Origin of the sequence: Pseudomonas uvaldensis, from assembly GCF_021271205.1 — a bacterium.
Lineage (GTDB): Bacteria > Pseudomonadota > Gammaproteobacteria > Pseudomonadales > Pseudomonadaceae > Aquipseudomonas > Aquipseudomonas uvaldensis.
The window spans coordinates 57,672-114,996 of sequence record NZ_JAIWKS010000011.1; the positions used below are offsets into that span (position 1 = coordinate 57,672).

Genomic DNA, 57,325 nt, shown 5'->3' on the forward strand with positions numbered 1-57,325 from the left:
GCGTTGAGCATCGCCACGTTGGTGCCTGGGCGAAGCTGCAGGTGCAACTCGGCGCGGGCGTGGGGCGAATCCACCAGGTCGATGCGCCGTGGGTCGATGACGATCAGCCGCGCGCCCTGGCGCAGACGACGCTTGAGCTGGGAACCGAACACCGGGTGGGCATCGGTAGGGTTGGCGCCCATCACCAGGATCACGTCGGCCAGCATCACCGAATCGAAGGTCTGGGTACCGGCGGACTCGCCCAGCGTCTGCTTGAGACCATAACCGGTCGGCGAATGGCAGACACGGGCGCAGGTGTCGACGTTGTTGTTGCCGAAGGCGGTGCGCACCAGTTTCTGCACCAGGTAGGTTTCTTCGTTGGTGCAACGGCTGGAGGTGATGCCGCCGATGGAATCGCGTCCATACTTCAATTGGATGCGCCGAAATTCACTGGCCGCGTAGTTGACGGCTTCATCCCAACTGACTTCCTGCCACGGATCGCTGATGTGCTTGCGGATCATCGGCTTGGTGATGCGATCCGGGTGGGTGGCGTAGCCCCAGGCGAAACGCCCCTTGACACAGGAGTGGCCGTGGTTGGCCTGGCCATTCTTGTCCGGGACCATGCGCACCAGTTGATCGCCTTTCATCTCGGCGCGGAAGGAGCATCCCACACCACAGTAGGCACAAGTAGTGACGACACTGCGTTCCGGCTGGCCGATCTCCACCACGCTTTTTTCCATCAGCGTGGCCGTCGGGCAAGCCTGCACACAGGCGCCGCAGGAGACGCATTCGGAGTCGAGGAAGTTGTCACCGCCGGCAGTCGCCACCCGTGAGTCGAAACCGCGCCCGGTGATGGTCAACGCGAAGGTGCCCTGGGTTTCCTCACAGGCCCGTACGCAACGGTTGCAGACGATGCATTTGCTCGGGTCGTAGTCGAAATAAGGGTTGGAAACGTCCTTGGCCTCGGCCAAATGGTTGTCGCCCTCGTAGCCGTAGCGCACTTCACGCAAGCCGACCTGCCCCGCCACCGTCTGCAATTCACAGTTGCCGTTGGCCGAGCAGGTCAGGCAATCCAACGGGTGGTCGGAAATGTACAGTTCCATCACGTTACGCCGCAGACCGGCGAGCCGGGAGGTCTGGGTGCGCACCACCATACCTTCAGTGACCGGCGTGGTGCAGGAAGCCGGGTAGCCGCGCATGCCCTCGATCTCGACGAGACACATACGGCAGGAACCGAACGGCTCCAGGCTGTCGGTGGCACAAAGTTTGGGGATGGTCGTACCGAGCAGCGCCGCCGCGCGCATCACCGAGGTGCCGGACGGGACGCTGATTTCGCGGCCGTCGATGGTCAGGCTGACCTGCACCTCGCTTTCACGGGCCGGGGTGCCCAGGTCGATATCGCTGGCAGGGTCGAAGATAGTAATCATTGGTCGGCCTCCATGGTCGCCAGACCGAAATCGGCGGGAAAGTGCTTAAGGGCGCTGGCGACGGGGTAGGAGGTCATCCCACCGAGGGCACAGAGCGAACCGTATTGCAGGGTGTCGCACAAGTCTTGCAGCAGCAGAGCCTGTTCCTGTCGAGCATTGGCGTCGGTGCTGGCGATCAGACGGTCCACCACTTCCACGCCACGGGTCGAACCGATCCGGCACGGCGTGCATTTACCACAGGATTCCTCGGCGCAGAATTGCAAGGCGAACCGGGCCATGTGGGCCATGTCCAGGCTGTCATCCGCCACGACCACACCGCCGTGACCGAGCATCGCGCCCATGGCGGCGAACGCTTCGTAGTCCAGGGGCGTATCGAACTGCGAGGGCGGCACCCAGGCACCCAGCGGCCCGCCCACCTGCGCGGCCTTCAACGGCCGACCGCTGGCAGTGCCGCCGCCGTAGCCTTCCACCAATTCGCGCAGGCTCAGGCCAAAAGCACGCTCTACGAGGCCGCCCTGGCGGACATTGCCGGCCAGTTGGAACGGCATCGTGCCCATGGAACGGCCCATGCCGAAGTCGCGGTAGAACTGCGCGCCTTTCTCCAGAATCACCGGGACCGAGGCCAGGGTCACCACGTTGTGCACCAGGGTCGGCAAACCGAACAGACCTTGCAGCGCCGGCAACGGCGGTTTGGCGCGAACCTCGCCGCGCTTGCCTTCGAGCGATTGCAGCAGCGACGTTTCCTCGCCGCAGATGTAGGCTCCCGCCCCTACCCGGACTTCCAGCTCGAAGCGACGACCGCTACCGCCCACGTCCTCGCCGAGGTAACCGGCGCCACGGGCAATGCGCAGGGCTTCGTTCAGGGTGCTGACGGCGGCCGGGTATTCCGAGCGCACGTAGATGTAGCCCATGGTCGCGCCAACGGCGATGCCGGCAATGATCATGCCTTCGATCAGCAGGAACGGATCGCCTTCCATCAACATCCGGTCGGCGAACGTGCCGGAGTCGCCTTCATCGGCGTTGCACACCACATACTTCTGCGCCCCCACCGCGTCGCGCACGGTGCGCCACTTGATGCCCGCCGGAAACGCCGCGCCACCCCGACCACGCAGGCCGGAATCGAGGACGCTGGTGACCACATCCAGGCCATCCATCTGGATCGCCCGGGCCAGCCCCAGGAAGCCACCCTTGGCCCGGTATTCTTCCAGGGACAGCGGCTGAGTGATACCGGCACGGGCAAACAACAGGCGCTGCTGGCTCTTGAGATACGGGATCTCTTCCACCGGACCCAAGGCCAGCGGATGGCTGCCTGGGTCGCCCGCCAGGGCATCGAGCAGACTCGGCACGTCTTGCGGCGTGAGGGGACCGAAACCCAGGCGCACACCGGCGCTTTCAAATTCCAGCAGCGGTTCCAGCCAATAGAGGCCACGGGAACTGGTGCGACGCAGCTCCAGTGGCAATTGTCGGCGTTCAGCTTCACTGACCAATGCCGCCGCCACTTTATCTGCGCCCACGGCACAGGCAACCGAATCACGGGGGATAAAGAGCGTCAGCATGAGCCCTCCTCCAGGCAACCATTGACCAATTGGCGCAGGCGCTCAGGGGTCAGCCGCGCATGCAGCTCACCGTCCAGCTCCAGGGCCGGCGAACACATGCAGGCCCCCAGGCAATAAACCGGACGCAGGCTGATGCTTCCGTCGGCGCTGGTGCCGTGATCGTCCATGGACAGGTGTTCGCGCAACTGCGCAGCCAACGTTTCGGCCCCCCTGCTCTGGCAGGACTCGGCCCGGCACAGACGCAAGGTATGCCGCGCTGGCGGTGTGGTGCGGAAGTCGTGGTAGAAGCTGATCACCCCTCGCACTTCAGCCTGGCTGAGATTAAGGGCATGGGCGATTTCAGGGACGGCGGTGTCGGGCACATACCCGCAACCTTCCTGGATGGCATGCAGGATCGGCAGCAAGGCACCCGGGGTGGCCTTTTCGCGTTCCAGCACGCTGTGAATCAGGGGCAGGTGAAGCGTCTCATCGAGCATAAGTTACCTCGGCATCTCGAACGCCACCGCCGCATAGCGGCAGCCGTCCGGAGTCTTGGCTGCGGCGCCCGGCCCACGTCACGGTAGCGTGGCTGATCCAGACGCCATTCCTGCTCTCCGGCCAGGCGTCTTGGCGCGCCTGGTCCGGGGCATCTTTACAGCTTGCCACTCCCCCAAGGTGGCGATTGCACGTGGACGACAGAACGTGTTCTGAAAGCGACTTGGGGTGCGAGTCGCTCATGTCCGCAAGGCAGGACTTACAGGATTGTAGGCGACCCATGAACTAATGGCAGGAGTGGGTGCTGTGGGATGGTTGACTGATCTGAATTGCCCATAGCGGACGGCTCACTAAGGGAGGCCATTTGTCGAAGCCGGGACAAACACCAGTTCACGCCCTTTGCGCCCATCGGTCACGATGCGGTTCACCAGCTCATCCTGGATCTGGGCATATTCGGACAATGAAAGCCGCGGGCGAGCCGCGTTGATGACCTGCGAGAAGATCCGGGTGCCGTTGAGCAGCACCTCCATGGTAATCAGGGTGCTGATCAATGTGCCGGAAAGGCAGTCTGCCTTGACGCTGTAGGTCAGGGGCCGTTTGCCATCGAATTGCTGGAGCACCATTTCAATGGCCGCCATTTCACTGTTGGCTCCGTGACTGCCGGCAACCAGATTACTGGGTTCTTCCCTGCCCCCGAGGCCATGGCCGCGCAAATGAAGCCATTCCTGGTCGTCACGGACGGCATATCGCGATGCCGACAGCGAGCCACCTTCGATCAATCCCACTGCTCTCCTCGCGTCCTCCACAGTGACATCGCTCAAGGGCGGTAGCAGTCCGGATGCCGTGCCGCTGGCGACAGCCGTAAAGAACTTCGCCATAACGCCGCCTTGGGATTTTCGCTTTGCAGCATTGCGGCCGGTACCCACCAGCGCTTGCTCCAGCGACATATTGCTGTATCCCGACTCATCGATCGACCATTGGCGATGGTTCCAGTCGGCAGCGATCTGGTGCATCGAAGGCTGTTCGCGCTCAAGGCGCATCGTCATGTGAAAGCCCCCGCCTTTCCTCTTGGCCCTGAAAATCTTGCGCCAATGGTAAAGGTTGGAATGAGGCCGATTTCTCATCAAATACCAGCCGCGTCCCCTCGAATCCACTAGCCGACCAAGTGCGCCAGTGCCGCCAGGTGACGGATCGAACCTGAACGGAGGGACTACGCCCTCCGGCGGGTCCATCTCGCCCACCCCTTCGATTCGGATCTTACCGATGGTGATTTTTGGCGTGGTACGTGCGACATGCTTGATCGTTGCGCTGCTGGGTGCAGAGGCGTCCGGCAGCGAGGCCGAGCCGTCGTCCAATAACGTATTGCAAAAAGGGCAGTACATGAAAAGATCACTGACCGAGTAACGGCACTTCTTGCAATTGGCCACGGCGCTCTCCTCCTTGGATACGTGGAAAAGGCTAGCATCTGAGTCGTCTTTAGGCAGATCAACCGGATGAACATGACATTCTTGATAGCAAACCGATGCAATCCACGGCGGTATTGGCTTTTGCTATGTCGCGCAGTCAACCTGGATAGGAAAGGAAAACTGAAAAAAGCTGCCCTGAGCAAACGCGGCTAGGCACGCCCATGCCGTTATAGGCGACTCTATTGCGACCGTACTTCCAAGAGCCCTTTCCTGATGCCCGACATACCGACCCACCGCGCCTATACCCGACGCTTCGACGCGGTGCTTGCCTACATCGAAGCCCATCTCGAAGAAGATCTGTCGGTGAGGAAGTTGAGTCAGGTGGCGAACTTTTCGGTGTACCACTTTCATCGCCAGTTCACCGCATTCGTTGGCGTGCCAGTCTCACGTTATGTGCAACTGATGCGGCTACGGCGCGCAGCCCATTGTCTGGCGTCTCGCACTGACCTCTCGATATTGGACGCCGCGCTCGGTGCCGGATTTGAAAGTCCCGAGTCATTCAGCCGGGCGTTCCGACGGGCATTGGGCATGACGCCGAGCGCGTTTCGCAAGGAGCCGAACTGGCAGGTCTGGAATGCGGCGTTCACCATCCCTCACTTTTCCAGGACTATTACCATGCAAGTACGAATTGTGGATTTCGCTGAAATCAGGTTGGCAGCGCTGGAGCATTGCGGCCCGTCCAGCCTTGTCAACGAAAGTGTGCGCAGATTTATCGCGTGGCGCATACAGAGCGGGCAATCACCAGTGGCGTCGAGTCGCAGTTTCGGTATTCCCTATGGCAACCCCGATACGACGCCGTCGGAGGCATTTCGCTTCGCCATCTGTGGCGAGATACAGGAGGCCGTGGCGTCCAATAAATTCGGTGTGCGGGAGCTCGTTATTCCTGGTGGTCGGTGTGCCGTGGTGAGGCACACGGGATCACCGGATCATATTGGTGAAACGATCTACCCGGTCTACCGCGATTGGCTGCCTGCCAGCGGAGAAGAACTGCGTGACCATCCACTGTTCTTTCATTACCTGAGCGTCTATCCCGAGACACCGCAAGAACAGTGGCAGACGGATGTGTATGTTCCGCTGCGATAGTGGATCCTGGGGATGCTGCCCAGGATCGCGGCGAGGCAGTTTCGGTCAGGTTGAATGCCGCCGCCATCGCGAGCAAGCTTGCTCCCACAACGACTCTGCAGTGGTCTTGATACCCACAACTCCGCCAATCTTCTGTGGGCTTACCCTGCCCCCGCCACATCAAACCCTTGCTCCAGATCCGCGATCAACGCACCGGCATCCTCCAGTCCGATATGCAAGCGCACCACCGGATTCAAGGCTCGATCATCAGCACTGTCGCGGTCCTTTGTATCAGCAATGGTCACCAGACTTTCGTACCCACCCCATGAAGCACCCAGCCCGAACAACTGCAACGCATCGATGAATCGCTCCAGATAAGCATCGTCGGCGCGTTGAAGTTCGAAGGACAACAAGCCGTTGCTGCCTTGGAAGTCGCGCTTCCATAGGGCATGGCCCGGGTGATCGGTCAGTGCGGGGTGGAAGACTCGTTTGACCTGCGGCAGTGTCTGTAACCAACGGGCAATTTCCAACCCCTGGCGCGCGTGCACATCCAGGCGAGATGCCAGGGTGCGGGCGCCGCGCAGGACCAGATAAGCGTCGTCGGGACTGACGGTGGTGCCGAAGGTGTCGCTCATGGCCGCCAGCGCCGGCCAGACCTCCTCCCGGGTGCAGACACTGCCCATCATCACGTCGCTGTGGCCGCTGAGGTATTTGGTCAAAGCCATGATCGAGATGTCGGCGCCCAGGGCCAGCGGTCGATACAAAAGGCCCGAACCCCAGGTGTTGTCCACCGCCAGCAGAATTCCCCGCGGCCTGCACAGGGCGGCAATGGCAGGCAGGTCGCAAAGTTCGTACAACAGCGAACCGGGCACTTCCGCATAGACCATCCTGGTGTTGGCTTGCAACCGTGCAGGCAGGTCGCTGCCATCGGGGGCGAAGTAGCTGACTTCGATACCGAAGGGCTGAAGAAAGTCTCGCGCCACGCGGCGTACCGGAGAATAGACCGCATCGGTGATCAATACATGATCGCCGGGACGCAGGTAAGCCAGGAAGGTTTGCGCCACCGCAGCCAGCCCGGTGCCAAACAACCGGGTGCGATAGCCGCCCTCCAGTTCAGTAACAAGGTCTTCCAGGGCGAAGGCCGTAGGGTTGCCCTTGGCGCCATAACTCAGAAGCCGCTCGCTGTCGCGGCGCGAGCGGACGTCACGCATCTGCGCCAGATTGTCGAACAGCACCGTACTCAGGCGGCTGATGGGGACGTTGACCGCCCTGGCACCGCTGCCCTTCTCGGTCCGCGCAGCATGGACCAGACGGGTACGGACTCGCTCAATGACCGGCTGTGAGCGCAGCGGTTTCAGACTGGCGATTTCGTCTGCGCTCATCTGCGCCAACAGGCCGATTTCCCAAGCCAGGTACTGACGCGCCGCATCCTTGTTGCCGGCATGACGGTCATGGGTGAAAAACAGGAAGTCGATGCACTGATCATCCGGTAGCGTCTCCACACCATGCTCCAGTGCCGGATCCGCCGAAGACCAGCCCTCGTCGAGCAAACGCACCTGCCCACGCTGCGCTTCAGGCAGTTCCAGCGCGGCCAGGGCAGCCAGCCGCGGATCATCGGCGACCAGCACCACCGGCCGCTTCTCACCGGCCACCGTGCCCGCCAACAACGGACGGATCGACCAGCGCGCCCCGGCGATATGACCTTTGCGGTAGGCCATGCTCGGGCGCAGATCGATCAACGCGACCGCATCATCCTTCAGCGCATCGACCAGGGCCTGCACGCTGATCGATGGCAGGGCTTCAGGCAGCACGACGTCCTGCGCCGGCAACGCCAAGCCACTGCTCAAGCCCTCGGCCAGCACGTAAGCCTCATGCCCCAACTGCCGCAGCCAAGCGGCGATGATCGGCGCGCGCACACCGTCGTTGTCGAACAGCAACACCCGCGCCCCTCGTACGCCCACATACAGGTCGGTGGATTGAATCAACTGCCCGCCCGGCGTGTGTTGCGCCCCCTTCAGCGTGCCGGCGACAAATTCCTCGGCGGTGCGCACGTCACACAAAAACAGACTGCGGCCGCCCTCCTTCGCCCATTGCTGAACCTGCGCCGCCTCGACGGTCACCGCGCCGGCCCGTTCGGCCAGTCGTGCCGCCGCCAGCCGCCGGGCCGGCAGGGTCTCTGTCGACACCTCATCGGTATAGCGCCGGTCACTGCTATGCTCCAGGGGCAGGTCTGCCAGATCCCAGCCTTGAGTGCCGTTTTCCAAGGCGTAGACCGGATTTCTGATACCCAGGTCGATCAGCGTCTGGGCACCGATGATGCTGCGCGTCCGACCCGCGCAATTGACCACGATCGGCGTCCGCTCGTCCGGCACCAGATCTTGCACGCGGTAGCCCAGTTCGCCGTTCGGGCAACAGATCGAACCAGGAATGGTCATCTTGCGGTATTCCTCGAACGGACGGCCGTCCAGCACCACCAACGGTTCACCACGGGCCTGCCATTCGGCCAGTTGCCGGGCGCTGACATGCGGCGTGTGACGGGCCTCTTCGACCTTTTCGCCAAAGGCCTTGGAAGGCACATGCACCCCGGCGAACAGTTGGAACCCGGCACGCTGCCAGCCATCGGCGCCGCCTTCCAGAATGTGCACATTGGCGTAGCCCAGCGCGTGCAGACGTTGCGCCGAGCGTGCCGCCAATGTCCCGCCATCCTGGTCATAGATCACCAGCCGGACCTGAGAATTTGGCGCCAGACGCCGGGCTTCCAGCTCCAGGCGACTGTAGGGCAGGTTAACCCCGAAAAACAGATGAGCTTCGCCATACTGGCCGTGCTCGCGCACATCAAACAGGGCGGTTTCCTGCCCGTCGAACAACCATTGCTGCAATTGTCCGGAAGTTATGGTCTGGCTCATGAAAGTCCCGCTGGAGAAATATAGATGTCTGACATGCACGGAGATCAGTGGGCGTAGGCCTTGATCGACGGCGCCATTTGCGAGGCGTTGTAATTGAGGATGCGTCCGTCGGCTTCAACGCCATAACGCCCGTTGAGGGATTCCAGCGGCAAGCCATAGAGATGGAAGTGCAAGGTCGGTTGCTCACCCGCGACTCGGATACCGTGCAGGTCCTCACCGAGGAAGGCGATGGACGTGCCGGGCTGCACGATGATTTCTTTCTCCAGGTGCAACGTGGTGTAGCCCGGCTCGCGCCCTTCGTCATCGCGGCGGTAGACGTAGTTGATCTCCTGGCCTTGCACCGCGCTGATGATGGCCCAGGTCTCGTGGTTATGCGGGACCGTGCTTTTGCCCGGCAACAGCGAATTGAGGTACAGCGTCGGTGTATCGCCGTCGTCATTGAGGCGGTAGCGAAACGCGGTGCTGCCCTGCCCCGGCACTGGCGCCGGGAAGGCGTCGAAGTTGAACAGGTCGCGGCGCTCGGCCAACCCTTCCAACAGGGCAACGATTTCCACCAGGGCGGCACGGTCGACGCCACGCTGATGGACCACCCGCACTTTCTGCAGGAAGTCTTCGATGACATCGGGACGGCTAAAGATACTCATGAGGCAGGCTCCATTTTTGATCGATAGAAAATCAGACGGACAGGCTGTAACGACTGAGGTTTGTCAACAGGTACGGGTCGTTGGCAATCGACTGGCGACGCCCCGGATCGCCGAGGGCGTGCCGCAGGAACTCGTGGGTGCGTTCGCTGGTTGGGGCCTGGAAAATCTGCGCCGCGCTGCCGTGCTCGACGATCACCCCGTTTTCGGTGAAATAAACGACATCGCTGATTTCTTCGGCGAAGCGCATTTCATGGGTGACCAGCACACAGGTCATGCCCTCCTCGGTCAGCTCACGGATCACCGTCAGCACCTCGCCGACGGTTTCCGGGTCCAGGGCCGAGGTCACTTCGTCGAACAGGATCAACTCCGGGCGCATCGCCAAGGCACGGGCAATCGCCACCCGTTGCTGCTGCCCACCGGACAGTTCGCCCGGATAGGCATCGGCCTTGTGCTCCATGCGCACCTTGGCCAGCAAGGCGCGGGCGTCCTTTTCAGCATCGACCCGGTTGCGCCCCAGCACCTTGCGCGGGGCGATCACCAGGTTTTCCAGCACCGACAGATGCGGGAACAGGTTGTACTGTTGGAACACGAACCCAACGCGTTTGCGCAACTCGATGCGCTGGGCTTCCCGGGCCAGGGCATGGACTTCGGTGGCACCGACGCGGATGCTGCCGCGTTGGGGCTGCAACAGGCCCGTAATGCAGCGCAGGATCGTCGACTTACCCGAGCCGGACGGGCCGATGATCGACACGGCCTGGCCTCGGAATACATCAAGATCAACGCCCTTGAGCACCGGGCTACTGCCAAACGACAGGTGCAGGTCACGCAGGCTGACCAGAGGCTCGGCGACGGTTTCAGTAAAAGGCATAGCGTCGCTCCAGGGATTGGGTCAGACGGGAAATCGGATAGCAGTAGGCAAAAAACAGCACCAGCAGGCTCAGGTAGATCACTACGGTGAAGCCGGTCAGGTTCACTGTGTTGCTGGCGATCTGCGCGGTGTCGATCACATCGTGCACACCCACCAGGGACGCCAGCGCCGTGCCCATGGTGATCACCGCATACAGGTTCATCCACGGCGGCAGCATGCGTTTGAAGCACTGCGGCAGGATGATCGAGCGAAAAATCTGCCCACGACTGAACGCCAGAGAGCGCGCGGCCTCCCACTGGGTGCTGGGGATGGAGGCGATGGCGCCACGGAAGATTTCCGCGACATTGGCGCTGGCCGGCAAGGCCAGGCCGAGGGTGACCTTGACCCAGTCGGGGAATGCGACGTAAGTGTTGCCAATCCGAATCTCGAACGGGAACACATAGGTGGTGAAATAGATCAGCACCAGCCAGGGCGCGTTACGGAACACCTGCACCCAGACCCGCGCCGGCCAGCGCAACAGGCGCAGCGGCGACACCACCATCGCACCGACCACCAGCCCCACCACAGAGCCCAGACCGATGGCCAGCAGACTGATGAGAATGTTCTGGCCGAAGCCTGCGATCAGCGCCGGCGACCACTGCAACAAGGCCTTGAACACTGGGCTATGAGGGGCGACATAGGCCAGCCAGACCAGCGCGATCGCCACCAGCAGCAATTTGCCGAGATGCCGACGCGGCCATGCCAGGGGCGCGCTTACCAACGAATCAATGGCCATAACCGGGCATCCTCAGGCGCGCTTCGAGGTAACGCCCCACACAATTGACGGTAAAACTCAGCAAGCCGAAGAACGACAGGATCAGGATCATCAGTTCCAGCACGTTATCGCTTTGGGTCCAGATCATGATCGCTGCGTAGGTGATATCCCCCACGGCGATGGCCGAGGCCACGGCGGTCATTTTCACCAGGTCGATCAGGTTGTTGATCAGCGACGGCAAGGCAAAACGCAGGGCCAGGGGCAGTTGCACGTTCCATAGCAACTGGCGATTGTTGAAGGCCAGGGAACTGGCAGCTTCCAGAGTCACCACCGGCACTGCTTCGATCCCGGCTCGCAGCGCTTCAGCGTGAAACGCGCCCTTGTGCAGCGAGATCACGATCACCACCCAGGCAAACGGCGTCAGCGGATTGGCCGTGCCGACCGCCTGGGTCAGCAACATGTTCAGCACCAGGAATGCACAATAGAGCTGCACAAGCGTCGGTGTATTGCGCGTGACCTCGACGAATAGCCGCGCCGGCCTGGCCAGCCAGGGCCGGCCAGAGATCAACAACGCCGCCAGACCAACACCCGCGAGCAGGCTGCCGACAATAGTCAGCAGGCACAGCAGCACCGTAGTCAGCGCCCCCTGCTCCAGGGTGCCGCGCTGATACGCGTCCAGCAAAAAATTGTAGTTGAGGCCCAGTCCGGCGCTCCAATGGACGAACACTTCCAGCCAGTGGCTCATGGCTCGGTCCTCAGTTGGGCGCAGGCGTGTGCGATACGTCGCCCCGCTTCGCTGACGGTTTCGGTCGCGGCGGCAATGGACAAGCGAAACCACGGTGACAAGCCATAGGCGCTGCCAGCGACACCGGCGACGCCCTCTTCCATCAGATAGGCAACGACATCGGCATCGCTGCCCAGGCGCTGTCCATCCGAACGATAACGTCCCAGCAATCCCGCGCAGCGCACGAACACGAAAAAACCGCCTTGCGGTTCAAGGACCTCAAGACCGTCAACATCGCGCAACGCACTCACCAACACATCGCGGCGCCGGCGATAGGCCGCGACCTGTTGCGGCAGGAAATCCAGGCCACCCTCGAATGCCGCCAATGCGGCCGCCTGTCCGACCGAAGAAGCGCCGGAGGTCGATTGCGATTGCACCACACTCATGGCTTCGGTCAGCACTCGCGGGCCCGCCCCGAAACCGACGCGCCAGCCAGTCATGGCGTAGGTTTTCGACACCCCGCCCACCAGCAGGCAACGCGCCTGCAAATCCGGCGCAACGTTGAGCAGACTCTGGGTCGGGAAACCGTCGAAGCGAATGTGCTCATAGAGTTCATCCAGCAGGATCAGCACTTGGGGATGACACCGCAGAACCTCGGCCAAGGCACGCAATTCGGCCTCGCTGTATACCGCGCCACTGGGGTTGCCCGGGCCGTTGAGAATCAGCCAGCGCGTGCGTTCGCCGATGTGTTGCGCCAGCTGCCCGGCAGTGAGTTTGCAACCCTGGGCCAATCCGCATTCGATGAACACCGGCTCGCCACCATTGAAGCGCACGCTGTCGGGAAAGGACGGCCAGTACGGTGTCGGTACCAGCACTTCATCGCCGTCATCCAGGGTCGCGGCGAAGGCGTTGAAGATGATCTGCTTGGCGCCGTTGGCGATCACGATGGATTCCAACGGATAGTTCAGGCGATTTTCGTTGTGCAGCTTGCGCTGGACGGCCACGCGCAGTGCCTTCACGCCGGGCGTCGGGGTGTACTTGGTGGCGCCGGCGGCAATGGCTGCATAAGCGGCCTGCTTGATGTGTTCAGGGGTGTCGAAATCCGGCTCGCCGGTGGTCAGGTCGAGAATATCCCGACCGCTATCGCGTAACGCAGTGACGCGGGATCTGGCGGCGGCGTTGGCAGACAGTGAGACACACTGCACGCGTTTGGAAAGGCGAAGACTCATGCTTGCCCTCCCGCCAGGACCTTGCCGGGATTGAGCAGATTGTGCGGATCCAGGGCTTGCTTGATGCGGCGCATCAGATCCAGTTCCACCGGGCTTTTGTAGCGAGCCAGCACGTCTACCTTGCGCTGGCCGATCCCGTGCTCGGCGCTGATCGAACCGCCATGGGCATGGGCACTGTCATGCACCAACTGACTGAGCTCAGCGTAATGGGCCATATGCGCCTCGACCGTGGAGCCCGGCGGATGGGCAACGTTGTAATGCAGGTTGCCGTCGCCCAAGTGACCGAAGGTATAGTGCCGCACGCCTGGGAAATGCTGCTGCAACAGCGCATCGGTATCAGCCACGAACGCCACCACCCGGGAAATCGGCACCGAGATATCGTGTTTCATATTGCGCCCGGCGCGTTTCTGCGCCTCGCTCATGTTCTCGCGCAATTGCCAGAAGGCCTCGCTCTGGGACAGGCTTTCGGCGATCAGCGCATCGGCCAACAGGTTTTGCTCGAAGGCCTCCCCCAGCACGTGCTCGAAGGTTTCCCGTGCATGGGTTTCGCTGTGGTTGTCCGACAGTTCCAGCAACGCGAACCAAGGCTGGCGGGCCCCGTTGAAGGGCCGCGGGCCATCAGGGAACTGCTCGTGCAACAACGCCAGGCACCCGGCGCTGAGCAACTCGAACGCCGTCAGCCCTGCGCCGAAACCGCTGCGGGCATGGGACAGCAACGCCACGGCTTGCGCCAGCGAGTCGAAAGCCAGCAGTGCAGTGACCTGCGCCCTGGGTCGAGGAAAGAGTTTCAGGGTCGCGGCGGTGATGATTCCCAGGGTGCCTTCGCTGCCAATGAACAGGTCTCGCAGGTCGTAGCCGGTGTTGTCCTTGCGCAAACCGCGCAGGCCGTCCCAGATTTCACCTTGGGCGGTGACGACTTCCAGGCCCAGGGTCAGTTCACGGGCATTGCCATAGCGCAGCACGGCGGTGCCGCCGGCGTTGGTCCCCAGGTTGCCGCCGAGGGTGCAACTGCCCTCGGCGCCGAGACTCAGGGGAAACAGCCGATCCGCCTCACGGGCAACCTGCTGAACGGTTTGCAGGATGCAACCCGCCTCGACGGTCAGGGTATCGTTATCGGTGTCCACTGCACGTATGCGGTTCATGCGGTCCAACAGCAACAATACGGCGCGGCCATCGGCGCTCGGGGTGGCACCGCCCATCAGTCCGGTGTTGCCGCCCTGCACGACCACTGGGGTTTGCGAGGCCACGCAGGCTCGGACCACCGCGGCGACTTCCTCGGTATTGGCTGGATGTACGGCGGCGATCACTTGTCCGACATAGCGGCCCTGCCGATCGGTCAGGTACGCCACAGCCTCTTCGCTGTTCTGCACATGTTTCGCGCCGACCAAGGCCTGCAAGGTCAACCACAGCGCCTGGCTCATGGGAGCGCCGCCAACGGTTCGGCGTTGCGATATTTTTCATGCAGGTCGCGCAAGGCTTGAGACGGTGCCATGCCGGTGCGCTCGCCCAACTGGATCAGCCAACCACTGCGGTGCCAATCGCGCACCACGGCATCGAGCCTGGCCTGAAGGTCGTGCTCGCCCTTGCGCAGCCAGATCACCGAATTCGATGGAATCAGATCCCCCGGCAGCGGGATTTCATAACCTTCCCACTCCGCGTCGCTGAGCAACGCATGCAGGGTCGGGCTCACATGCACCGCTGCGACACAACCGTTGCCGCGCAACGACAGTAACGATTCGGACTGGCTGCGAAAGGCCTTGATCTGCGCGCCGTAGTTCTCCTGCAAGGGCTTGATGAAGTTGCTGCCCTGGGACACGCACACCGGCTTGTCCTTGAGGTCGGTCCATTGGGTGAGGCCGGATGCCTTGCGAATCAAGGCAGCGCCGCCGACCTCTTCATAAGGCGTCGGCACATAGTCGAGGATCTCGGCGCGCTCCTCGGTGAACTGCATGTTGGCGATCAGAATGTCCACCTTGCCCTGTTGCAGGAACTGCACGCGGTTCGGCGCCAGGACAGAAACGGTCTGGGCTTCCACACCCAAGGCCTTGCCGATGCCCTTGGCCAATTCCACGTTGTAGCCCAGGTGCTCGCCGGTCTTGGGATCGATGGTGCCGAAAGGAGCACCACTTAACATCACTCCGACGCTGATGACATGGCGTTGCTGGATCTTGTCCAGTGTTGCATCAGCCTGGACCAGGCTGGCAGCGCTCGCGGCGGACCACGCCAGGCATAGCGTGGTCAGGGTTCTGACGGAGAAAAACGAAATCATGGGCGGCTACCTTGAGCGACGGTCGAAGAAGAGGATGGAAAGTCCGGCAGCCGTCAGGCACCGCTGCCCTGGAACTTTTTCTGCAACTCCACCAAAGCCGGTGACGCAGGCGTGATGCGGTTGCGGGTCTGGGCTTCGATCAGCCAGCCGCTGCGGTGCAGTTGTTGAATGATCGGGTCGAGCCTGGCCTGGGTGTCGTTTTCACCCTTGCGGGTCCAGATCACCGACGGCGCGGGGTTGAGCTCCGGGCTTATGGCGCGATAGCCCTGCCATTCGGCGTTGTCGGTCACCAGCGGATTGATCAGCGTGGCGTCGTGTACCGCCGCCACGCAGTTGTTGCCACGCAGCGCCAGCAAGGACTCCGAGGAACTTTTGAACGCCTTGATCTCGGCGCCTAGTTCGGTCAGCGGCTTGATGTAGCTGCTGCCCTGAGAGGTGCAGACCGGTTGATTCTTCAGGTCTTCCCAGCGGCCGATCTTGCTGTCCTTGAGCACTGCGGCAGTGCCGCCGACGCGGTAAAACGGTGTGGGCACGAAGCCGAGGAGTTCGCCACGCTCGGCGGTCCATTCCATGTTAGCGATCAGCAGATCCACCTTGCCCTGCTGTAGGAACTGCACGCGGTTGGCGGGCAACACCGGTACCAACTCCACCTTGGCGCCCAGTTGCCGGCCCAATTCTTCGGCCAGATCGACGTTCAAACCACGCGGTTTCTGCGTCGTAGGATCAATGCCGCCGAAAGGCCCGCCGGACAGCAGGACACCGACCACCAACTCATGGCGTTGCTCGATTTTGTCCAGGGTCGCATCGGCCTGGGCAACGGAGGCGCCCGCCAATGAGATCAAGGCGCCCAGCATCACAGGCAGTAATCGTTTTTTGGGTGAGCGCTTGAGCAACATGAATTTCCCCCTCATGAAATAGCCGGCGTCCCCCGGCCTGATGAGTGGGCATCCTAGGTATCGCGCGATGGCGAAGGAAATTCAAATATCGACTATCTTTATAACTCTTCAGGTTTGGTCGTCAGGCAAAAAATGAATAACCAAGTATTTACTGGTCTAAAACCCACGCCAACTTAAAATGCTCTACCAAATACATAAAAATACGTAATGTTTTGCATTGCACCCTTGATATGAGCACCGCCATGTCGACCCTCGATCTCGAATTGCTGCGCACCTTCATCGCCGTGGTCGACCACCACAGCTTTGCCGAGGCCGGCGCCCGGCTGGCCCGTACGCAATCGTCCGTCACCCAGCATATGCAGCGCCTGGAACAGCAGGTCGGCGTGAGCCTGTTTGAAAAGCGCGGCCGGCAAAAGCAACTCACCGAAGCCGGCCAACAGCTGCTGCGCCACGCACGGCAGATGCTCTCGCTCAACGATGACGTACTCAATTCCCTGCGCGAGAGCAGCCTGAGCGGTGTGTTGCGCATCGGTTCGCCCCATGACATCGCCGACACTATCCTGCCGCCGATCCTCAGCCACATCGCCCGCTCGGCGCCGCGCCTGCGTTTGGAAATCGACGTCGGTCGCAGCCCGTTCCTGATGGACGACCTGCACCGGGGCAAGGTCGACATGATCATCTCCACGCGCCAGGATCCGAACCTCGAAGGCTTCGCCCTGCGCACCTCGCCGGTGTGGTGGATCTGCTCGGCGCAATACCAGCACAACCCCGGCGAACCGTTACCGCTGATCCTGGTGGATGAGCCGAGTATCTATCGCCGCTACGCCTTGGAAGCCTTGGAACGCGCCAACATTCCCTGGCGCCAGGCCTACCTGGCATCGAACCTGATCGGTATCAAGGCCGCCACCCGCGCCGGCCTGGGGGTCACGGCGCGCAGCATGGAAATGCTCGGCCCGGACATGCGGGTGCTGGGGGAAAACGATGGTTTGCCACGAATGCCGGACGTGACTTATCACCTGTGGATTCGCGCCAATACGATCAATCCGCTGGTGCGTAGGACCTATGAATTGATCAGGACCAGCCAGGGCCATTAAGTATTTTTTTCCAGCCGCCAACAGGACGGACGTCAGCCATGCCCAGTATTCACTTCAGCCGGATCGTCGATCTCAGCCACCTGATCACCCCGGACATTCCTCTCTGGCCCAACGATCCACCCGTGGCGTTCAACACCGAGGCTTCGCTGGAAAAGGATGGCTACTACCTACGCAGCTTCAGCATGGGCGAGCACAGCGCTACCCACATGAATGCCCCGAATACTTTCGAGACTGGCGCCATGGGCATCGATGGTTACAGCCCCGACTCGTTGGTGCGCCCAGCGGTCGTCGTGGATCTGGCGAGCCGTGTTGGCGACAACGCTGACTACATCATCGACCTGCAAGACATCGAAAGTTGGGAGCAGGCGCACGGCCAGATTCCCGAAGGTTGCGTGGTGCTGTTCCACACGGGGTGGCAGTCGCGCTGGCCCGACCCGTGTCGATTCTTCAATCAGGATGAGAGAGGCCTGCGCTTCCCCGGTGTCGGTGCCGCCGCTACTCACTTCTTGCTGGAGCAGCGACATATCGCCGGGATCGGGATCGACACCCACGGCGTCGATCCGGGGCAGGAAACGTCCTTCGCGAGCAACCGACTGGTGCTGCAACGGCGCGGCATCATTCTCGAATGCTTGAATCAGCTCGATCAACTTCCCGCCACCGGCTGTACGCTGGTCATCGGCGTACTGCGCCTTCAGACCGGATCAGGTTCACCGGCCAGCGTGCTGGCCTTTATCCCTTGAGGCCCGCTCAGTAATTGAAATCGTGTCCCAGCTCCTTCGACATCCACTCCAGGAAACGTCGGACTCGGGGGAAGTTGGCGTGGGCCCGGGGAAACACCAGGTGGTGCGCGGTGATCGAGGCGCTCAAATCCGGTGCCACTTCAACCAGCGCCCCACGATCAAGGTAGTCCTGGGCCAACAACGTGCTTTCCAGGGCAAAGCCGAGGCCGTGGCTGGCAGCCTCCAGGGTCATGTAGGAACGGTCGAAGCTCAGGGTGTAAGGCTTCTCGGGCCGGGCCAGACCGTGCTGGGCGAACAACTGCGGCCATTTGATCAGGGTCGCCTCCGACAGAATCAGCTCGCGGTCGAGCAGATCCGCCACCGCTCGCACAGGCCGCTTCGCCAACAATTTCGGGGAGGCCATGACTGCAATCCGCTCGTTGCGCACGGTACGCACTTCGAAGCTGGGCCAATTGGGCATGCCGTGACGGATGTCGACGTCGATCTTGTCCCGACTGAAGTGCAACGATTCGTAGGAGCACGAGAGGTTGAGCTGGATATCCGGGTGACTCTCGCGAAACTGTTCCAGGCGCGGCATCAGCCACAACAGGCCGAAGCTGGGAGACGAGTGCAGGCGCAGGCAATCGAGGCTGACATCGCTGGTCGCACGTTCGGTGGCCACCGCCAGGCTGTGGAGGATGCCAGAGACTTCAGTCAGGTACTGCTCGCCCACCGGGGTGAGGGTCACGCCCCTGGCCGTGCGGAAAAACAGTTGGCGCCCGATCATCGCTTCGAGCTTGGCCAGTTGGTGACTCACCGCCGAGGGGGTCAGCTCCAGCAATTCGGCGGCGCGGGCGACATTGCCGAAACGCGCTGTCTGTTCAAAGGCCTGAATGGCTTTCAGGGGAGGCAGCACGGCAGGTGCATCGTCAGGTGAGCGCATGATTATTGTTATTCCGCTGCAAGTCATGTAATCCGGGCACCGGGCTATTCAACCACCCCGCTCACCGGCTGGCGAGTGCTGAATTTTTTTCAGCACCGAGTGACATTCGCGTTATTGCTCAGGTCATGGGCGCGGAACAAAGTGAGTCATCGGTTCATGGCCGAATGTCTCCCATAACAACAATCAGAGGTGCCCCATGCTTCTTCAAGGCAAAGTCGCGATTATCACCGGTGCTGCTTCGGCGCGCGGTATCGGTCGTGCCACTGCAACCACGTTTGCGCAGCACGGCGCACGGGTCGTGATACTCGACCTGGACGCATCCGCTGCCCGCGACGCCGCCGCCTCCCTGGGCGAAGGTCACCTGGGCCTGGCCGCGAACGTCGCGGATGAACGCCAGGTCCGCCAGGCCGTCGCCACCGTCCTCGAACAGTTCGGCCGCATCGATGTGCTGGTCAACAACGCCGGCATCACTCAACCGCTCAAGACCCTGGATATTCGCGGCTCGGACTATGACAAGGTGCTGGACGTCAGCCTGCGCGGCACCTTGCTCATGTCCCAGGCGGTGATTCCGGTAATGCGCGAGCAGCGCGCCGGAAGCATCGTCTGCATGTCGTCGGTTTCCGCCCAGCGCGGTGGCGGCATCTTCGGTGGCCCGCATTATAGCGCCGCCAAGGCGGGCGTGCTGGGCCTGGGCAAAGCCATGGCCCGGGAACTGGGGCCGGACAACGTGCGGGTCAACTCGATTGCTCCGGGGCTGATTCACACCGACATCACCGGCGGCCTGATGCAGGATGAACGCCGTCACGCGATCATCGATGGCATTCCACTGGGGCGCCTGGGTGAAGCCCAGGATGTCGCCAACGCAGCGCTGTTCCTGGCCAGTGACCTGTCTTCCTATCTGACCGGCATCACCTTGGACGTGAACGGCGGGATGCTGATTCACTGATAACACTGGCGGGCCGCGAGGCCCGTACGGTTCTGGATCGAGACGCAGCCGGGCCCATGGCCTGGCGGTCAATAACAACAAGAGATCAGACCCCATGACCACTCTGTCGCTCGAAGCGGTTTCGACCGTGCGCACCAACGCCTATCGCAAGACTGCCTGGCGTCTGATGCCATTCCTGATGCTGTGCTACCTGTGCGCCTACCTTGACCGCGTCAATGTCGGCTTCGCCAAGCTACAGATGATGAACGACCTGGCCCTTAGCGAAACCGTCTACGGCCTGGGTGCCGGCATGTTCTTCATCGGCTATTTCCTCTGCGAAGTGCCCAGCAACATCATCCTGCACAAGGTCGGGGCGCGCGTCTGGATCGCTCGGATCATGATCACCTGGGGCATTATTTCCGCGCTGTTCGCCTTCGTCGAAACCGCGTGGCAGTTCTATGTCCTGCGCTTTCTGCTCGGCGTCGCCGAAGCCGGTCTGGCACCGGGCTTGTTGCTGTACCTGACCTACTGGTTCCCGTCCTATCGGCGCGCCCGCATGACGGTGTTGTGGTTCATCGCCATCCCACTGTCAGGCATGGTCGGCGGCCCGCTCTCCGGCTGGATCATGAATCACTTCGCCGGTCTGCACGGCTGGGCGGGATGGCAATGGATGTTCGTACTGGAAGCCATCCCTACCGTCGTGGTGGGCCTGCTGGTGCTGAGCTATCTCAAGGATGGCGTGCATCAGGCCAGTTGGCTGGACGAGGACGAAAAAGCCCTGATCAGCCGCGAATTGGCCGAAGACGAACAGAAAAAAGTGACCCACACCTCGGTGCGCGAATTCATCCATGACCGTCGGTTGTGGCTGTTGGCGGGGATCTATTTCTGCGTGGTGATGGGCCAGTACGCAATCACCTTCTGGCTGCCCACCCTGGTGCGTAACGCCGGGGTGACCGATCCGCTGCACATTGGCTTCCTGACCAGCCTGCCCTACCTCTGCGCCATTGCCGCCATGTTGCTGGTGGGACGCAGCGGCGACAAACATCGTGAGCGTCGCTGGCACTTGATCGGGCCGATGATCGCTGGCGCTCTGGGCCTGACCCTCGCCGCGCTGCTGGGCGGCAACGTTCTGCTGTCGATCCTGAGCCTGTGCCTGGCCGCCTCGGGGATTCTGTCCGCTTCGTCGATGTTCTGGATGTTGCCCACCACCTTGTTGGGTGGTGTCTCTGCCGCAGCCGGCATCGCCGCCGTCAACAGTTTCGCCAACCTCGCGGGCTTCTGCTCGCCCTACCTGATTGGCTGGATCACTACGCAGACCGGCTCCAGCGCCATCGGCATGTACCTGATCACCGGCGTGCTGTTGGGCGGTGCCTTGCTGGTGCTGCGCATCCCTGCCGCCCTGGTCAATCGTTGAGTTACCGGAGTCTTACCATGACTAACCTTGCTGCCCACACCGCGTCCACGTCGCTGGCTGAACGCGCCCACAACATCCGTCATCATGCGTTGCGCATGGGACAAGTCCAGGGCCAGGGCTACGTTGGCCAGGCCCTCGGCGCCGCCGACCTGCTGGCGGTGTCGTACTTTCATGCCCTGAACTACCGACCCGACGAGCCTGAGTGGGAACAACGCGACCGCTTCTATCTGTCCATCGGTCACTACGCCATCGCACTGTACGCGGCGTTGATCGAAGCCCGTGTCATCCCCCTGGATGAGCTGGAAACCTACGGCGCCGATGACAGCCGCTTGCCCATGTCGGGCATGGCCACCTACACCCCAGGCATGGAAATCACAGGCGGCTCGCTGGGTCAGGGGCTGGGTATTGCCGTCGGCGCCTGCCTGGGATTGAAACGCAAAGACTCGTCTTCCTTCGTCTACAACCTACTGTCCGACGGTGAGTTGAATGAAGGGTCGACCTGGGAAGCGGTGATGTCAGCCTCCCACTGGAAGCTCGACAACCTGATCGCCATCGTCGACGTCAACAACCAGCAGGCCGATGGCTATTCGAACGAAATCCTTTGCTTCGAACCCATTGTCGACCGCTGGCAGGCCTTCGGCTGGTTCACCCAGCGGGTCGATGGCAATGACCTGGACGCGCTGGTCGCCGCCTTCGATGCCGCCCGCAACCACCCCGGCGCGCAACCCAGGGTGATCATCTGCGACACCCGGATGGGCAAGGGCGTGCCGTTCCTGGAAAACCGCGAAAAAACCCATTTCATCCGCGTCGAAGAACATGAGTGGGACCTGGCGCTGAGCAATCTCGAAGAAGGAAAACAGCCATGAGCAACACCGCCAACACCTCGATTTCGACGAGCGAGCCGGCCAAGAAACGCCTCACCACCTCAGCGATGATTGCGTCGATTGCCGCCGAAGGCCAGGCCACGAAACCGGCGCCTTTCGGCCATGCGCTGGCGACGCTGGCCGAGCGGCGCAAGGACATCGTCGGGCTGTCCGCCGACCTGTCCAAATACACTGACCTGCACGTTTTCGCCAAGGCCCATCCCGATCGCTTCTATCAAATGGGCATGGCCGAACAATTGTTGATGAGCGCAGCGGCCGGCATGGCCCGCGAGGGTTTCGTACCGTTCGCCACGACTTATGCCGTGTTCGCCTCCCGGCGCGCCTATGACTTCATCTGCATGGCCATTGCCGAAGAGGACCTCAACGTCAAGATCGTCTGCGGCTTGCCGGGCCTGACTACTGGCTACGGTCCCAGCCACCAGGCCACCGATGACCTGGCGATCTTTCGCGCCATGCCTAACCTGATGGTCATCGATCCATGCGACGCCCTGGAGATCGAACAGGCCGTGCCGGCCATCGCCGCACACCAGGGCCCGGTCTACATGCGCCTGCTTCGCGGCAACGTGCCGTTGGTGCTGGACGAATACGGCTACCAATTCGAGATCGGCAAGGCCAAGACGCTGCGCACAGGCAACGATGTCCTGATCGTTTCCACCGGTCTGATGACCATGCGTGCGCTGGAAGCGGCCAAAGCGTTGCAGGCTGACGGTGTCGACGTTGCGGTGCTGCATGTACCGACAATCAAGCCACTGGACGAGCAGACCATTCTCGCCGAAGCCCGCAAGCCAGGACGGCTGGTGGTAACGGCGGAAAACAGCTCGGTGATCGGTGGGCTGGGCGAAGCCGTGGCCACGGTGCTGCTGCGCAATGGCGTGACGCCGACGTTCCGGCAGATCGGCCTGCCGGATGTCTTCCTCGACGCGGGCGCCCTGCCCACGTTGCATGACCGCTACGGTATTTCATCCCAGGCGGTTTGTACGCAGATCAAAACCTGGCTGTAATGAAAAAGCGCGGGGTGCCCTTGCCGGTGCCCCGTTGCCCGACGCATAGGACACAGCACTTTGAAACCAGAAGAACTGCTCGATCCAGCGTTTCACAGCTTCATGAGCCCGAGCCCGGAACGCTGGTCACTGGATACCCTGCCCGCTATTCGCACCCGTGTGCACTCGGCATTCAAACCAGCGCACCGCGTCCGGTGCACAGAGTCCTGGATTCCGGGCACGGACGGCGAGCGTTTGCGGCTGTGTTTCTACCGCCCCACGAACTGTGTCAGTAGAGCGCCCCCTCCGACAATTCTGTATGTCCATGGTGGCGGCTTCGTGCTCGGCAGGCCGGAAATGGCCGACGATTATCTGGCCGACCTGGCCGATGAGCTGCAGGTGCCGATCGTCGCGGTGGATTATCGGCTGGCGCCCGAATATGCCTTTCCTGCCCCGTTGGAGGATTGTTATACGGCCCTTGGCTGGATGCACGTCAACGCCCTGAGCCTGAACCTCGACCCACAGCGCATTGTGGTCATGGGTCATAGCGCCGGTGGTGGGTTGGCCGCGGCGTTGGCGATCATGGCGCGCGACAGGCAGCAATATCCGGTTGCCGCTCAGGTGCTGATTTACCCGATGCTCGACCATCGAACGGGTTCGTCGGATTCGCTTTACCTGAATCCCAGCACCGGTACGTTCAATTGGCTGCCGGCGCAGAATCAGTTCTGCTGGGAGTGCCTGCGCGGCGGCTATCGCCTGGACGATGGACGGGTTGGGTGGTTTTCTCCGGCGTTGGAGCAGGCGCTCGGTGGACTGCCACCCTGCTTCCTGTCAGTTGGGGCGTTGGATTTGTTTGTCGATGAGGATGTGGCTTACGCGATGGGGTTGTCACAGGCGGGCGTGGGGGTGGAGTTGCATGTCTACCCAGGCGCGCCGCATATGTTCGACCAGGTGCCCGGGCGCATCACGACGCAGTTGGCGATTGATGTTGTTCGAGCGCTAAGGCAGTTCCTGGGCTAAAGGTGCCCTGTGTCTCACTCGGTTGTGCTCTGATCCCACGGGGGCAGGAATGTTCTCAGGATCCAAGTCCACTACACATCGTTGTGCTTCCCTTCAGCGCCAAGCCAATCTTGTGCTGCAACTCGCTTTCGGAAAACGGCTTGTGCAGGACCGGATAACCTGCGAACTCGGCCGGCACGCCGCTGGCGCCATAGCCGGTGCTGAACAGAAACGCGATGCCGCGATCGCGCAGGATCTGCGCCACCGGAAAAACCCGCTCGCCAGCCAGGTTGACATCGAGGATCGCCAAGTCGATGTGCGCCGTACTGGCCCGATCCTGGGCCGCCGTCAACCGGGCGACCGAGGCCACGACTTCGCAGCCAAGGTCTTCCAGTAACTCTTCGATCAACAGGGCGATTGCGCCTTCGTCCTCGACAACGAGCACCCTGACTCCGGCGAAGGGCGTCATGCCTAGGCTCCAATGAGGAACGAGAAGTGACAGGACACGCCCTGCGGGGCGAAGGTGAGGTCGAACGTGCCCCCCAGGTCACGCTCGATACAGCGCTTCATCAATCTCGACCCCAGCCCTTCCCGCTCCGGCCGGGACACCACCGGCCCTCCCGATTCGCGCCAGTCCAGGGTGAACAACGTTCCATGGGGTTGCGGCTGCAGTTCCCATTTGACCGACAGCGAGCCCGTTTCGACGGACATGGCGCCGTATTTAAGGGCGTTGATCGCCAATTCGTTGAGGGTCATCGTCAGGTTGAGCGCCACCCGAGTACCGACATCGATCGACGGTCCCTCGACGATCACGCGGTCAGGATCGCTGCCGAACACCGGCATCAATACTTCCTGGGCCAGGGAATCCAGCGGCGTATTGCCCCAGTGGCGCCGGGTCAGCAGATCATGCGCACGGGACAACGCCAAAAGCCTGGCTTCGAAGCGCTTGTAGCCGTCCTTCGCGTCCACCGCATCGCGCGCCGTCTGCACCGCCAGAGACTGCACGGTGGCCAGGGTATTCTTGACCCGATGATTGAGCTCGTCGATCAGCGTTTTCTGTCTGTTCTCGGCCTGTTTGCGCTCGGTGATGTCCACCAGCATGTTGATCGCTCCCACCAGGTTTCCCTCGGCATCATGTAGAGGCGTGGGGTACGGGGTGAACGGCACGCGGCTGCCATCGGGCCGTTGGGCGATGGCCTCTACGCCGCGTATCGGCCGGTTTTCCTTCAGGGCCACCGCCATCGGGCACTGATCGTGAGGCAGCGGTGTTTCATCGGTGTTGAACAGCTTCCACGTCACGCACCACAGGTCACCCAACTGCGGCGTACGGCCCGACAGTTCCACCGCCGCCCGATTGTAAAAGGTGATACGGCCCTGCGCATCGGTGGTGTAGACCGCCGCGGGCAGCGCCTCGAGGAGATTGCGCATGTGCCGTTCGCTTTCACGGATCTGCTGCTCCATCCGCTGCGTCGCGGTGACGTCCTGAAGCACCCGCACGCCATAGCGAAAGCCACCGGCGGCGTCCCTGACCGATGAACTGTGCACATCCAGGTAAAGAATTTCGCCATCGGGTTTCACGGCGCGCTTACGAACCACATAGCTGTCCAGCTCGCCGGCCACCTGACGCGCATAAAGCGCCGCGTCCTCCCCGGCGCAGTCGCGATGGGTATAGTCCAGGAATGTCATGTCCAGGAGTTCTTCGCGAGAGCGGTCCAGCATGCGGCAAAGGGCATCGTTGACACGCAGCAGGTGCCCGTCGACGTCGGCCTCGGCAATACCGATGGTGGCCGCCTCGTAGGTGGCCGCCAGCCTCTCATCGCTCTCCTGGCGCGCCGCCTCGGCGGCATGCATGCAGGTCACATCGATGGTGAAACAACGCGTGTTGAACAGCTTGCCTTCTTCGAACCGTCCGTTCGAGGTGATCGTCACATACTTGATCGAGCCATCCTTGGCCCGCAGGCGCGCCGGGTAGTCCTGCAGGCAATCACCACTGGCGAGTTTATGGAGGATTTCACCAATGACGGGGGCATCGACATGAAACTCGGTGATATGACGGCCGATGTATTCCTCTTCCGAATAGCCCAGGAGCGCCAGTTCTGCCTTGTTGGCGCGCAGGATGACCCCGTCGCCACTGACAATGTGCAGACCCACGGCGCTGTTTTCGAAGAAGTCTTCGAGGTCGGCACTTTTGCGCCGCAATTGCTCGGCCACGGCGTGGTGCACCGAGATGTCCTGGAAGCAGTTGATCGCCCCCTGGATAACGCCCCGCCGGTCCCTCAGGGCCCGGATATTCACCAGTGCCACGAATCGCGAGCCATCCGGTCGTTGAATGATGACTTCCTGGTTGCGGGTCACGCTGCCTTCGTTGAGGGCCACGGCCATCGGGCAATCCTCGGGCGCCAGGGGTGTTCCGTCAATCAGGAACAGCCGGTGGGAACCACAAAAGCGATCCCCGTTCTCCCCCAGCACGGGCGTACGTCCCCAGAGTTCGGCGGCCTCGCTGTTGTACCTGACGAGCCATCCGTGCCGGTCGCACAGGTACACGGCACCAGGAATGGCTTCGAGCGCGTTTGCGCCAATCGAAACCAGGCTTTCGTATTCACTTGACGCCAGTGCTTCCCTGGAAAGCTCTTCAACATTCGACATCGGTCATCCTCGATCTTTTCGCACTGCCGCAATGGACTCTCAGATTCCCATTGTTCTCACGAGTTCAGGAAAACCGGGATCTATCGTCCTGGTCTCTCAAAAACCGAACAATACCCGAGGCGCCTGCACCATTAACACATGCATCAGCGGCGCTGGACACGCCAATGCGTTCAACTGCTCCAGCAGGGCCAGCGCGGCCCGGGCGAAGGCGATATTCTGCGGGTCCGTCCCCCATTCGATAGATGCCGGGCACCAGCACGCCGTGGCTAAGCCAGGGACGTGCAATTGCGCCAGGTACTGTACCGGCGTGGCGTCGTAATCCGGTGTACCGCCGGCCAGGGACAAGCTGCAGTGAACGGCTGAACACATGGGCATGATGCTTGTCCTTATCCTTATAGGTGGAGCGAAAGGCAGCCGAGAGCGAACCGCGCCGCTGCGACTTGGGGGCCTCCTGTCAGCGTCGCCATCGAACATCCACACCCAAGGGGATGACGATATGACCACACCCTCGCAAGACGCACGGCAAGGCCCCCTCGGCTTCCCTTCTCCCGATGGGAAGACGATCATCGCTTCGGTCCTGCGGCGCTACGCCGAACCGCTGCCCGATCCGGACTCACCTGACTTCGCCCCGATGTTCGACCGTTACGCCGACGCACGGGTGGTTCTGATCGGCGAGGCCAGCCATGGCACCAGCGACTTCTATCGACTCAGAGCGGCCATCACCCGACGCCTGATCGAGCGGCACGGCTTCAGCATCGTTGCCGTCGAAGCGGACTGGCCGGACGCGGGCCATCTGGACCGATACGTCCGGGGACAGGCACCCTCGGCGTGGAAACGGCACATCTTCAGCCGATTCCCGACCTGGATGTGGCGCAACACCGATGTCAAGACGTTTGCCCACTGGCTGCATCGCTACAACCAGCGACTGGCCCCGGACAATCGCGTCGAATTCCGCGGGCTGGATATCTATAGTCTGCGCAACTCCATCCATGAAGTGTTGGCCTATCTGGAACGGGTCGATCCCCGACTGGCCCAGGAAGCCCGACGGCGATATGGCTGCCTGACGCCCTGGCAGGATGAGCCTGCGTTGTACGGCCACTTCGTCGAACGCGATGGCTTGATGCCCTGTGAAAATGCGGTGGTCGAGCAACTCAATACCCTGTTGGCCGAACGGCTGGCGGGGCTGGTCAAGGACGACGAGGCGTTTTTCAATGCCGCGCAGAATGCACGGGTCGTCCAAGCGGCCGAGCATTATTACCGGGCGATTTATCGCGGATCGACCACCTCCTGGAACCTGCGCGACCAACACATGTTCGACACCTTGCAGGCTCTGCTGGAACATCGCGGCCCCCAAGCGAAAGCGGTGGTATGGGCACATAACTCCCACATCGGCAACGCGGCCGCCACGCAGATGGGTTGGAAGGGCCAATTCAATATCGGCCAGCTCTGCCGCAACACCCATGGCCACGACGCGGTGCTGATCGGCATGGGCACCGACCGCGGCCAGGTGGCAGCGGCCGACGACTGGGACGGCGACATGCTCATCAAGGACGTCCGCCCGTCCCGCCCTGACAGTTGGGAATATCAGTTCCTCAAGGCAGGCATCGCGGCGTCCCTGACCGACTGGCGAGACCCACGACGCACGGAGCTGCGCCACGCCCTCTCCAAGCCCCTGCTGGAAAGGGCCATCGGCGTGATCTACCGCCCCGAAACCGAACGCCACAGTCACTACTTCGAGGCCGTGCTGGCCGAGCAATTCGACGCCATGATCTGGGTCGAACAGACGCAACCGGTAACCGCACTGGCATTGCCCGAGGGCCAGGCAATCGAATCGGAAGACGAAACCTTTCCGTTCGGCGTGTAGCCGGCCGGCACAAGCCTGACCCTACGGATGGACGTCGCCCGTCGACTCTCGTTGCCAGGCACGCTGCAACAGATCGATGACGACTTCATCCGGGGTCTGGGAAAAGTCCTCGTACCAATGACCGATCGAGATCATCCACTCAGGCACCAGCGGGCAAATCACCTCGTCCACCTCGCTGCGCAAGGCCTCCAGGGTTTCCAGGGGGGCAACCGGTACGGCGACGACGATGCGCGAAGGTGCCTGGGTCCGCACCGCGTGGATCGCCGCCATCATGGAAGCTCCCGTCGCCAGGCCATCGTCGATCAGAATCACCACCTGGTCCTTGAGCTGCAGCGGCGCGCGCGTCCCCCGGTACGCCTGTTCACGACGCATCAGCTCGCGTGACTCCTGCTCGACCACCGCGTCGAAGCGGTCCTGGTCGATCGGATGCGCACGCAGTACATCGTCATTGAGGATTCTGATCCCGCCACTGGCGATGGCGCCCATGGCGAACTCTGGATTCGACGCCATGCCCAGCTTGCGCACCAGCATCAGGTCCAGGCGCACTTGCAGGGCGGTGGCGACTTCATACGCCACCGGGACCCCGCCGCGAGGCAGGGCCAGCACGGCAACATCCGGTCGATGGGCGTACTTGAGCAAATGGTTCGCCAGCCCTTGTCCTGCGGCGCGCCGGTCCTTCAAGACGGTTTGCAGCGAGGGACTCTGACCCATTGGGAACCTCCCCAGGCGAAGACGCCTGCGTACGTGATGAATTTCAACGAAATCAACCCGCCGGGCGCGATCAATGCCCTGATAACGCCTCTACGGCATCATTAAGAATAGCCCGGTTCGACTGAGTGCCGGTTGGATCACGAAGCCAGTTCGAGGCGATCAGGCGCTGGCCGCCGGATCGGCATGCCGAGGCAACCCCACCGACACCACGGCCGCCACCACCACGAACAGGCTGGAGATCCACAGGCACGCCTCCAGGCCATGCACCTGGTACACCCAACCGGACAGCAGCGTGCCGATCAACCGCCCCATGGCGTTGGACATGTAGTAGAACCCCACGTCCAACGAAACGCCGTCCTCCTTGGCGTAGGAAACAATCAGGTAGCTGTGCAGGGACGAGTTCACGGCGAACAGCACACCGAACACCATGAGCCCGCCGAGCAGCACCCCCTGCGACGGCCCGCCGCCCAGCCCCAGCGCGATGGCTGCCGGCAGGCCCGCCAGGGCAAGGGCCCAGAGAAACGCCGTGCGGCCATCCGGCACATGGCCCCGTTTCTTGCCGGTGATGCGCGGAGCGAAGGATTGCACGATGCCGTAGCCGATCACCCAGGCGGAGAGAAACCCGCCCACCTTCCAGAAGTCCCAGCCCAGGACGCTGCTCAGGTAGACCGGCAAGGCCACCACGAACCAGACGTCGCGTGCGCCGAACAGGAACATCCGCGCCGCCGAGAGCAGATTGATCGCCCGGCTCTTGGACAGCAGGTCGCGAAACCTGGGCTTGGCCCTGGACTTGCCCAGGTCCTTTTTCAGCAGGATCAGGCTACCCAGCCAGATCAGCCCCAGTACGCCAGCCATCGCCAGCAGCGAGCCCTTGAAACCGATCCATGCCAGCAAGGCCCCGCCGAGGAAGAAACCCACGCCCTTGAGGGCGTTTTTCGAACCGGTGAGAATCGCCACCCAACTGTAGAGCCGGCCTTGCTGCCCATCCGGCACCAACAATTTGATGGCGCTTTTGGCACTCATCTTGTTCAGGTCCTTGGCGACGCCAGACAGCGCCTGCGCGCTCATCACCCAGGGCACCGTCAGCCATGCGGCTGGAACGGTCAGCATCAGCAATGCAACGACCTGCATGCCCAGCCCGATGTTCATGGTCCGGTTCAACCCCAGCCGGGCGCCGAGATAGCCGCCCACGAGGTTGGTGACGACGCCAAAGAGTTCATAGAACAGAAACAACGCCGCGATCTGCAACGGGCTATAACCCAGTGCATGGAAATGCAGCACCACCAACATGCGCAAGGCACCATCGGTGAGGGTGAAGGCCCAGTAATTGCCCGTCACGAGCAGATATTGCCGCACCGGGCCGGGCAAGGTTTTCATGGTTGCTCCTCAGACCGCCAGGCCCACCATCCGGGCCAATTCGACGGTGCGATTGGCGTAGCCCCATTCGTTGTCGTACCAGGCGTAGAGCTTGACCTGGGTGCCATTGATGACCATGGTCGACAGCGCATCGATGATTGATGAGCGCGGGTCGGTACGATAGTCGATGGACACCAGCGGACGCTCTTCGAAACCGAGGATGTCCTTCAATTCGTTCTCGGAAGCGTCCTTGAGCAACCGGTTCACTTCCTCGACCGTGGTGGCTCGCTCGACCTCGAAGACGCAGTCAGTCAGCGAAGCGTTGGCCAGGGGCACGCGTACGGCGTGACCGTTCAGGCGCCCGCGCAATTCTGGAAAGATCTCCGCGATGGCCGTGGCCGAGCCGGTACTGGTGGGAATCAGGCTCATGCCCGAAGCACGGGCGCGGCGCAAGTCCTTGTGAGGTTGGTCGAGAATGCTCTGGGTGTTGGTCAGGTCATGGATAGTGGTGATCGAACCATGGCGGATGCCCAGTTTCTCGTGGATCACCTTGACCACCGGCGCCAGGCAATTGGTGGTACAGGATGCCGCCGTGACGATGGGGTGTTCGGCGGGCTTGAACAGCTGATGATTGACGCCCATGACGATGTTCAGCGCGCCCTTCTCCTTCACCGGGGCGCTGACCACTACACGCTTCACGCCTTGATCGAGGTATGCCTGGAGCACGGCGACCGTCTTCATCTTGCCGCTGGCCTCGATCACCAGATCGCAGGCCGACCAGTCGGTGTCGGCAATTGCCTTGTTGGCTGTGACCCTGATCTGTTTGCCGTCAATGACGATGCTGTCGCCCTGGGAATCGGCCCGATGATTCCAGCGGCCATGCACTGAATCGAAGTTCAGCAGGTGCGCGTGGGTGGCCGCGTCGCCGGCCGGATCGTTGATTTGCACGAACTCGAATTCCGGCCATTGCCACGCCGCCCGCAAAGCAAGACGACCGATACGCCCGAAACCGTTGATGCCCACTTTGATCGTCATGCTTGCCATCACCCATATGCGAAAAACCGAATATATGTTTTTCCAAATATAAAGAAAAGCCTTGCTCCGCTTGTCCCTGGTGGGGCGCTTGCGAGTGCTGCATGCAACGAGAACTCCTGCGCAGGTCGTTCAAATTTTGGCCCGACCTTGATTTGAAGAAACCTCAGCCTGCTTTCCCGTAGTACAGTGCACGACATGAAAATCACCGGCCACTTCGAGGCATCTGAAATGGCCAGGATCCACCTACCGTCCCCAGCGATATCAGCATGATCGAAATCACCGAAGTTTCCATTGCCCAACTGCGCGCAGCGCTCGAATCCGGCCAGACGACGGCGGTTGAGCTTGTCCAGGCCTACCTCGCCAGGATCGATGCCTACGATGGCCCCGACACGCCCACCGCGCTCAACGCGGTCGTGGTTCGCAATCCCGAAGCGCTCGCCGAGGCGCAGGCATCGGATGCCCGTCGCGCCAGAGGCCAGACACTGGGGCCGCTCGACGGCATTCCCTACACGGCCAAGGACAGTTACCTGGTCAAGGGGCTCACCGCCGCTTCCGGCAGCCCGGCTTTCGCCAAGCTGATCGCCTATCGGGATGCGTTCACCATCGAACGGCTTCGTGCCGCCGGGGCGATCTGCCTGGGCAAGACCAACATGCCGCCCATGGCCAATGGCGGCATGCAGCGCGGGGTGTATGGCCGCGCGGAAAGCCCCTACAACCGCGACTATCTCACCGCCCCGTTCGCATCGGGCTCTTCCAATGGTGCGGGCACTGCAACGGCGGCCAGTTTCGCGGCGTTCGGCCTGGCTGAAGAAACCTGGTCGAGCGGGCGTGGCCCGGCATCGAACAATGGCTTGTGCGCCTATACCCCTTCCCGCGGGGTGATCTCGGTACGCGGCAACTGGCCACTGACGCCGACGATGGACGTGGTCGTGCCCTACGCCAGGACCATGGCCGATCTTCTGGAAGTGCTCGATGTCGTGGTGGCCAATGACCCGGACACCCGGGGAGACCTGTGGCGCCTGCAACCCTGGGTGCCGATCCCGAGTGTAGACGCCGTCCGGCCCGTTTCCTATCCGCAGCTGGCCGCCAACGCAAGCGCTCTGGCCGGCGTCCGCTTCGGCGTTCCCCGCATGTACATCAATGCCGATCCCGAAGCCGGTACGGCCGAAGCGCCGGGCATTGGCGGTCCGACAGGGCAACGCATCGTCACCCGTGCCTCGGTGATTGCCCTCTGGGAGCAGACTCGCCAGGCGCTCGAAGCCTGCGGCGCACAAGTGATCGAGGTTGACTTCCCGCTGGTGTCCAACTGCGAAGGCGACCGCCCGGGCGCGCCGACCGTGTTCACCCGCGGCCTGGTGTCCAAGGCGTTCCTGCACCATGAGCTATGGGATCTGTCGGCCTGGGCGTTCGATGATTTCCTGCGGGCCAACGACGATCCGGCACTCAACCGCCTGGCCGACGTCGACGGCCCGCTGATTTTCCCTCACGATCCGGGCACCCTGCCCAACCGTGAGGACGACCTTGCCGCCGGCATGGACGAATACGTGAATATGGCCAAGCGCGGTATCACACCCTGGGACCAGATCCCCACCCTGCCCGATGGCCTGCGTGGGCTTGAAGCGACACGCAAGATCGATCTGGAAGACTGGATGGACCACCTCGGCCTCGATGCGGTGATCTTCCCCACCGTGGCCGATGTCGGGCCAGCGGACGCCGACGTCAACCCGGTGTCCGCCGATATCGCCTGGAGCAACGGGGTCTGGGTCGCCAACGGCAACCTGGCCATCCGGCACCTGGGCGTTCCCACTGTCACGGTGCCGATGGGCATCATGGCAGACATCGGCATGCCCGTCGGGCTGACATTTGCCGGCCGTGCCTATGACGATTCGACGCTGTTGCGCCTGGCCTCGGCGTATGAGTCCCTGGGATCGAAACGTCAGGTTCCACCCCGGACGCCGCCGCTGTCGGCCAGGGGGCGCTGAAACCCTCCCCGCCTACAATCGGAAGTGTCTCTGAAGGGTCCGCAAAAGCAGGCTCACCGCCTCATCGGCGTGTGAGGCCTGCGACCGCATGAACACCACCTCATGCTCTGCTATGACGGGCAGATCGTCGAGAATCTGCATGCGCTCCGTTACACGCGCCCGATCTATCAGACTGATCGCCAGCCCGGCCTCCACGCAGGCCTTCACCGCCTGGTTGGAGGGGCTTTCCAATACGATGCGCAACCGGCGGCCGCTCTGCCTGAGCGATTCCATCATGGCCTGCCGATAAGGGCACTGCGAAGCATGCACGGCCAACGGAAGCGGCTCCAACGCCGTCACCGCCGTGTTCATCGACGCGACCCAGACGGGCGTGGTGGTTTCCAGCACCGGGTCCTGCCCAACACCCTGACCTTTTGGCTGGGTCACGATTGCCGCCTGGATTTTCCCACGCTGTACCTGATCCCGTAGCGCATAGCTGGGTGCCGTCTTGAGCTCCAGTACGACGTTTGGCCACGCCCCGGCAAAGGTCGGGAGGACGTCACGGATGACATGGTCGGCATACTCATCCGGCACACCAAAGGTCACGCGCCCTGCCAGGCGGGTGCCCTGCAGGTCGGCCAGCACTCGATCATGGGTACTCAACAGCTCGCCCGTCGACATGAGCAAACGTTTGCCCAGCCCGGTCAGGGAGACGGATTGGTTATCCCGGTTGAGCAACCGTCCTCCGGCGATCGCTTCCAGCCGCTGTATGTGGACGCTCACCGCCGCCGGGCTTTTGTGAAGCTGCTCGGCCGCGGCGCTGAATTTTTCCAGCCGTGCCACGGTGTGAAAGGTGCGGATCAATTCGATATCGAGAATGGAAGCCATGATTCAGTTTTCCTGAACGACTGCTACAGGACATTTTGATTTATTAGATTAGTCCGCTCTCGTAGCCTTTGGGCATGAACCGACCAAAAACACTGTCCCGCAGCCCCCTGACCAAGCCTGATTGGCGCTTGGCGATTCCATTGCCCATGCTCGAGGCTGCGCTGCTGCTGGCCTGGAGCTCGGGGTTTGTCGGTGCTCGGTTCTCGCTGGATTACGCACCCGTATGGCTGGTGGTGTTCTGGCGTTGCGTCCTGGTTTCGCTTGTCCTGTTTCCCTTCGTCATCAAAGCGTTGCTGCAGACCCCACGTACGGTGCTGCTGAAAAACGCAGGCATCGGGCTTCTGGCCATGGCGGGCTACCTGGCCGGTATTACTCAGGGAATCGCCCTCGGCGTACCCGCCGGCCTGGCTGCGCTGTTCGCCGACCTGCTGCCGATGGGCCTGGCATTGTTGAGCGCTGGCGTTCTCGGCCAGCGCCTGGCCTGGCCAGTCTGGGTCGGATTGGTGATCGGCCTGATCGGCGTTGCCCTGGTGACCCAGGGTGCACTGGCCTGGGGAAACGCCCCGATCTGGGCCTATGGCCTGCCGTTGTTGGGCATGTTTTCCCTCGCCGTCGCGACCCTCTGGCAAAAATCTCTGTGTCCTTCGCAGCGAATGGGCTTGCTGCCCAATCTCTGGTTGCAATGCGCGGTGTCGGGCCTTGCCTTCGCTATTGCCCAGGGCGCACAGGGTGGCCTTGCGCCGATACCCGGGACGGGATTCGCGCTCAGCGTGTTATGGACCGCGGGATTGTCGACGATAGGCGGCTATGGGCTCTATTGGATGTGCCTGCGTCGTGCGACCGCCACCCGCGTCACCAGCCTTTTGTACCTCAGCCCGCCCATTACGATGCTGTGGGCCTGGGCCATGTTCGACGAACCGCTGTCCTGGCAAATGGCAGTGGGCATGGCTGCATCCGGAATCGGCATCTGGATGGTGGTACGTACGGAAGCTCGGGACGCACTACCAGGCGGTAGCCCTGCTACTTCGCCGCCGGGTACGTCAGCTTGAGCCCATGCACCTGCGCGACGGGATTCAACAAGGCCTTGCTCGCCTTGCCTTTGTCCATGATGTGAATGACTTCAACTTCCCGGACCAAAAGATAATCCGCAATGATCCTGCGATGGCAGCGCCACCAGACCGCTTCGGCACACATGATGGCGCAGCGTCGGGTTTCGCTCAGTGACAGAAGGCGTTCGAGGCCGACCTCGAACGTCTCCGTGAGTGCATGATCCGCGTAGTTATGAAAGCTCCGGTTGTTCCAAAAGCCGTTGGTTTGCTCGGGGATGGTCGTGGACTTCTTGCGCAACCCGCCGAGCTCCAGGATCCGGTCATGATGGATCCCGAACCCGGCCAACGAGTCGGGCAACGTATCCAGGTTGTACTGAGGATTTGTCCGGGATCGCGGGACCGTTCTGACATCGACAATCGTATCCACGCCGAAGCCCTGAACGATTTCCACGAACTGCTCGAGGGTCCGGGTCGAATGGCCGATCGTATAGACGGTGCCATGACTCATGGATGACCCTCGAGCAATTCTGTCATTGATCAACGGCTCCAGGACTTTGACCATATTTCTCCAGCAGCTTGAGTGTGACCCCGTTCGTCCAGCCGAAACCGTCCTGCAGCTCGTATTCGCCCCCACCCCCGCCTTGCCCGGCGCCAGATACATCGTACTTCTCCACCAGTTTGTCCTCGTCTCGGTAGAGATTCTGTACCTGCTGCAAGAAGCGCGTACCGATCTGCTGCGCGAGCTCGGTCTGCTGGTACCGGCTCAGCCCTTCCACCGCAACCCACTGCAACGGCGCCCAGCCATTGGGCTCGTCCCATTGCTGACCATTGCTGACCTGGGTGGTGGCAATTCCCCCGGGACGTACCAGGCCATCGCGTACCGCGTCAGCCGTGCGACGAGCACGCTCGGTGGAGGCAAGGCCGGTGTAGAGCGGGAACAGCGTCGCGGCGGTCAGTGCCGGGCGTTGCTGCTTCAGTTGCCAGTCGTAGTCCACGTAGTAGCCGCCCTCGGCGTTCCATAGATGCTTCTCGATGGCGCGCTGGCGCTGGTCCGCGCGCTGGCTGTACGCCTGGGTGCACGGCATGTTCCGGGTGGTGTCGCACGCCTTGGCGATGGTGCGCTCCAGGTGATACAACAGACTGTTCAGGTCCACCGGCACGATCGCGGTGGTGCGTATGGTCGACAGGTTTTTCCCGTCACCCAGCCAGCGGGAGCTGAAGTCCCAGCCACTTTCGGCACCGGCCCGCAGGTCACGCCACACCTCCTGCCTGAGCCTGCCGGACGCCTGCTCAGCAGTCTTGACGTCCTGCAACCACGACTCCTGCCGAGGCGTCGGGCTGGCATCCCAATAACGATTGAGCACGCTGCCGTCGGCGAGCTTGACGACATGCTGGACGGCGGCTCCAGGCTCAAGCGTACGGGCACCTTCCATCCAATAGGCATATTCTCTTTGCAATTGTGGCAGGTACCGGCCGTAGGCCTGGTCCCCTTCAATGTGCGCCTGCAACTCCACCATATAGGCAAAGAACGGCGGCTGCGAGCGACTCAGGTAGTAAGTGCGGTTGCCATTGGGAATGTGGCCGTAGGTGTCGATCATGTAGGCAAAGTTATCGGTCATCTGGCGAACCTGGGCCCTGTCACCGCTTTGCTCCAGCCCCAGCATGGTGAAATAGGAATCCCAGTAATACATCTCGCGAAAGCGTCCGCCGGGCACTACATAGGGCTGCGGCAGTGGCAGCAGACTGCTGTACTGCGGCACTTCTCTGAATGTGCGGCTCAGTACGGGCCACAGATTGTCGATGTGTTCCTTGATCGGCGCGCCGGGTTTCGGCGCTGGGCTTTCGGCTTCGCCAGACTCGACGAAGTTGTCCTTGACGAACGCTTTCAGGTCGAAGCCGGTACTGCCACGACGGGCCAGATAATCGGCGCTGATCGTCGAGGGATCGCGGATGGGCAGCGCATCCACGAAGTGCTTCTGATCGGTGAACACCTGGTCGCGCTGCACCGCTTCGAACAGTTCGGGGTAGGCCTGGTCGGGCGGTAGCGGAGTGCGACCCTGGGCATCGCTGTAGCTCCAGGTTGCGGCGGGTTGGCTTGAACAGGCCGCGCACAGCACGGCGGCGAAGGACAGGCTGGTGAAATGCAATGGTCGCATCAGCGGCTCCGTGTATTGTCGTTCCTGACAAAACGAGTGACCTGACGCGATGGACCTCGGTTCATTTAAATGAACATCGGCCAAACCAGAGCGACCGAGCGCTTCGCCTCGACGAGTGACATTCAAGCCAGGATAGGCCCAGCCGATAACCATTGAGTAGATGGACTCCAAGGCCTCGTCGGGCCCTGCTGGTCATATAAGGTAAACAATCGATGGTCTTGCCGTTTAATCGCTTACTGGTGCTTGTCGTATTGATGTTTGTGACCGCAGGCGGGTTTTCGCCGAATGCTGCGGCAGAGTCTGCGTTGCGCATCGTCACGGAGGAGCTGCCTCCGTACAACATGACCCAGGATGGACGAGTGACCGGTATGAGCACCGAAGTGGTCGAGGCTGTCCTCAAGGAAGTCGGCGTGCACGCTTCGATCCAGCCCATGCCCTGGGCACGCGCCTACGAGCTGGCCCTCAATGAAAGCAACGTCCTGATCTATTCCATCGCCCGCACGCCTGCGCGTGAATCGCTGTTCCAGTGGGTAGGCGCCATCGCTCCGACCCGGTGGTACCTGTATTCGCTGGCTGAACGGCCGGTGAAGCTCAATTCGCTGGAGGATGCCAGAAGCTTCCAGATTGCCACCGTCAACCAGGACGTGGGCGAGCAATACCTGATCTCAAAGGGTTTCCGCATCGGCGAGCAATTGCAATCAAGCACCAAGTACGAACACAACTATCGCAAGCTCAAGGTCGACCATGTGGAGATGTGGATTTCCAACGAGCTCAACGCGCTGTACCTGACCCGTCAGAACGGCGAGGATCCGGAAAAGGTGTTGATTCGTTCGCTGCCGATTCCCGACCTGAGCAGCGATGAAGGCCTGAGCATGGCGTTCAGCCGCAATACGCCTGTCGAAACGGTGGAGAAATTCCGTGCGGGCCTGGCAACCATCCGTCGCAACGGCGTCTACGATGCCATACTGCGCAAATGGTTGTGATATGGCGCGTAATGGCGAGACGGCGTCCGCGCAACAGACAAAGATAAAGGTATTCAGGTCCCTTGGGCGACGCCTGGTACTGGCGACGCTGTTGTTCTGTTTGATCTTTACCCTGGCGATGGTCACCTTGCGGACCTGGCTCGCCTGGGAACACAACCTGGCGGAAATGAATTCGGAACTGGTCCTGATCGACCAGGTGTTCCAGAACACCCTGTCCCATGCCATCTGGGAAATGGACCGCGAATCATTGAACAAGCAGCTCGCCAGCGTCGCGAAGGCGGCACCGGTCGGTCGCCTGTTGCTCACGATCCCGCGTCCCGGCCAGTCGACCGAGGTCATCGAACTCAATCGATACAACACAGTGAACGCCGGCCCGGCGCCTGTGCTGCACCGCGAGCTGGTTGCCCAGCCCTATGCCGGCGCCCATGAAAAAGTCGGCGAACTGACGATCGAAGGCGATAACAATCTGCTCTGGGAACGCCTATGGGGCGAAGCTCGCAGCATCGTCATCACCCAGGTCATCCAGTCGCTGTTGCTGGCGGGCCTGGTCATGACCGTGTTCAACCGCCTGGTGACGGTGCACGTCGTCCACATTGCCCGGCACCTGGGGAACCTTACGCCGGGAACCCTCAAGCGACATTTCAAATTGCAGCGCAGGGTGCATGGCCAGGACGAACTGAGCCTGCTCGAATCCCAGGTCAACGAGCTTCAGGACAACCTCCAGGCCCACCTGGAACGCCAGCACCAGGACGAACTGGCGATGGCCGCCAGCCGCGATCAATTGGCCGATCTGGTCGAGGCCCGGACCGCAGAACTCAAGGCCGCCAACCAGGCCCTTGAAGCGCTGTCACGCCACGATGCATTGACGGGTCTGCCCAACCGTCGCTATTTCGATGAGCTCAAGGAAGTCGAATTCCGTCGGGCAATCCGCCACAAGACGCCGCTGACAATACTTATGTGCGATGTCGACTTCTTCAAGGCCTACAACGACACCTACGGTCATCTCAAAGGCGATCAGTGCCTGCAACAAATTGCTGAAACCCTGCGTAGCGTCTTCGAACGTTCGGGCGAATTGACTGCTCGCGTGGGCGGCGAGGAATTCGTCGTGGTGTTGCCCAACGTCGACGCCAAACAAGCTCAAGAGGCGGCCCAACAAGTCCGTGCACGCCTGGCCGAACGCGAACTGCCCCACAGCGGTTCGGCGGTATCGACCTTCGTCACCTTGAGCATCGGCGTGGCCGAGCTGGACCCAGTGACCATGAACCATTTCGATCAGTTGCTGCAACGCGCCGACCAGGCGCTTTACCGGGCCAAACACCAAGGGCGCAATCGCGTCGCCATCCAAGACCAGTGAGACCTGTATGCATTACTGCCTGACGTTCTGCCTGTATTGCATCCTCGTCTTGTTCCCCCAGGCGAGTCATGCCCTGGAGATCGAAGTGGTGACCGAGGACTCCCTGTATGCCTACCTCCGTGATGACAAACTCGTCGGACCAGGCACCCGCGTCGTCGAAGAAACCCTGAAAAAAGCAGGACTGACCGATCACCATATCCTGCTCTATCCCTGGGCCCGGGCTTATGAAAAGGCTCTGCACGAACCCAATGTACTGATCTATCCAATGGATCGCACCCCGCTGCGCGAGCCATTGTTCAAATGGGTGGGTGAACTGGAGCGGGTCACGATCAAGCTTTACAAGCTGCGCGAGCGCCACGACATCGTCCTGGCCAGCCTCGAAGACGCCAAGCGCTACAGCGTGGGGGTGGTGCGCAACGACTCCAAGCAGTTACTGCTGCAACAACAGGGATTCACCCGGCTGGTCGTCTCGGCCGATCGTCGCGACAACTTTCAAAAACTGCTCAACCACCAGGTACAGCTGTTGCCGATGCCCGAGAATGCGGCGCGGGTGATCAGCGAAGACGAGCACGTGCCGTTTGACGCGCTTGAAGAAGCCTATTCCATCGACGAGCGCCCGGCCAGGGTCTCCATGGCCTTCAGCCTGGACACCTCGGATGAAATCGTCACCCGGGCACGGACCGCTTTCGAGCAGTTGAAGGCTTCTGGCGAAGTGGATCGGATCATGCGGGAGGAACGTTAGGCTTTGTACGAAAAGTCATCGAACGGCAATCAGGCAAGGCGAAAACAGGCGAGCAGGCACTGTTCTACAAAACCCAGGCTGAAAATGAAATAAGCTGCCCACGCCACGTCGGTACATCTCTGCTACGCTGGCCGGCTCGCAGGTAGCGTCATCGCGAGCAACCATCAAGTAAGGGAGGCTTAACGGACATGATTGTCGGCATTGACCTGGGCACCACCCATAGCCTGATCGCGGCATGGCGCGATGGCGCCGCGCAACGGGTGCCCAATGCGCTCGGCGAGTGGCTGACGCCCAGCGTGGTGGGGCTGGATGACGAAGGTCGAATGATGGTCGGCCGGCCCGCGCTGGAGCGCCTGCAAACCCATCCCCAGGCAACCGCCGCACTCTTCAAGCGCTACATGGGCAGCGCCCGCCTGACCACGCTGGGCAATCGTCAGTTCCGCGCCGAAGAGCTTTCGGCCATGGTCCTGCGCAGCCTGCGCGAGGATGCCGAGCGGCATTTCGGCGAACCGGTCGAGGAAGCCATCATCAGCGTGCCGGCCTATTTCAACGATGCCCAGCGCAAAGCCACGCGCATCGCCGGCGAACTGGCCGGCCTCAAGGTCGAACGGCTCATCAACGAACCCACTGCCGCCGCCCTCGCCTACGGCCTGCACCAGCACGATAACGCCAGCACCTTCCTGGTATTCGACCTCGGCGGCGGGACCTTCGACGTGTCGATCCTGGAGTTGTTCGAAGGTGTGATGGAGGTCCGGGCCAGCGCCGGCGACAACTACCTGGGCGGGGAAGACTTCGACACATTGCTGCTCCAGTCTTTCGTCGCCACCCAGGCCAAGGCTGCCGCTGGTCCCGTCCCCCTTGGTGACGCGCACCTGTTCAGCCGCTTGCGCCGTGAAGCCGAACGCGTTCGCAAATCGCTCGGTCATGACCCCAGCGCCACGTTTTCGGTGCGCCACGGCGACCGGGAATGGCACCATGAATACACCCAGGCGCAAATGGCCGAGCTCTATGGCCCGCTGTTCGCTCGCTTGCGCGCGCCCATCGAGACCGCCCTGCGCGATGCCCGCATCCGCGCCAGTGAACTTGACGAAGTGCTGCTGGTCGGTGGCACCACCCGAATGCCACTGGTACGCAAATTGACCGCCAGCCTGTTCGGGCGCTTCCCGTCCATCCAGCTCAACCCTGACGAAGCCGTGGCACTGGGTGCTGCCGTGCAGGCGGGATTGAAAAGCCGCGATGCGGCGCTTGAAGAAGTGGTGCTCACCGATGTCTGCCCTTATTCCATGGGCATCGAGATTTCGGTCGAGTACGGTGGCAGGCTCGAATCCGGCCATTACCTGCCGATCATCGAACGCAACTGCGTGGTGCCCGTGAGCAGGGTCAAGCGCGTGGTGACCCTGCGCGACCAGCAGAAAGTCGTTGTGCTGAAGGTTTATCAGGGCGAGAGCCGCCAGGTCAGCGAGAATATTCTCCTTGGCGAGCTGGAAATTCCCGTGCCGCCCATGCCAGCGGGGGAAGTGAGTATCGACGTACGTTTCACCTATGACACCAACGGCCTGCTGGAGGCCGATGCGCAAACTGTCCAGACCGGAGAACGGCACAATCTGGTGATTGCCAATAACGCCGGCGTGCTGGACGACCAAGAGATCGCCCAGCGCCTCAAAGCGCTGGAGGCGCTGAAGATCCACCCGCGCGACGAACAGCCCAATACCGTGCTGGTCGCACGGCTTGAACGCCTTTACCAGGAAAGCCGCGGTGAACTGCGTCAGCGGGTCGACGACCTGGCCACTCGTTTCGCCCAGATGCTCGAAACCCAGGAGCTTCATGATATCCGGGCGATGCGGATACAGATCTCGGAGCAGCTCGATGCGTTGGAACGGGATGTCTGGCGATGAGTTGCTGGGAAGTATTGGGTCTGTCGGAAGACGCAGACAAACGCAGCATCAAGCGCCAGTACGCCAGCCTGCTCAAGCGCCATCGGCCGGATGATGATCCCGAGGGTTTCCAGAAGTTGCGCCAAGCCTATGAACAGGCTTTGGAATGGGCGCAATGGCAACCTGAAGCACCCACCCTCAGCCAACTGCCTGCGCCTCTCGACGATGTTCAGGCACCACCGCCCGTTCCACCTCACCCACTCGAAAGGCCGTCCCCGGCCCAGCGCCTGGCCGAGCAATGCCTGGAGGGGGTCGACGCTGCCAACCTCGCTGACCGCCTGGCCCAGGCGCGCCTCCAGGGTTGCGAGCGAGCGTTCGAGCACGGTCTGCTGCAACGCTGTCTGCCAGACGAGGACAACTACGCGCTGGCCGAAGCGGCTATCGAGCAGTTGCACTGGCTCACGCCTTGGCAGCGTGAAGACCTGCCCCATGCCGCCACCGAACACCTGCGCAGCAGGCTTATGGATCATGCCTGTTCCCGCTTGACCGAGGTCTTGCACGATACCCAGCGTTTCCTCGATCTGGCCCGACAGCTCGCAGCCAGTCCCTGGCTGCAAACACTGGATGCGCGCCAATGGCTGAACCAGAGCCTGGCGATGATCCTGTTGCAGGCACCGGGCTGGTCGGAACGACTCTTCGAAGGCGTGTGTGCCCAACAGGGGTGGAGGCTGAGCGGCCACCACAGCGCCTGTCCCGAACCCTGGTGGAGCCAGCTGCTGGCTCAAAGTCAGTGCGCCACGTTCGTGCAAAACCAGGTCCGGCTCACGCAGTTCTACGACAGCAGCGCCTCCCAGGCAGCACGCATGTTGTTCGGATCCCTGGACGAAGACGCTCGCGTGCGCCTGAGCATTACGTTCAGCGCGGCCGACTGGGACGCCTGTGAGGAGCTGTATCGCACTGTCCAGCTTCGCCATCCGCAACTGTTGTACCAAATGCCCCAGCTGGCCCCCGACAACTGGCGCCCGTTGCGCCGGCGGCCTCCTGCGGTGGCCGTGCCCGCGGCCATCGTTGGCGCCAGCGCCTGCATGAGTTGGTTGCTGGAATATCGCCTCGGTGGCAGCTTCTACATCAGCGTGATCGATCTGCTCCTGCGCGCCCTGTTTCTGGGTGCTGTCGCCTGGGCACTCAACGCGGGCTGCAAGATGTTGAGCCGCGCATGGCGTCTCGACCAATGGCTCCACGAGCGATACGGGCATTGGCTCAGCTTTCGGCGTCCTGCCCCGCTACCGATCCGCGAGAGCCTGTGGGTCGGGCTGCTGGGTGGTGTCATCTACATGGCTGGGGGGCTTGCAGGGTCGGCGACGTATTTCGGCATCCTCGCCACGTCGGCCATCATGAGCCGGGGCGCGACTTCCAAACGCATCGCTTCAATGTATTCGCGGCTTTATGAACGATTGCCGGACGATGTCCTGGTCGGCCTTTTCCTGGGCATCCTCATTCCTCTGGTCCTGTTGGGCAATACCTTTGCAGGGAACGCGCCACTCGCCGCCAACGAGGGTCTGCAGGCCTGGCCGCAGCGAACCTGTGTCGCCCGCCAGCTCACCACTACGCCCTGCCCAGTGCAATTGTCCGCCCGCCAGTGGCATGTGCCCAAGACGTCCCAGGCAGATCAACCATGATCAGTAACCGAGCCTTTGCCATCGCCGTTATCGCACTGCTGGGCCTGACCTGGCTGGTCCTGCAATTGGAGGGTCCGAGGCACATCGATCAGCAAACCCGTTCGCGTTGGCTGGAAGTCCAACAGATCAACACTTGCCTGTTGAACGGCGCGGATCTTCTGGAACGTCGCTTTGCCGACTACCGCGACTTGATTGCGCCTGCCACCAAGACCAGCCCTTACCGAAGGTTGTTTTCCGGCTTCGGTATGGGCTCCGGCAACGTCATTCCTTCCGAGGACACCCAACCATCGCCCTGCTACCGATGGTTCGATGGAGAACCCGGCAGCTTGCAGTACTTCGCCAAAAACTACGTCAGAGCCTATGACAGCCTGCGACCGCACGCCGAAGCGACCGAGCGCTGGCTGACTATCCGGCCCAGCGATCGGGATCAATCGCGACTCGAACCACTCGACCGCGCCCTGCGCTCGGGTCTGCAAGAGGCTCGTGCCCAATCGATTCCCTTGCGCCAGGCCTTGGAACGGCCGCAACTGTTGGTTCGTGAGCAGCAGTTGGCATCCATCGAACAGCGCCTGGGGCAGGACCAGCATTGGCATACGCTGCGCTTCATGATCCATGCACGCGAAACCATCAACGCTCTGGACGCCATGACCAACGGGGCGGATTTGACGCCGCAACAGTTGCTCGACTTCTATCGACCGCTCACAACCAGCTGGACGGCCGCCGAAGCCTTCGTACAGGCGCGCCCCCGCTTACGCTCGTCAGACGGGAAGCAGCCCGTGTGGAGCTTGATCAGCCTGGCGGCCAAGCAATGGCTTGGTGCCGTCGAGCGCCTGCAGCAACACTGGGCATCGGGTGTTGACGCCATGACGTTGAACCAGGATCTCGCCGCGGTCCGAGCCGGCTACGATGAGTTACAGACGCGCTACAACGCTGCGGTGGTGCTGCAGTACTGAGGCACGTACGAGATGAAGAGCAGCCCGTCCACGCGCTCTCGGCCAGTCAAGCAAATCCGGGAACAAAGGAAGATTAGCGGTAGCCCTTTGGCTGCGATGGCAAGCGCCTGGGGAAACCCTACTCCTTGGCCGCGTCCTTAGGGGGTTTCTCGCGCCGACTGGAAGCGCCCACCTTGTACTCTTCGGTAGTAGCCTCCGTCACTGCATGTGCGGCCAGAGGTTCACTGCGGGAATGATAATAAGCGGGGGCTTTCTTCACGGCGGGTCGAACCGTCTCAATGCCAGTCGCCTTGGCCGGCGCCGTAGGCACGAAAGCACTTGGGTCCATCGCGAACCGCTTTGCCAGTGCATAGGCCATCTTGTGACTGATAGGCCTGTCTCCACTGAGTACTTTCGACACCGCCGTCTTGTCACCGATCTCGGGAAGATCCGATCCGGTCAGCCCGAGGGTTTCCATCAGGTCCCTGATCAGTTGCACCGGGGTGCATGTCGCCTCGAAGGCGGCATTGGATTCGCGAAACTGGTCGGACTCGCGTTGGTAAGCGAGGATTTCATCCTCGAGCTCGATGAGAATCTTCTCCTCGACCTTGCTCAGTTCTCGTCCATCGGTGAGTTCATCGAGCAGGTCGGTCGCCCGTTCATAGTCGGCGGGCGTCTTGATTCCGTGCACGAACTCACCGCGCAGGCGCTCCAGTACTGCTTGCAGCTCACCGAGGGTTGCGATCACGGTCTGGAGGTGGTTTGGGGCTGCGCTCATCTCTTTGTCCCTTTGTTTCTTGCATACCAGACGTTCGCGACGTCGTAGTCGGCATGTGTGTAGATGTGTTTGACGTAAAACTTCTGCCGGATGTAGTTGATACCGCCTATCACCCTGAGGTTGTTGCCGCCTACGTCAATCACGACCCAGTTCACTGCGGCTCTCGGCTTGAACAGGTCGATACCGTGCGTACCGAAAAGTCTTTGCAGGTCCGCGAATGCTGTCGGACGGGCCATCTTCAAAAGGCGCAGGCAGCGATCGAGCCCGGCCGTGTCGTTCGGGTATAGAACTGCTGCGTCGTCAAAACGTGATGGCTTGAGTATATCCATGGGCTTCCCTGTCCTTGAGCCGGATGCTACTCCAGTTGTGTTTTTTCACAACCTGAATTTATCGGCATCGGTAAAATTCAAAGCGCGCGCATTGGGGAATGGTCGCGCTCCCCTTGCTGATACTGCCTCGGCGTGCACCCAAACTCCCGACGAAATACTGTGTGCAGATATTGCGCCGACTTGAAGCCGCAGTTCCGGGCCACGTCCGCAATCGCCAGATCCGTCTTCTGCAACCCGCTGGCAGCCGCCGCCAATTTGAATCGCAGGATCTCGTCATGCACGCTTCGTCCTCGCTCTCTACGAAAATGCGCCTCCAGCGATGACCGCGAAACCCCGACATATCCCGCCACCTGGGCGGTCTTGATGCCCTGGCAAGCGTACTGGCGGATAAAGAGCAATGCTTGCATGACGTAAGGGTTACCCAGCGGCTGATGCAGGCTCGACGCCTGGACGTTGATTGCGTCCGGAGGGATCAGCACCTGAGTGCCCGAAGACGGCATGCCATGCAACATCTGGTGGAGCAGGCGCGCGGCGGTCCGCCCCATGGTTTCGGTGCCCTGGATGACTGAGCTCAGCGGCACCCGGGTCAAGCTTCGGGTCAGAGGGTCGTTGTCGATACCGATCAGCGCCACTTGCTCCGGTACGGCGATACCAGCCGTCAGGCAGGCTTGCAGCAATTGCCGGGCTCGCGCATCGCTGACGGCGATGATACCGATGGGTTTGGGCAAGCTCTGCAGCCAGGCGATCTGCTGTTCGACGGCGCTGTCCCAGAGCGGTGCGCTGGTACCCATGCCGCGATAGATCTCGGCCGGCAGGCCATCGCGTTGCACCAGCGAGCGAAAGGCCTTTTCCCGCTCCTGAGCCCAGCGATTGGCTTGCGATTCAGGCAGGCTGAAGCAAGCGAAGCGCGTCAACCCGGCTTCGATCAAGTGCTCGTACGCCAGCTTGATCAAGGCGAAGTTGTCGGTGGCGACATAGGGAATGCCCTTGGGATAAGCGCCCTCCTCCTGGTAGGACCCACCCACGGCCACCACGGGCATGCGGATCCCGGCCAGCGCCTCGCCGATCTGCGGATCATCGAAGTCGGCGATGATCCCGTCGCCCTGCCAGCGCTCGATGCCTCTCAATCGGCAGAGGAAATCCTCTTCCAGGAACAGGTCCCAGGAGGCGCGAGTACTGCTCAGGTAATTGCCGATACCGCTGATGATGCCGCGGTCATAGATCTTGCTGCCATTGAACAACAGCGCAATGCGGTGGACGGGAGGCACGGTTTTCATTGTCTGGACCCTGGGCCGGTAAACACCGAGACGTTCAGCGCAGATTACTACTCAAAATCGCACCACGCTTTGGTGATTTTCATAATCGGCAACCTCGGGGCCGTTGCTAGTATCGAGACACCGCCAAGAACAACAAGGAAATTGCAATGTCCTACTTTCCCGTTGTCGACAAGATTCGCTACGAGGGGCCTGCCAGCGACTCGCCCCTTGCCTTTCGCCACTACGACGCCAACAAACTCATCCTTGGCAAACCCATGCGCGAGCACCTGCGCATGGCGGTCTGCTACTGGCACTCGTTCGTCTGGCCGGGGTCGGACGTGTTCGGCGCCGGCACCTTCAAGCGCCCCTGGCACCAGGCCGGGGATCCGATGGCCGTGGCCATCGGGAAGGCCGAGGCAGCCTTCGAGTTTTTCTCCAAGCTGGGCATCGACTACTACTGCTTCCATGACACCGATGTCGCTCCGGAAGGCCATTCGTTGAAGGACTACCGCAACCACTTTGCCCAGATGATCGACCATCTGGAGCGCCATCAAGAGCAGACCGGGATCAAGTTGCTGTGGGGCACCGCCAACTGCTTCAGCCATCCGCGCTTTGCCGCTGGCGCCGCCACCAACCCGGACCCGGAAGTGTTCGCCTGCGCTGCCGCCCAGGTGTCCAGCGCCCTGAACGCCACCCAACGCCTCAAGGGCGCCAACTACGTGCTGTGGGGCGGGCGCGAAGGCTACGAGACCCTGCTCAACACCGACCTGAAACGCGAGCGCGAGCAGTTGGGTCGCTTCATGGGCATGGTGGTCGAGCACAAGCACAAGATCGGCTTCAAGGGCGACCTGCTGATCGAACCCAAGCCCCAGGAACCGACCAAGCACCAATACGACTATGACAGCGCCACGGTCTTCGGCTTCCTGCAACAGTTCGGCCTGGAGAAAGAAATCAAGGTCAACATCGAGGCCAACCACGCGACCCTGGCCGGTCACAGTTTCCATCACGAGATCGCCACGGCCGTTTCGCTGGGGATCTTCGGCAGCATCGACGCCAACCGCGGCGATCCGCAGAACGGATGGGACACCGACCAGTTTCCCAACAGCGTCGAGGAAATGACCCTGGCCGTTTATGAAATCCTCAAGGCCGGCGGCTTCAGCAATGGCGGCTTTAACTTCGACGCTAAGGTCCGGCGCCAGAGCGTGGACGAGGTCGATCTGTTCTACGGCCACATCGCTGCCATGGACGTGCTTGCCCTATCCCTGGAACGCGCCGCCGCCATGGTGCGCAATGACCGGCTCCAGCAACTCAAGGATCAACGCTACGCCGGCTGGCAGCAGCCTTTCGGTCAGGCGGTACTGGCGGGCGAGTTCAGCCTTGCCTCGCTGGCCGAGCACGCCTTCGCCAACGAACTGAATCCCCAGGCCGTCAGCGGCCGGCAGGAGATGCTCGAAAACGTGGTCAACCGGTTCATCTACCCCTGACGACGAGAGGACCGGGGGCGCCGCGAGGCTGTTACATTCTCGCGACAATTCTCTGCTCGCGTCGCCCCGCGACTCTCTACAGTTCTACCGGCATCACGTTCATCGTCAGGCAGTGTCTTTCAAACAACAATAAAAGGACGCAACCCATGAAAACTTTCAAACGCACGTTGCTCGCCGGCGCCCTGGCCCTGCTGTCGCTTCCGGTCATGGCCGACGCCGCCCACCCGAAAATCGGCTTCTCCATCGATGACCTGCGACTGGAACGCTGGTCGCGAGACCGCGACTACTTCGTCGCGGCGGCGGAAAAACTCGACGCCAAGGTTTATGTGCAATCGGCCGATGCCAACGAGCAGAAGCAGATTTCGCAGATCGAAAACCTCATCTCCCGTGGCGTCGATGTGATCGTCATCGTGCCGTTCAACGCCACCGTACTGACCAACGCCGTCGCCGAAGCCAAGAAGGCCGGTATCAAGGTTGTGTCCTATGACCGATTGATCCTGAACGCCGATATCGACGCCTACATTTCCTTCGATAACGAAAAGGTCGGTGAAATGCAGGCCAGCGGCGTGTTGAAGGCGGCGCCCAAGGGCAACTATTTCCTGCTGGGTGGCGCGCCGACGGACAACAACGCCAAGGTCCTGCGCGAAGGCCAGATGAAGGTGCTGCAACCGGCCATCGACAAAGGCGACATCAAGATTGTCGGCCAGCAATGGGTAAAGGAATGGAACCCCACCGAGGCCTTGAGCATCGTTGAAAACGCCCTGACCCGGAACAACAATAAGATCGATGGCATCGTCGCCTCCAACGACGCCACCGCCGGCGGCGCCATCCAGGCCCTGGCCGCGCAGAAACTGGCCGGCAAGGTGCCGATCTCGGGCCAGGACGCCGACCTGGCGGCGGTCAAGCGGGTGATCGATGGCACCCAGACGATGACCGTCTACAAGCCACTGAAGCTGATCGCCTCGGAGGCCGCCAAACTCTCGGTGCAACTGGCGCGCAATGAGAAACCGGCCTTCAGCTCGCAGTACGACAATGGCAGCAAGAAAGTCGACACCATCCTGCTGACGCCTACACCGCTGACCAAGGACAACATCGACCTGCTGGAAAAGGATGGGTTCTATACCAAGGCGCAGCTCGCCGGGCAGTGACCGGGGCGCAATGCTATTGGACCTGTGGGAGCGGGCTTGCTCGCGAAGGCGCAGCAACATTCAGCCTTGATGTGCATGACACACCGCTTTCGCGAGCAAGCCCGCTCCCACAGGACTGTCATACTCCTTCGAGTTCTCCCCATGTCCGACTACCTTCTGCAAATGAACGGCATCGTCAAGACTTTCGACGGCGTCAAGGCCCTCAACGGCATCGAGATCAAGGTCAGACCCGGTGAATGCGTTGGCCTGTGCGGCGAGAACGGTGCCGGCAAATCCACGCTGATGAAAGTGCTGTCGGCGGTCTACCCCTACGGCACCTGGGACGGTGAGATCCTCTGGGACGGCCAGCCGCTCCGGGCACAATCGATCAGCGAAACCGAAGCCGCCGGGATCGTCATCATTCACCAGGAACTGACGCTGGTGCCCGACCTGTCGGTGGCCGAGAACATCTTCATGGGCCACGAGCTGACGCTGCCCGGCGGACGCATGAACTACCCGGCGATGATCCATCGCGCCGAAGCCCTGATGCGCGAACTCAAGGTACCGGACATGAATGTCTCGCTGCCGGTGTCCCAGTACGGCGGTGGCTACCAGCAACTGGTGGAGATCGCCAAGGCGTTGAACAAACAGGCGCGTCTGCTGATTCTCGATGAGCCGTCATCGGCCCTGACCCGCTCGGAAATCGAAGTGCTGCTGAACATCATCCGCGACCTCAAGGCCAAGGGCGTGGCGTGCGTGTACATCTCTCACAAGCTCGATGAAGTCGCTGCCGTATGCGACACCATTTCAGTGATCCGCGATGGCAAACACATAGCCACCACCGCCATGGCCGACATGGACATTCAGAAGATCATCACCCAGATGGTCGGGCGGGAAATGAGTAACCTCTACCCCACCGAACCCCATGACATCGGCGAGGTGATCTTCGAAGCGCGCCACATCACCTGTTACGACGTCGACAACCCCAGGCGAAAACGGGTTGACGACATTTCGTTCGTTCTCAAGCGCGGGGAAATCCTCGGTATCGCCGGGCTGGTGGGCGCCGGCCGCACCGAACTGGTATCGGCGCTGTTCGGCGCCTATCCCGGTCGCTACGAAGGCGAGGTCTGGCTCGACGGCCAACCGGTCGACACGGGCACGCCGCTCAAATCGATCCGCGCAGGCTTGTGCATGGTCCCCGAAGATCGCAAGCGCCAGGGCATCATTCCGGACCTGGGGGTGGGCCAGAACATCACTCTGGCCGTGCTGGAAAACTATTCGAAAATGACCCGCATCGACGCCGAAGCGGAGTTGGGCTGCGTCCACAGGGAAATCTCGCGCATGCACCTCAAGACGGCCAGTGCTTTCCTGCCGATCACCGGCCTTTCCGGCGGCAATCAACAGAAGGCCGTGCTGGCGAAGATGCTCCTGACCAAACCTCGCGTGCTGATTCTCGACGAGCCTACGCGAGGCGTCGACGTCGGGGCCAAGTACGAGATCTACAAACTGATGGGCGCGCTGGCGGCCGAAGGCGTGTCGATCATCATGGTGTCTTCGGAACTGGCCGAAGTGCTGGGCGTTTCCGATCGCGTGCTGGTGATTGGCGAAGGCCGGTTGCGTGGCGACTTCGTCAATCAGGGACTCACCCAGGAACAAGTGCTCGCCGCCGCGCTCAGCCATCCAGACAGTCGTGACAACAAAGATCGGAAGTCCGCGTAGATGAATCAGGTCAAACAACTTTTCAGCCGCTACAAAATGCTCGCGCTGGTGATTGCCGTGGCGGTCATCTGGTTGTTCTTCAGTTGGCAGACCGACGGCGGGTTCCTGACGCCCCGCAACCTGTCCAACCTGCTGCGGCAAATGTCCATCACCGGCATCCTCGCCTGCGGCATGGTGCTGGTGATCATCAGCGGTGAGATTGACCTGTCGGTGGGCTCGTTGCTCGGGCTGCTGGGAGGCCTGGCGGCAATCCTCGATGTGGTCTATCACATCCCACTGCTGGCGAACCTGAGCCTGGTAGCCTTGTGCGGACTGATGATCGGCCTGGGCAACGGCTACATGACCGCCTACCTGCGAATTCCGTCGTTCATTGTCGGTCTGGGCGGCATGCTGGCCTTTCGCGGAATCCTGTTGGGCGTGACCGGCGGGACCACCATCGCCCCGGTATCACCGGAGCTGGTCTATGTCGGCCAGGGTTATTTACCCCACACCGTGGGGACCGGGCTGGGCGTGCTGTTGTTCGCCCTGACCCTGTTCCTGACCTGGAAACAGCGCCGCAACCGCGCCCTCCATGGCCTGGCTGCCCATTCATGGGGGCGTGACGTGTTGCGCGTGGTGCTGATCGGCGTGGTACTGGCCGGGTTCGTCTATACCCTGAACAGCTACGATGGTATCCCGGTGCCGGTGCTGCTCCTGCTGATCCTGCTGGGGCTATTCAGCTATGTCACCAGCCAGACCGTGTTCGGCCGACGGGTCTATTCAGTGGGCAGCAATATGGAAGCCACGCGGCTGTCCGGCATTAACGTGCAGGCGGTAAAACTGTGGATCTTCGGCATCATGGGCGTGATGTGCGCCCTCGCCGGCATGGTCAACACCGCCCGCCTCGCCGCGGGCTCGCCTTCGGCAGGCAACATGGGTGAACTCGACGCCATCGCTGCCTGCTTCATCGGCGGCACCTCCATGCGCGGCGGTTCCGGCACCGTCTACGGCGCCCTCCTCGGTGCGCTGGTGATCACCAGCCTGGACAATGGCATGTCCATGCTCGATGTCGACAGTTACTGGCAGATGATCGTCAAGGGCAGCATTCTGGTGTTGGCGGTGTGGGTGGATGTGAGTACGCGCACTGGACGGCGGTGATATCGCGGGCAGGCTGTGGGAGCTGAGCTTGCTCTCGATGACGGATGCTCAGCCATCTTCGCCTCAACTGCTCTGGCGAATTGTGACCATTGACTTTATTAGTCACCTGACTAAAACTGATTCTCCGTCGAATTGACTGGCGTATGAGCCGGGGCGATCCGACGGGCGCCGAATCAGTAGTGACGAGGGTCAAATGATTAATTCCAAAGGTCGCAAGCGAATTGTAGTCACGGGGGCCGGCATCGTCGGTCCCCTGGGGTGTGGCGTCGAAGAAGTATGGCGTCGTTTGCTTGACGGACGCTCGGGCATCCGTCGGCTTCCCGAGGAAATGGTCGAGGGTACGGGGATCGCGGTAGGCGGCCAGGTGCCGACGTTGGAGGAGGACGCCGTGGCCGGTTACACACCGGACCGGTTCATCCCGGCGAAAGAACGCAAGAAGATGGATCGCTTCATTGAATTCGCACTGGTCGCCGCCCACGAAGCGCTGGAGCAGGCAGGCTGGCATCCGACACAAGCGTCCCGGCAAGAGCGGACGGCTACGATCATCGCGTCGGGTGTCGGAGGTTTTGCAGCGATTGCCGAGGCCATTCGTATCACCGATACCCGCGGCCCTCGCCGGTTATCGCCGTTCACGGCCCCTTCCTTCCTGGCGAACATGGCGGCAGGACACGTCTCTATCCAGAACGGTTTCAAAGGCCCCCTCGGTGCGCCGGTGACGGCTTGCGCCGCCGGTGTCCAGGCCATTGGCGATGCGGCCCGTCTCATCGCCAACGATGAAGCAGACATCGCCATCTGCGGTGGCACGGAAGCGGCAATGGATCGTGTGACCCTGGGTTGCTTCGCCGCCGCCCGGGCGCTGTCCACGCATTCGGCCGAGCAACCTGAAACCGCCTCGCGCCCGTTCGATCGCGACCGCGATGGTTTCGTCATGGCTGAAGGCGCCGGGCTGCTGGTCATCGAGTCACTGGAACATGCTCTTGCCCGAGGTGCCACGCCCCTGGCGGAACTGGTGGGTTATGGCACCAGCGCCGATGCCTACCACCTGACCGCCGGCCCCGAAGACGGCAACGGAGCACGACGCGCCATGGAACAGGCCCTGCGCCAGGCAGGCGTGGACGCCAGCGAGGTCCAGCACATCAATGCCCATGCCACGTCGACCCAGGTCGGCGACAAGGGCGAGCTGGCCGCGATCAGGTCGGTGTTCGGGCCCGGTTCAAACGTGGCGATCACCTCCACCAAGTCCGCCACTGGCCATTTACTCGGCGCCGCGGGAGGCATCGAGGCGATCTTTACGGTATTGGCGCTACGCGACCAGATCGTGCCTCCAACCCTGAACCTGTCCAGCCCCGATGAGGCTGCCGATGGATTGGACCTGGTTGGCCTCAGCGCCCGGAAAATGCCCATCACCTACGCCCTGTCCAATGGCTTTGGGTTTGGCGGGGTGAATGCCAGCGTATTGTTCCGTCGCTGGGAAGCTGCGTCGTGACGGCCGGACCGCAGGCACCTTCGCTGCAGCGAACCGAGGGCTTGAGCGCCGCTGCCCCCACTTCAGGGCAGTCGGCGCTGACCGGCAGGATCGTGGTGCTGTTGGCCGGCCTTGCCGCGATCAGCATTCTGTCCACCAACATCATCCTTCCGGCCTTTGCCGACATCGGGCGAGAGCTTGGCGTGCCGACGCGTGCGCTGGGCCTGACCCTTTCCAGTTTCTTTATCACGTTCGCCCTGGCCCAGCTTATCGTCGGCCCGCTGGCGGATCGGTATGGTCGCAAGAAACCGGTTCTCGGCGGCTTATCCATATTCGTGGTGGGCACGGCCGTCGCAGGCTTCGCCACCACCCTGGAAATGCTCCTGCTCGGACGGATTATCCAGGCATTGGGGGTCTGCGCGGCGGCGGTGCTTTCCCGCGCTATCGCTCGCGATCTATTCGAAGGCGAGAGTCTGGCCCGGGCCTTGTCGCTGACGATGATCGCCACGGCTGCCGCGCCGGGTTTTTCCCCGCTGATCGGTAGCCTGTTGACCTCGACGCTGGGTTGGCGGGCGATCTTCGGGCTGGTCGCCCTGGCGGCCTTCGCCATCGCGATCTTCTATGCCCGTGGGTTGGGGGAAACGCACCCGACCGAGCGCCGTGCCCCGCTTTCGCCACTGAGCGTTCTTTGGGCGTATGGCGGTTTGCTGCGCGACCGCCGCTTCGTGCTTCCAGCCGTGTCGGTGAGCCTGTTGATGAGCGGACTGTTCGCTTCTTTTGGCGCGGCTCCGGCCATCCTGATGAGCGGGATAGGCCTGACATCTCTGGAGGCCGGGTTGTATTTCGCCGCCACTGTCTTCGTCGTGTTCGCGGCGGGCATGGCGGCTCCACACCTGGCTCGACGCTATGGCAGTCGGCGGGTCGCCGCCTTGGGCTTCGCCACCGCACTGGCGGGCGGACTCGTGCTGATCGTCGGTCCCGCCGATCCGGGGCTGGCCTGGTATTCCCTGTCGATGGTCATTTTCCTGTGGGGCATGGGGCTTGCGAATCCGTTGGGAACGGCCATTACCCTGGGCCCCTTCGGTAAAGAAGCCGGTCTGGCGTCTGCGCTGCTTGGCTTTCTCACCATGGGCGCGGCAGCGATAACGACCTGGTTGGGCTCGGCATCGGACCTCGCACCGGCGACCACCCTGGGCGCCACACAGGCCAGCGTCTGCCTGGTGGCGATCATCCTGTTTCTGTTTACACGTCGTGCCTGAGCCACGGGAGGGCAATGTGGCGGCTCATTTATTCCAGTAGAGTCGAGCGCGACCCCGGCCTTTCCTCCTCCGGTTTTCGCCTTGCCTGACCTTCGTCTCAAGTCTTTTCAAACAGAGCCTAACGGCGCAGGGCCTGCTTGTGCGCATACATGGCCGCATCCGCGTCGGCCAACAGACTGTCGATCGACGCGTGGCGCTGCGGTTCATATTCGATCTGGCCCACGCTGAAGCGGATGTCATAGCCGCGCTGCAACGTTGCATTTCGTTCATCCAGGATTTCCTGGAGCCGTGCCATCACCGACGCTATCTCGACATGGGAAGCCCCCGTGAGCAACGCCACGAATTCATCCCCGCCCAAACGGCCAATCACGTCACTTTCGCGAAAGGCGATGCGCAGCACGTCGGCAAAGATTTTCAGCGCCTGGTCCCCCTCGGCGTGGCCAAAACGGTCGTTGACCGCCTTGAAACCGTTGAGGTCGAAGAACAGTAATGTCGCCGGGCGTCCCATGCGATCACAGACGCCCAGCGCATGCTGAGCCAGGATCTTGAACCCACGCCGGTTGGACAGCAGTGTCAGTTCGTCCATGCTCGCCATCTGCACGGCAATCAGTTCCTGCTCGGCCATGCGCGCCAGATCGCGCAACAACTCGCGCTCCTCGCTGTCCAGTGTGCGGGGACGGGTATCGATCAGACACAGCGTGCCCAATTTGGTGCCGTCGTCCAGCCCGAGCGGCTGCCCGGCATAGAAGCGAATGCCCGGCTCGCTCACCACCAACGGATTGTCGCAGAACCGCTCGTCTTGCTCCGCATCGCAGATTTCCAGGATGTGATCCTGCAGAATCGCGTGCCCACAGAAAGAGGTATCGCGTGAAGATTCACTGGCGTCCAGGCCGGCATTGGATTTGAACCACTGTCGATCGGCGTCCACCAGGGACACTAACGCAATGGGCACGTCAAACAGGCGTCGGGCCAGCCGGGTCAGCCGATCAAAACGTTCCTCCGGCGCGGTGTCGAGCAGCTTGAGCGCTTGCAGATTCTTGAGGCGGGCCGCTTCATTGTCAGGTTTACCTGGCGCGAGCATCGTGAACTCCATTGACGGGACTTCTTGCAATCGGATCAGCTGGAGTCTAGCCCAGTGCTGCGCGCCTTCAACGCAGCATGATCGTCGCGCAGATACTTTTCGTACAAAGCCTAATACACTGCGACACAGGTTCAACATGAGGAAGCCACCCGATGAAGCCCGTCCACCAAGACGACGCGCCGCGCTTCTGGCGTGACGCCGCCCTGCCCTTCATCGAAGCCCGGGCCATCGCCGACGGGCGCAAGGTC

51 protein-coding genes (2 of these 51 only partly in view) are annotated in these 57,325 nt (G+C 61.8%); 24 read left to right on the forward strand and 27 right to left on the reverse strand.

Translation table 11 applies throughout. The annotated features are described in order from the left end of the window. The 4 genes from fdhF to LCU97_RS22140 all read right to left on the reverse strand — a co-directional run. Positions 1–1,406: the 5' end (the start) of a formate dehydrogenase subunit alpha gene (gene fdhF / locus LCU97_RS22125; RefSeq protein ID WP_232777772.1), read on the reverse strand. It extends 1,471 nt beyond the left edge of the window; 1,406 of the gene's 2,877 nt are visible here — the first part of the coding sequence; the start codon lies at positions 1,404–1,406; the stop codon falls past the left edge of the window. Beyond that, a complete protein-coding gene (locus LCU97_RS22130; protein ID WP_232777773.1) occupies positions 1,403–2,962 on the reverse strand; it encodes a formate dehydrogenase beta subunit in 1,560 nt (519 codons plus the stop codon). The genes fdhF and LCU97_RS22130 overlap by 4 nt, the downstream gene beginning before the upstream one ends. Beyond that, entirely contained in the window at positions 2,956–3,438 is a 483-nt protein-coding gene (locus LCU97_RS22135; protein ID WP_232777774.1) for a formate dehydrogenase subunit gamma, read from the reverse strand. Before LCU97_RS22135 ends, LCU97_RS22130 begins: the two co-directional genes overlap by 7 nt. 348 nt (positions 3,439–3,786) lie before the next feature. Beyond that, positions 3,787–4,863 carry a zinc ribbon domain-containing protein gene (locus tag LCU97_RS22140; RefSeq protein WP_232777775.1) on the reverse strand — a complete coding sequence of 359 codons (1,077 nt, stop codon included), beginning with the start codon at positions 4,861–4,863 and terminating at the stop codon, positions 3,787–3,789. Positions 4,864–5,115: 252 nt separating this feature from the next. Here LCU97_RS22140 and LCU97_RS22145 point away from each other — a divergent pair, with 252 nt between their 5' ends. Further along, positions 5,116–5,985 carry an AraC family transcriptional regulator gene (locus LCU97_RS22145; protein ID WP_232777776.1) on the forward strand — a complete coding sequence of 290 codons (870 nt, stop codon included), beginning with the start codon at positions 5,116–5,118 and terminating at the stop codon, positions 5,983–5,985. Between the two features lie 140 nt (positions 5,986–6,125). Here the strand turns inward: LCU97_RS22145 and metC are convergent, their stop codons facing one another. From metC to LCU97_RS22190, 9 genes are read right to left on the reverse strand one after another with little or no spacing between them, the layout of a single operon-like run. Continuing rightward, positions 6,126–8,870, reverse strand: a complete 2,745-nt coding sequence (gene metC, locus LCU97_RS22150; protein WP_232777777.1) for a cystathionine beta-lyase — start codon at positions 8,868–8,870, stop codon at positions 6,126–6,128. 44 nt (positions 8,871–8,914) lie between these two features. Further along, positions 8,915–9,514: a cysteine dioxygenase family protein gene (locus LCU97_RS22155; RefSeq protein WP_053157020.1), complete on the reverse strand. Its 600-nt coding sequence runs from the start codon at positions 9,512–9,514 to the stop codon at positions 8,915–8,917. Positions 9,515–9,545: 31 nt separating this feature from the next. Next, a complete protein-coding gene (locus LCU97_RS22160; RefSeq protein WP_232777778.1) occupies positions 9,546–10,382 on the reverse strand; it encodes an amino acid ABC transporter ATP-binding protein in 837 nt (278 codons plus the stop codon). Continuing rightward, positions 10,369–11,157: an amino acid ABC transporter permease gene (locus LCU97_RS22165; RefSeq protein WP_053157026.1), complete on the reverse strand. Its 789-nt coding sequence runs from the start codon at positions 11,155–11,157 to the stop codon at positions 10,369–10,371. Before LCU97_RS22165 ends, LCU97_RS22160 begins: the two co-directional genes overlap by 14 nt. Beyond that, positions 11,147–11,881, reverse strand: a complete 735-nt coding sequence (locus LCU97_RS22170; protein WP_232777779.1) for an amino acid ABC transporter permease — start codon at positions 11,879–11,881, stop codon at positions 11,147–11,149. Before LCU97_RS22170 ends, LCU97_RS22165 begins: the two co-directional genes overlap by 11 nt. Then, on the reverse strand, positions 11,878–13,089 hold the full coding sequence (locus LCU97_RS22175) for an aminotransferase class I/II-fold pyridoxal phosphate-dependent enzyme (RefSeq protein WP_232777780.1): 1,212 nt from the start codon (positions 13,087–13,089) through the stop codon (positions 11,878–11,880). Before LCU97_RS22175 ends, LCU97_RS22170 begins: the two co-directional genes overlap by 4 nt. After that, positions 13,086–14,510 carry an FAD-binding oxidoreductase gene (locus LCU97_RS22180; RefSeq protein ID WP_232777781.1) on the reverse strand — a complete coding sequence of 475 codons (1,425 nt, stop codon included), beginning with the start codon at positions 14,508–14,510 and terminating at the stop codon, positions 13,086–13,088. The genes LCU97_RS22175 and LCU97_RS22180 overlap by 4 nt, the downstream gene beginning before the upstream one ends. Continuing rightward, positions 14,507–15,358, reverse strand: a complete 852-nt coding sequence (locus tag LCU97_RS22185; RefSeq protein ID WP_232777782.1) for a transporter substrate-binding domain-containing protein — start codon at positions 15,356–15,358, stop codon at positions 14,507–14,509. The genes LCU97_RS22180 and LCU97_RS22185 overlap by 4 nt, the downstream gene beginning before the upstream one ends. A gap of 53 nt (positions 15,359–15,411) precedes the next feature. Continuing rightward, entirely contained in the window at positions 15,412–16,254 is an 843-nt protein-coding gene (locus tag LCU97_RS22190; protein WP_232777783.1) for a transporter substrate-binding domain-containing protein, read from the reverse strand. A gap of 230 nt (positions 16,255–16,484) precedes the next feature. On the opposite strand from LCU97_RS22190, the gene LCU97_RS22195 reads away from it, so the two are divergent. Then, positions 16,485–17,348 (forward strand): LysR substrate-binding domain-containing protein, encoded by an 864-nt coding sequence (locus LCU97_RS22195; RefSeq protein ID WP_053157043.1) that lies wholly within the window; start codon positions 16,485–16,487, stop codon positions 17,346–17,348. A 38-nt stretch (positions 17,349–17,386) separates the two neighbouring features. Then, the gene (locus tag LCU97_RS22200; RefSeq protein ID WP_053157044.1) at positions 17,387–18,088 is read left to right on the forward strand and encodes a cyclase family protein; all 702 of its coding nucleotides are present in this window, start codon (positions 17,387–17,389) and stop codon (positions 18,086–18,088) included. A 7-nt stretch (positions 18,089–18,095) separates the two neighbouring features. Here the strand turns inward: LCU97_RS22200 and LCU97_RS22205 are convergent, their stop codons facing one another. Beyond that, a complete protein-coding gene (locus LCU97_RS22205) occupies positions 18,096–19,010 on the reverse strand; it encodes a LysR substrate-binding domain-containing protein (RefSeq protein WP_053157047.1) in 915 nt (304 codons plus the stop codon). Positions 19,011–19,206: 196 nt separating this feature from the next. Between LCU97_RS22205 and LCU97_RS22210 the strand changes: the two genes are divergently transcribed. The 5 genes from LCU97_RS22210 to LCU97_RS22230 all read left to right on the forward strand — a co-directional run bounded on the left by LCU97_RS22210 (position 19,207) and on the right by LCU97_RS22230 (position 24,233). Continuing rightward, entirely contained in the window at positions 19,207–19,956 is a 750-nt protein-coding gene (locus tag LCU97_RS22210; protein WP_232777784.1) for an SDR family NAD(P)-dependent oxidoreductase, read from the forward strand. A 94-nt stretch (positions 19,957–20,050) separates the two neighbouring features. After that, positions 20,051–21,349: an MFS transporter gene (locus LCU97_RS22215; protein WP_053157053.1), complete on the forward strand. Its 1,299-nt coding sequence runs from the start codon at positions 20,051–20,053 to the stop codon at positions 21,347–21,349. A gap of 17 nt (positions 21,350–21,366) precedes the next feature. After that, positions 21,367–22,215 (forward strand): transketolase, encoded by an 849-nt coding sequence (locus LCU97_RS22220; RefSeq protein ID WP_232777785.1) that lies wholly within the window; start codon positions 21,367–21,369, stop codon positions 22,213–22,215. Beyond that, entirely contained in the window at positions 22,212–23,234 is a 1,023-nt protein-coding gene (locus LCU97_RS22225) for a transketolase family protein (protein WP_053157059.1), read from the forward strand. Before LCU97_RS22220 ends, LCU97_RS22225 begins: the two co-directional genes overlap by 4 nt. A 60-nt stretch (positions 23,235–23,294) precedes the next feature. Beyond that, the gene (locus LCU97_RS22230; RefSeq protein ID WP_232777786.1) at positions 23,295–24,233 is read left to right on the forward strand and encodes an alpha/beta hydrolase; all 939 of its coding nucleotides are present in this window, start codon (positions 23,295–23,297) and stop codon (positions 24,231–24,233) included. Positions 24,234–24,288: 55 nt separating this feature from the next. Here LCU97_RS22230 and LCU97_RS22235 read toward each other — a convergent pair whose 3' ends face one another. The 3 genes from LCU97_RS22235 to LCU97_RS22245 all read right to left on the reverse strand — a co-directional run bounded on the left by LCU97_RS22235 (position 24,289) and on the right by LCU97_RS22245 (position 27,233). Continuing rightward, positions 24,289–24,681, reverse strand: coding sequence for a response regulator (locus LCU97_RS22235; RefSeq protein ID WP_053157062.1), 393 nt, complete (start codon positions 24,679–24,681; stop codon positions 24,289–24,291). 2 nt (positions 24,682–24,683) lie between these two features. Continuing rightward, positions 24,684–26,858, reverse strand: coding sequence for a PAS domain-containing sensor histidine kinase (locus LCU97_RS22240; RefSeq protein WP_232777787.1), 2,175 nt, complete (start codon positions 26,856–26,858; stop codon positions 24,684–24,686). A 96-nt stretch (positions 26,859–26,954) separates the two neighbouring features. Next, complete coding sequence (locus LCU97_RS22245) at positions 26,955–27,233, reverse strand: hypothetical protein (protein ID WP_232777788.1); 279 nt, start codon at positions 27,231–27,233, stop codon at positions 26,955–26,957. A 121-nt stretch (positions 27,234–27,354) separates the two neighbouring features. On the opposite strand from LCU97_RS22245, the gene LCU97_RS22250 reads away from it, so the two are divergent. Next, positions 27,355–28,722, forward strand: coding sequence for an erythromycin esterase family protein (locus tag LCU97_RS22250; protein ID WP_232777789.1), 1,368 nt, complete (start codon positions 27,355–27,357; stop codon positions 28,720–28,722). A 21-nt stretch (positions 28,723–28,743) separates the two neighbouring features. Here LCU97_RS22250 and LCU97_RS22255 read toward each other — a convergent pair whose 3' ends face one another. The 3 genes from LCU97_RS22255 to LCU97_RS22265 all read right to left on the reverse strand — a co-directional run bounded on the left by LCU97_RS22255 (position 28,744) and on the right by LCU97_RS22265 (position 31,824). Beyond that, entirely contained in the window at positions 28,744–29,433 is a 690-nt protein-coding gene (locus LCU97_RS22255) for a phosphoribosyltransferase (protein ID WP_232777790.1), read from the reverse strand. Between the two features lie 159 nt (positions 29,434–29,592). Further along, the gene (gene arsJ, locus LCU97_RS22260; RefSeq protein ID WP_053157083.1) at positions 29,593–30,810 is read right to left on the reverse strand and encodes an organoarsenical effux MFS transporter ArsJ; all 1,218 of its coding nucleotides are present in this window, start codon (positions 30,808–30,810) and stop codon (positions 29,593–29,595) included. A gap of 9 nt (positions 30,811–30,819) precedes the next feature. Continuing rightward, positions 30,820–31,824, reverse strand: coding sequence for an ArsJ-associated glyceraldehyde-3-phosphate dehydrogenase (locus LCU97_RS22265; protein WP_053158828.1), 1,005 nt, complete (start codon positions 31,822–31,824; stop codon positions 30,820–30,822). Positions 31,825–32,090: 266 nt separating this feature from the next. On the opposite strand from LCU97_RS22265, the gene LCU97_RS22270 reads away from it, so the two are divergent. Then, entirely contained in the window at positions 32,091–33,806 is a 1,716-nt protein-coding gene (locus tag LCU97_RS22270) for an amidase (protein WP_232777791.1), read from the forward strand. A 12-nt stretch (positions 33,807–33,818) separates the two neighbouring features. Here the strand turns inward: LCU97_RS22270 and LCU97_RS22275 are convergent, their stop codons facing one another. Next, complete coding sequence (locus tag LCU97_RS22275; RefSeq protein WP_053157089.1) at positions 33,819–34,673, reverse strand: LysR family transcriptional regulator; 855 nt, start codon at positions 34,671–34,673, stop codon at positions 33,819–33,821. 74 nt (positions 34,674–34,747) lie between these two features. On the opposite strand from LCU97_RS22275, the gene LCU97_RS22280 reads away from it, so the two are divergent. Further along, complete coding sequence (locus tag LCU97_RS22280; protein ID WP_053157092.1) at positions 34,748–35,722, forward strand: DMT family transporter; 975 nt, start codon at positions 34,748–34,750, stop codon at positions 35,720–35,722. On the opposite strand, the gene LCU97_RS22285 is transcribed toward LCU97_RS22280, so the two are convergent. Both LCU97_RS22285 and treA read right to left on the reverse strand, forming a co-directional pair. Beyond that, positions 35,694–36,230 (reverse strand): DUF488 domain-containing protein, encoded by a 537-nt coding sequence (locus tag LCU97_RS22285; protein WP_053157095.1) that lies wholly within the window; start codon positions 36,228–36,230, stop codon positions 35,694–35,696. The two genes, LCU97_RS22280 and LCU97_RS22285, sit on opposite strands and share 29 nt — an antisense overlap. Before the next feature lie 22 nt (positions 36,231–36,252). Beyond that, a complete protein-coding gene (gene treA, locus LCU97_RS22290; protein ID WP_232777792.1) occupies positions 36,253–37,878 on the reverse strand; it encodes an alpha,alpha-trehalase TreA in 1,626 nt (541 codons plus the stop codon). A 212-nt stretch (positions 37,879–38,090) separates the two neighbouring features. Here treA and LCU97_RS22295 point away from each other — a divergent pair, with 212 nt between their 5' ends. The 6 genes from LCU97_RS22295 (at position 38,091) to LCU97_RS22320 (ending at position 45,463) form a co-directional block, all read left to right on the forward strand. Continuing rightward, complete coding sequence (locus LCU97_RS22295) at positions 38,091–38,861, forward strand: substrate-binding periplasmic protein (protein WP_053157099.1); 771 nt, start codon at positions 38,091–38,093, stop codon at positions 38,859–38,861. A gap of 1 nt (position 38,862) precedes the next feature. Then, complete coding sequence (locus LCU97_RS22300) at positions 38,863–40,215, forward strand: GGDEF domain-containing protein (RefSeq protein ID WP_232777793.1); 1,353 nt, start codon at positions 38,863–38,865, stop codon at positions 40,213–40,215. Between the two features lie 7 nt (positions 40,216–40,222). After that, the gene (locus LCU97_RS22305) at positions 40,223–40,957 is read left to right on the forward strand and encodes a substrate-binding periplasmic protein (RefSeq protein WP_053157105.1); all 735 of its coding nucleotides are present in this window, start codon (positions 40,223–40,225) and stop codon (positions 40,955–40,957) included. A 188-nt stretch (positions 40,958–41,145) separates the two neighbouring features. Then, positions 41,146–42,852, forward strand: coding sequence for a molecular chaperone HscC (locus LCU97_RS22310; protein WP_232777794.1), 1,707 nt, complete (start codon positions 41,146–41,148; stop codon positions 42,850–42,852). Continuing rightward, complete coding sequence (locus tag LCU97_RS22315; RefSeq protein WP_232777795.1) at positions 42,849–44,510, forward strand: J domain-containing protein; 1,662 nt, start codon at positions 42,849–42,851, stop codon at positions 44,508–44,510. The genes LCU97_RS22310 and LCU97_RS22315 overlap by 4 nt, the downstream gene beginning before the upstream one ends. Next, positions 44,507–45,463: a DUF3829 domain-containing protein gene (locus tag LCU97_RS22320; RefSeq protein WP_232777796.1), complete on the forward strand. Its 957-nt coding sequence runs from the start codon at positions 44,507–44,509 to the stop codon at positions 45,461–45,463. Before LCU97_RS22315 ends, LCU97_RS22320 begins: the two co-directional genes overlap by 4 nt. A 118-nt stretch (positions 45,464–45,581) precedes the next feature. Here the strand turns inward: LCU97_RS22320 and LCU97_RS22325 are convergent, their stop codons facing one another. The 3 genes from LCU97_RS22325 to LCU97_RS22335 all read right to left on the reverse strand — a co-directional run bounded on the left by LCU97_RS22325 (position 45,582) and on the right by LCU97_RS22335 (position 47,826). Beyond that, a complete protein-coding gene (locus LCU97_RS22325) occupies positions 45,582–46,220 on the reverse strand; it encodes a helix-turn-helix domain-containing protein (RefSeq protein WP_232777797.1) in 639 nt (212 codons plus the stop codon). Beyond that, a complete protein-coding gene (locus LCU97_RS22330; RefSeq protein WP_232777798.1) occupies positions 46,217–46,549 on the reverse strand; it encodes a type II toxin-antitoxin system HigB family toxin in 333 nt (110 codons plus the stop codon). Before LCU97_RS22330 ends, LCU97_RS22325 begins: the two co-directional genes overlap by 4 nt. 77 nt (positions 46,550–46,626) lie before the next feature. Beyond that, entirely contained in the window at positions 46,627–47,826 is a 1,200-nt protein-coding gene (locus tag LCU97_RS22335) for a XylR family transcriptional regulator (RefSeq protein ID WP_232777799.1), read from the reverse strand. 146 nt (positions 47,827–47,972) lie between these two features. Here LCU97_RS22335 and xylA point away from each other — a divergent pair, with 146 nt between their 5' ends. From xylA to LCU97_RS22365, 6 genes are all read left to right on the forward strand, one after another. Beyond that, entirely contained in the window at positions 47,973–49,289 is a 1,317-nt protein-coding gene (gene xylA / locus LCU97_RS22340) for a xylose isomerase (RefSeq protein ID WP_232777800.1), read from the forward strand. Between the two features lie 146 nt (positions 49,290–49,435). Beyond that, entirely contained in the window at positions 49,436–50,437 is a 1,002-nt protein-coding gene (xylF, locus tag LCU97_RS22345) for a D-xylose ABC transporter substrate-binding protein (protein WP_053157138.1), read from the forward strand. A gap of 141 nt (positions 50,438–50,578) precedes the next feature. Further along, positions 50,579–52,135 (forward strand): D-xylose ABC transporter ATP-binding protein, encoded by a 1,557-nt coding sequence (xylG, locus tag LCU97_RS22350; RefSeq protein WP_232777801.1) that lies wholly within the window; start codon positions 50,579–50,581, stop codon positions 52,133–52,135. Further along, positions 52,136–53,272: a sugar ABC transporter permease gene (locus tag LCU97_RS22355; RefSeq protein ID WP_232777802.1), complete on the forward strand. Its 1,137-nt coding sequence runs from the start codon at positions 52,136–52,138 to the stop codon at positions 53,270–53,272. It begins immediately after the preceding gene. Positions 53,273–53,465: 193 nt separating this feature from the next. Then, positions 53,466–54,758, forward strand: a complete 1,293-nt coding sequence (gene fabF, locus LCU97_RS22360; RefSeq protein ID WP_232777803.1) for a beta-ketoacyl-ACP synthase II — start codon at positions 53,466–53,468, stop codon at positions 54,756–54,758. A 23-nt stretch (positions 54,759–54,781) separates the two neighbouring features. Next, positions 54,782–55,996, forward strand: coding sequence for a multidrug effflux MFS transporter (locus LCU97_RS22365; RefSeq protein WP_053158831.1), 1,215 nt, complete (start codon positions 54,782–54,784; stop codon positions 55,994–55,996). 118 nt (positions 55,997–56,114) lie between these two features. On the opposite strand, the gene LCU97_RS22370 is transcribed toward LCU97_RS22365, so the two are convergent. Further along, positions 56,115–57,077: a sensor domain-containing diguanylate cyclase gene (locus LCU97_RS22370; RefSeq protein WP_232777804.1), complete on the reverse strand. Its 963-nt coding sequence runs from the start codon at positions 57,075–57,077 to the stop codon at positions 56,115–56,117. A 152-nt stretch (positions 57,078–57,229) separates the two neighbouring features. Between LCU97_RS22370 and LCU97_RS22375 the strand changes: the two genes are divergently transcribed. After that, positions 57,230–57,325 carry the beginning of a helix-turn-helix transcriptional regulator gene (locus tag LCU97_RS22375; RefSeq protein ID WP_053157153.1) on the forward strand. Its footprint extends 729 nt past the window's final position, so only the first 96 of its 825 coding nucleotides appear in the window; it begins with the start codon at positions 57,230–57,232; its stop codon lies beyond the right edge, outside the window.

Coding starts and splice junctions, on each gene's coding strand:
- LCU97_RS22130 (WP_232777773.1), bottom strand. CDS start 2,962: ATGCTGACGCTCTTTATCCCCCGTGATTCGGTTGCCTGTGCCGTGGGC.
- LCU97_RS22135 (WP_232777774.1), bottom strand. CDS start 3,438: ATGCTCGATGAGACGCTTCACCTGCCCCTGATTCACAGCGTGCTGGAA.
- LCU97_RS22145 (WP_232777776.1), top strand. CDS start 5,116: ATGCCCGACATACCGACCCACCGCGCCTATACCCGACGCTTCGACGCG.
- metC (WP_232777777.1), bottom strand. CDS start 8,870: ATGAGCCAGACCATAACTTCCGGACAATTGCAGCAATGGTTGTTCGAC.
- LCU97_RS22155 (WP_053157020.1), bottom strand. CDS start 9,514: ATGAGTATCTTTAGCCGTCCCGATGTCATCGAAGACTTCCTGCAGAAA.
- LCU97_RS22160 (WP_232777778.1), bottom strand. CDS start 10,382: ATGCCTTTTACTGAAACCGTCGCCGAGCCTCTGGTCAGCCTGCGTGAC.
- LCU97_RS22165 (WP_053157026.1), bottom strand. CDS start 11,157: ATGGCCATTGATTCGTTGGTAAGCGCGCCCCTGGCATGGCCGCGTCGG.
- LCU97_RS22170 (WP_232777779.1), bottom strand. CDS start 11,881: ATGAGCCACTGGCTGGAAGTGTTCGTCCATTGGAGCGCCGGACTGGGC.
- LCU97_RS22175 (WP_232777780.1), bottom strand. CDS start 13,089: ATGAGTCTTCGCCTTTCCAAACGCGTGCAGTGTGTCTCACTGTCTGCC.
- LCU97_RS22180 (WP_232777781.1), bottom strand. CDS start 14,510: ATGAGCCAGGCGCTGTGGTTGACCTTGCAGGCCTTGGTCGGCGCGAAA.
- LCU97_RS22185 (WP_232777782.1), bottom strand. CDS start 15,358: ATGATTTCGTTTTTCTCCGTCAGAACCCTGACCACGCTATGCCTGGCG.
- LCU97_RS22190 (WP_232777783.1), bottom strand. CDS start 16,254: ATGTTGCTCAAGCGCTCACCCAAAAAACGATTACTGCCTGTGATGCTG.
- LCU97_RS22195 (WP_053157043.1), top strand. CDS start 16,485: ATGAGCACCGCCATGTCGACCCTCGATCTCGAATTGCTGCGCACCTTC.
- LCU97_RS22200 (WP_053157044.1), top strand. CDS start 17,387: ATGCCCAGTATTCACTTCAGCCGGATCGTCGATCTCAGCCACCTGATC.
- LCU97_RS22205 (WP_053157047.1), bottom strand. CDS start 19,010: ATGCGCTCACCTGACGATGCACCTGCCGTGCTGCCTCCCCTGAAAGCC.
- LCU97_RS22210 (WP_232777784.1), top strand. CDS start 19,207: ATGCTTCTTCAAGGCAAAGTCGCGATTATCACCGGTGCTGCTTCGGCG.
- LCU97_RS22215 (WP_053157053.1), top strand. CDS start 20,051: ATGACCACTCTGTCGCTCGAAGCGGTTTCGACCGTGCGCACCAACGCC.
- LCU97_RS22220 (WP_232777785.1), top strand. CDS start 21,367: ATGACTAACCTTGCTGCCCACACCGCGTCCACGTCGCTGGCTGAACGC.
- LCU97_RS22225 (WP_053157059.1), top strand. CDS start 22,212: ATGAGCAACACCGCCAACACCTCGATTTCGACGAGCGAGCCGGCCAAG.
- LCU97_RS22235 (WP_053157062.1), bottom strand. CDS start 24,681: ATGACGCCCTTCGCCGGAGTCAGGGTGCTCGTTGTCGAGGACGAAGGC.
- LCU97_RS22240 (WP_232777787.1), bottom strand. CDS start 26,858: ATGTCGAATGTTGAAGAGCTTTCCAGGGAAGCACTGGCGTCAAGTGAA.
- LCU97_RS22245 (WP_232777788.1), bottom strand. CDS start 27,233: ATGCCCATGTGTTCAGCCGTTCACTGCAGCTTGTCCCTGGCCGGCGGT.
- LCU97_RS22250 (WP_232777789.1), top strand. CDS start 27,355: ATGACCACACCCTCGCAAGACGCACGGCAAGGCCCCCTCGGCTTCCCT.
- LCU97_RS22255 (WP_232777790.1), bottom strand. CDS start 29,433: ATGGGTCAGAGTCCCTCGCTGCAAACCGTCTTGAAGGACCGGCGCGCC.
- arsJ (WP_053157083.1), bottom strand. CDS start 30,810: ATGAAAACCTTGCCCGGCCCGGTGCGGCAATATCTGCTCGTGACGGGC.
- LCU97_RS22265 (WP_053158828.1), bottom strand. CDS start 31,824: ATGACGATCAAAGTGGGCATCAACGGTTTCGGGCGTATCGGTCGTCTT.
- LCU97_RS22270 (WP_232777791.1), top strand. CDS start 32,091: ATGATCGAAATCACCGAAGTTTCCATTGCCCAACTGCGCGCAGCGCTC.
- LCU97_RS22275 (WP_053157089.1), bottom strand. CDS start 34,673: ATGGCTTCCATTCTCGATATCGAATTGATCCGCACCTTTCACACCGTG.
- LCU97_RS22280 (WP_053157092.1), top strand. CDS start 34,748: ATGAACCGACCAAAAACACTGTCCCGCAGCCCCCTGACCAAGCCTGAT.
- LCU97_RS22285 (WP_053157095.1), bottom strand. CDS start 36,230: ATGAGTCATGGCACCGTCTATACGATCGGCCATTCGACCCGGACCCTC.
- treA (WP_232777792.1), bottom strand. CDS start 37,878: ATGCGACCATTGCATTTCACCAGCCTGTCCTTCGCCGCCGTGCTGTGC.
- LCU97_RS22295 (WP_053157099.1), top strand. CDS start 38,091: ATGGTCTTGCCGTTTAATCGCTTACTGGTGCTTGTCGTATTGATGTTT.
- LCU97_RS22300 (WP_232777793.1), top strand. CDS start 38,863: ATGGCGCGTAATGGCGAGACGGCGTCCGCGCAACAGACAAAGATAAAG.
- LCU97_RS22305 (WP_053157105.1), top strand. CDS start 40,223: ATGCATTACTGCCTGACGTTCTGCCTGTATTGCATCCTCGTCTTGTTC.
- LCU97_RS22310 (WP_232777794.1), top strand. CDS start 41,146: ATGATTGTCGGCATTGACCTGGGCACCACCCATAGCCTGATCGCGGCA.
- LCU97_RS22315 (WP_232777795.1), top strand. CDS start 42,849: ATGAGTTGCTGGGAAGTATTGGGTCTGTCGGAAGACGCAGACAAACGC.
- LCU97_RS22320 (WP_232777796.1), top strand. CDS start 44,507: ATGATCAGTAACCGAGCCTTTGCCATCGCCGTTATCGCACTGCTGGGC.
- LCU97_RS22325 (WP_232777797.1), bottom strand. CDS start 46,220: ATGAGCGCAGCCCCAAACCACCTCCAGACCGTGATCGCAACCCTCGGT.
- LCU97_RS22330 (WP_232777798.1), bottom strand. CDS start 46,549: ATGGATATACTCAAGCCATCACGTTTTGACGACGCAGCAGTTCTATAC.
- LCU97_RS22335 (WP_232777799.1), bottom strand. CDS start 47,826: ATGAAAACCGTGCCTCCCGTCCACCGCATTGCGCTGTTGTTCAATGGC.
- xylA (WP_232777800.1), top strand. CDS start 47,973: ATGTCCTACTTTCCCGTTGTCGACAAGATTCGCTACGAGGGGCCTGCC.
- xylF (WP_053157138.1), top strand. CDS start 49,436: ATGAAAACTTTCAAACGCACGTTGCTCGCCGGCGCCCTGGCCCTGCTG.
- xylG (WP_232777801.1), top strand. CDS start 50,579: ATGTCCGACTACCTTCTGCAAATGAACGGCATCGTCAAGACTTTCGAC.
- LCU97_RS22355 (WP_232777802.1), top strand. CDS start 52,136: ATGAATCAGGTCAAACAACTTTTCAGCCGCTACAAAATGCTCGCGCTG.
- fabF (WP_232777803.1), top strand. CDS start 53,466: ATGATTAATTCCAAAGGTCGCAAGCGAATTGTAGTCACGGGGGCCGGC.
- LCU97_RS22370 (WP_232777804.1), bottom strand. CDS start 57,077: ATGCTCGCGCCAGGTAAACCTGACAATGAAGCGGCCCGCCTCAAGAAT.